We start from the raw sequence: 56,588 nt of genomic DNA, 5'->3' as shown, positions 1-56,588 counted from the left end.
GCCGGAGTCGGTCGTGCTGCTGCGCCCCGATCGTTTCGTGGCGGGCGTATGCACGCCACAGCAGGTCTCGGACGCCATCGTCGAACTTGCGGGCAAGCTCGGCATGAGCGCCGCCGCCGTGAACGACGCGCGAGCCGCAGCACCGATATCGCGCCCCGCGCTTGCCGACGTTGCCGTCGCGCGCGTCGCCGAAGCTTGAGCAGGAGCCTCACGACCATGCCCATTCACCTCGAATGTCTCTCGCACACGCCGTTGCACGGCTACTTCGATCCGCGTCCCGACGTGGTCGAGGAAGTCGAACGCGTGGGTCGAGCGGCGCGTGCGCGCGTCGATGCCTTCAATCCCGATCTGATCGTGGTGTTCGCGCCCGATCACTTCAACGGTTTTTTCTACGATGTGATGCCGCCGTTCTGCATCGGCGCGAAGGCGCAGGCGATCGGCGATTTCAAGAGCCTCGCGGGCGACTTGCCGGTGCCGTCGGTGCTCGCGCATGAACTCACGGAGCACGTGCTGGCCGCCGATATCGACGTCGCGCTTTCGTATCGCATGCAGGTCGATCACGGTTGCGCGCAGGCGCTCGAAGTGCTGACGGGCGGTCTCGATCGCTATCCGGTGATTCCGGTGTTCATCAATTCCGTCGCGCCGCCGATGGCGACGCTGCGCCGCGCGCGTTTGCTCGGCGATGCGATTGGCCGTTTTCTGTCGCGCACGAATCGGCGCGTACTCGTGGTCGGTTCGGGCGGCATCTCGCATGAACCGCCGGTACCCGAACTGATCGGCGCGACGCCTGAAGTGGCCGAGCGTTTGATCGCGGGCCGCAATCCCTCGGCCGAATCGCGCGAGGCGCGTCAGGCGCGCACCGTGGCGGCGGCGCGCGCGTTTTCGCAAGGCGACAGCCCGCTGCATCCGCTCAATCCAGAATGGGATCGGGCGTTTCTCGCGCAGCTCGCATCGGGCGAGCTGACCGCGGTGGACGGCATGACCAACGCCGCCATCACGCGCGACGGCGGCAAGTCGGCGCACGAGATCCGCACCTGGGTGGCCGCGTTCGGCACGCTCGCCGCGTATGGCGACTATCGCGCGTCGCTCGATTACTACCGCGAGATTCCCGAGTGGATCGCCGGTTTCGCCGCCATGCACGCGTCGCCCGCAAGCGAATGGCGTGCGGCGGCCTGATCGACGCCGATCGAAACGATCAAAGCAATCGATCGCGATTCATAGAAACAAGGAGAGTTTGCATGACCGATCAGCATCGCATCGCGACGCTCGCCGCGCAACTGCGCGAAGCGGAGCGTACACGCAACGTGGTCGAGCCCGTGCGCGGCGAGATCGCGCTCGACGACATCGCCACGGCTTATGCCGTGCAACAGGCGAACGTGGACCTGCGTGTGAAGAACGGCGAGCGCATCGTGGGCCGCAAGATCGGCCTCACGTCGCTCGCGGTGCAAAAGCAGCTGGGCGTGGATCAGCCCGATTTTGGCGCGCTGTTCGCGAGCATGGCGCACGGCGACAGCGAAGCCATTTCGCTCGCGCAACTGATCCAGCCGAAAGTGGAAGCGGAAATCGCGCTCGTGCTCGCACGCGATCTCACGCATGAAAAGCACACCTTCGTCGACATCCTGAATGCGAGTGCGTATGCACTCGCGGCGATCGAAATCGTCGATAGCCGGATTCGTGATTGGGATATTCGCTTCGTCGATACGGTCGCCGACAACGCATCGAGCGCGCGTTTCGTGGTCGGCAGCCGCCCCGTGCCGCTCGCGCAGATCGACTTGACGGCGTGCGCGATGGAGTTGTCGCGCGACGGCGAAGTGCTCTCGCGCGGCAACGGCGCCGCGTGCCTCGGCAATCCGCTCAACGCAGCCGTGTGGCTCGCCGATCGCATGGTGCAGCTCGGCACGCCGCTGCGCGCCGGCGACGTGGTGCTCACGGGCGCGCTCGGCCCGATGGTCGCCGTGAAGGAACCCGGCACCTACACCGCGCAGATCGAAGGCCTCGGCGGCGTTCGCGCGACTTTCACTGCCTGATTGACAGGCCGAAACAGGAATTAACATGGCTTCCGAAAAACTCAAGGCAGCGATTATCGGCTCCGGCAACATCGGCACGGACCTGATGATCAAGATCATGCGCAACAGCCGGCATCTGGAGATGGCGGCGATGGTCGGCATCGATCCGAACTCCGATGGCCTCGCGCGCGCCGCGCGGCTCGGCGTGGCGACCACGCACGAAGGTGCGGAAGGGCTTACGCGTCTGCCCGTTTTCAACGATATTGACTTCGTGTTCGATGCAACATCGGCGGGCGCGCATGTGAAGAACGACGCGTTGTTGCGCAAGCTGAAGCCGTCGATTCGCATGATCGATCTGACGCCCGCCGCGATCGGTCCGTATTGCGTGCCGGTGGTGAATCTCGACGCGCAGATCGACGCGCCCAACGTGAATATGGTCACGTGCGGCGGTCAGGCGACCATTCCCGTCGTGGCGGCGGTCTCGCGTGTGGCGAAGGTGCATTACGCGGAAATTGTCGCGTCGATCAGCAGCAAATCGGCGGGGCCGGGTACGCGCGCGAATATCGATGAATTCACCGAAACCACCTCGAAGGCGATTGAAGTGGTCGGCGGCGCGGCGAAAGGCAAGGCGATCATCGTGCTGAATCCGGCGGAACCGCCGGTGATGATGCGCGATACCGTCTACACGCTTTCCGAACTCGCCGACCGGGACGCGATTGAAAAATCGATTGAAGACACCGTGGCGAAAGTAAATGCCTACGTGCCCGGTTATCGGCTCAAACAAAAAGTGCAATTCGACGAAATTCCGGCGAACGCACCGTTGACGATTCCCGGCCTCGGCACATTCAGCGGCCTGAAAACTTCGGTGTTTCTCGAAGTGGAAGGCGCCGCCCATTATCTGCCCGCGTACGCAGGCAATCTCGACATCATGACGTCCGCCGCGCTCGCGACCGCCGAGCGCATGGCGCACACGCTGCTGAGCGTGCAAGGCGCGTAAGGAGCACAAGCGATGAGCAAGAAACTCTATATCTCCGATGTGACGCTGCGCGACGGCAGTCACGCCATTCGTCATCAATACTCGATTCAGAACGTGCAGGACATTGCACGCGCGCTCGACAAGGCGAAAGTCGATTCGATCGAAGTCGCGCACGGCGACGGTCTGCAAGGATCGAGCTTCAATTACGGCTTTGGCGCGCATAGCGATCTCGAATGGATCGAAGCCGTCGCGGACGTGGTGCAGCACGCGAAGATCGCCACGCTGCTGTTGCCCGGCATCGGCACGATTCACGATTTGAAGGCTGCTTATGAGGCAGGCGCGCGCGTCGTGCGCGTGGCCACGCATTGCACGGAAGCCGATATTTCGAAGCAGCACATCGAATATGCGCGCGAACTCGGCATGGACACGGTCGGCTTTCTGATGATGAGCCACATGACCACGCCCGCCAATCTCGCCGTCGAAGCGAAGAAGATGGAAAGCTACGGCGCGACCTGTATTTACGTGGTCGATTCGGGCGGTGCGCTCACGATGAACGACGTGCGTGATCGCTTTCGCGCCGTCAAACAGGTGCTGAAACCCGAAACGCAAACGGGCATGCACGCGCACCACAATCTCTCGCTGGGCGTGGCGAATTCGATCGTCGCGGTGGAAGAAGGCTGCGATCGCATCGATGCATCGCTGGCGGGCATGGGCGCCGGCGCGGGTAACGCGCCGCTCGAAGTGTTTGTCGCCGCGGCCGAACGCATGGGCTGGCATCACGGCACCGATCTCTACACGCTGATGGACGCCGCCGACGATATCGTGCGTCCGTTGCAGGATCGTCCGGTGCGCGTGGACCGCGAAACGCTCGCGCTCGGTTATGCCGGCGTGTATTCGAGTTTTCTGCGTCACTCGGAAGTGGCGGCGAAGAAATACGGCCTGAAAACCGTGGATATTCTCGTCGAACTGGGCAAGCGCCGAATGGTGGGCGGACAGGAGGACATGATCGTGGATGTCGCGCTCGATCTGAAGCAGCGCGCCGCCGCGCGTCAGCCGTAATGCAACGCCGCGTATCGACATCGAGCGATACGCGGCGTTGTTGCGATGGGCGATTCGATATTCAAACCATAGCCGGCGAACAAGATCGGCTGAAGACAACTTTGGAGACTTTTCACATGACGTCGCGAATCGGTGGTGCTGGAGGAAGCATGGGCAGTTCGGCGAGCAACAAGGTGACGATCGGGCTGTGTCTTGCGATCGCGCTGCTCGAAGGACTCGATCTGCAATCGGCGGGCGTGGCGGGACCGCGCATGGCGAAGGAGTTCGCGCTGAGCGTTGCGCAGATGGGCTGGGCGTTCAGTGCGGGCGCGATCGGCTTGCTGCCGGGCGCGGCGTGCGGTGGACGGCTCGCGGACCGCTTTGGCCGCAAGCGTGTGCTGATGGTGTCGGTCGCGCTGTTCGGCGTGTTCTCGCTCGCGACCACGCTGGTCTGGAACTTCGAAAGCCTGCTGATCGCGCGCCTGATGACGGGGCTCGGACTCGGCGCGGCCATGCCGAACCTGATCGCGCTGTGCTCGGAAGCGGCCGGTCCGCAGCAGCGCAGTACGGCGGTGGGCGCGATGTACTGCGGCATGCCGTTCGGCGCGGCGATTGCGGCGCTGATCGGCATGCTCGGCGCGAGCCCGACGAGCTGGCGCGACGTGTTTTACGTCGGCGGCCTCGGGCCGATCGTGATGTTGCCGCTGCTCGGCGCGTTCCTGCGCGAGTCGCAGCAATTCGTGGCGGCGCGTGCATCGCGCGTCTCCAGCGCCGCGCGCGACGAGGTGCCGGGTATCGGCGAAGCGCTCTGGCGCGCGGATCGCGCACGCACGACGATCGCGCTGTGGATCAGCTATCTCGGCACGCTGATCGTGCTGTATTTCCTGATGAACTGGCTGCCTTCGATGGTGCTTGCGCGCGGCCTCACGCGCGTGCAATCGAACATCGTGCTGATGATGTTCAACATCGGCGGCGGCATTGGCGCGGTGACGATCGCGACTGTGATGGACCGCTTCGGCCGTCGGCGCACGGTGATCGGCATGTACGTGGGGATCGCCGTGGCGCTGGCGGCGCTCGCGAGCGCGGGCGGCGCGACCGCGATGGCGTGCGGCGGCCTGCTCTGCGGGCTCTTTCTCGTGGGTGGCCAGTCGGTGCTTTACGCGCTCGCAGGCCACGCGTATCCGACCGAAGTGCGCGGCACGGGCGTGGGCGCGGCGGTGGCGGTGGGGCGGCTCGGCTCGATTCTCGGGCCGCTCGTCGCCGGCCAATTGTTCGCGATCGGACAAAGCCCGTCGATGCTGGTGGCGTCGAGCATTCCGCTCGTCGTGATCGCAGCGATCGCAGCCTTGACCGTGGTGGGCGGATTCGCGCGGCGAGAGTCGATGGAAAAGCAATCGCCTGAAATTCAGGGTGTCTAACTAATTTAATGGAGAAAGCATGGCTTTCTCCGTGACGAGCGTTTACAGCAAGGACAACATCATGACTGCAACTGCATCAGCGATTACGGAAACCGCGACGAGCCGCTTCGCGAACGTGAAAGACGGCGATCAAACGCTGCGGATTCACTATAACGACACCGGCGCGCCGAACGACAACGCGAACGGCGAAACGGTGGTGATGCTGCACGGCTCGGGCCCCGGCGCGAGCGGCTGGGCCAACTTCAATCGCAATGTCGAACCCCTCGTGGCGGCGGGCTATCGCGTGATCCTGATGGACTGCCCGGGCTGGAGCAAAAGCGATCCGATCGTCTGCACGACCTCGCGTTCGGAACTCAATGGCCGTATTCTTAAAGGCCTGCTCGACGCGCTCGATATCGAGCGCGTGCATATTCTCGGCAATTCGATGGGCGGCCATAGCGCGGTGGCGTTCGCGCTCGGCAATCCGCAGCGCGTGGGCAAACTCGTGCTGATGGGCGGCGGCACGGGCGGTCCGAGCAACTTCGCGCCGATGCCCACCGAAGGCATCAAGCTGCTGCAAGGGCTGTATCGCGAGCCGACCATCGAGAACCTCAAGCGCATGATGAACGTGTTCGTCTACGATGCGAGCGCGCTGACCGAGGACCTGATGCAGGCGCGTCTGGACAATATGCTCGCGCGCCGCGATCACCTCGAGAATTTCGTGAAGAGCCTCGCGGCGAATCCGAAGCAGTTCAACGATTATGGTCCGCGTCTGGGCGAAATCGCCGCGCCCACGCTGGTGATCTGGGGCCGCGACGACCGCTTCGTGCCGATGGATACGGGCCTGCGTCTGCTTGCGGGCATGCAGAACGCGCAGCTGCACGTGTTCAATCGTTGCGGCCATTGGGCGCAATGGGAACATGCCGACGCGTTCAATCGCATGGTGGTGGATTTTCTCGCGCATTGAAGTCGGACTAAGACGTTGCGCAAAAACGGCGCGCTTTCGGGTTTCGGCCCGGAACGCGCCGTTTTTGCGTTTCGCGCCCGCAAGCCCACGCCCACCCCGAGCGGCGTACACTGGCTGAACCCGGCGGCGCGCGATGCGCGCTGCATGGCACCCGGGATGTCCAACCGCTTTCGACAGGGTCGTCATGAAGAAACTGGTCAATCACCCGTCCGACGTCGTGCACGAAATGCTCGAAGGCATTGCGTTGCAGGCGCCCAACGTCGTCATCCTCGGCGACGAAAACGTGCTTATTCGCAGGGACATTCCGGAGCCGGCGTCGCGGCCCGTCGCGTTGATCTCGGGCGGCGGCAGCGGCCACGAGCCCGCGCATGCGGGCTATGTGGGCGCGGGCATGCTGAGCGCGGCCGTTTGCGGCGAGGTCTTCACGTCGCCGCCCACGAGCGCCGTGCTGGCGGCCATCCGAGCGACGGCGGGGCCGAAAGGCGCGCTGCTGATCGTCAAGAACTACACGGGCGACCGCCTCAACTTCGGCCTCGCGGCGGAACTGGCGCGCGCCGAGGGCATTCCCGTCGAAGTCGTGACCGTGGCCGACGACGTGGCCTTGCGCGGCCACGCCGAGCGCAGCCAGCGGCGCGGCATCGCGGGCACGGTGCTGATCCACAAGATCGCGGGCGCGGCGGCGGCGCGCGGCACGACGCTCGAAGTGGTGGCCGCCGTCGCGCGCGACGCGGTGGCCAATCTCGGCACGATGGGCGTGGCGCTCGATGGCTGCACGCTGCCGGGCGTCGCGCAATCGAGCTTCACGCTCGCCGACGATGAAATCGAGCTGGGCCTCGGTATCCACGGCGAAAAAGGCGTCGAGCGCAGCGCGCCGTTGCCCGCGAACGAACTGACCGAAGCGCTGCTCGTGAACGTCCTCGACGAACTCGCGATCACGCGCGGCGAGCGCGTCGCGCTGCTTGTCAACGGTCTGGGTGCCACGCCGCAGATGGAACTCGCCATCGTGCTGCGCGCGGCCTGCGCGAGCCTCGCGCGCCGCGAGTTGCGCGTGGAGCGCGCATGGGCGGGAACGTTTTTATCGGCGCTGAACATGCCGGGCTGTTCGATTTCGCTGATGCGTGTCGACGACGGCAAACTCGCGCTGCTCGACGCCGCGACCGAAGCGCATGCGTGGCCCGGCAAGGGCTGCCTGAATCGCACGGTGCGGCTCGATACGTCCGGCGTGCAGCGCGAGGACCATGCCGCGCCGGTGCTCGATGCGGCGGGCACCGAACGCGCGACGCGCATCAAGGCGGCGCTCGATGCCGTGGCCCAGGCGCTGACCGATAACGAATCGCGGCTCACCGAACTCGACGCGCAAGCGGGCGACGGCGACCTCGGCGCGAGCATGCGCCGCGCGGCCGACGCCATGAACGCCACGCCGATGCACGCGCTCGCGACGGCGCCCGATGCGTTGTCGTCGCTGGGCGTGAGTTTGCACAAGGCGATCGCGGGCAGTTCCGGGCCGTTCTACGCGACGGCGCTGCTGCGTGCGTCGCGTCATCTGCAGGGATCGGCGCAACCGGCGGCGCAAGAATGGGCGCAGGCACTGCGCGGCGCGATCGACGCGATCAGCGAACTCGGCGGCGCGAAGGCAGGAGACCGAACGATGCTCGATGCGCTGATTCCCGCGAGCGATGCGTTCGAATCGGCCCTGAAACAAGGGCTCGACACGCAACGCGCGTGGGCTGAAGCGGTGACGGCGGCGGAGCATGGCGCGCAGGCGACGGCGCATATGCTTCCGCGCGTGGGGCGAGCGAGTTATCTGGGCGCGCGCGCCGTGGGGTCGCCCGATGCGGGCGCGGTGGCGGTGGTCTGCTGGCTGGCGGCGCTGCGGCCGCATGTGGGGAAGTGATGGGGTTTGGGATCGCTCAAGCGTTCAAGTTTGATACTCGCGCCGGAATGTTTAGCGTATTTTCGATTTCCGGTGCGGACTTTGGCGCGATGACAAGATGCCGCAGACGCGCTGTTTAGATATTCCGGCATGACGCGCAATTCGGCTATTGACGACGCTAGGCCTTGTCATTTTCATAGCATCTTCAGCAAAAGAGAATGACGCTTTTGCTTCGTCGATTTTTTGCCCAATCTGCATATTTTTCGTTAAACATTTAAAAAAATCAACCGGCACAGTTGCAAATCTGTTAGCCTGCGCCCCGTAACAGGTTGAAATCACTAGAAATATATAAAAAGCAATTCGGGGGCGATGCCACGGTGCGCGGGTGTCGTGTGTAGCAATGGGAAGACGCCTTGAGGAGCGGGCGAGACCTCTTCCAGCGTGACGGGTACCAGAAAAATGAATAGCGGCTGTCACCGGCTTGTGTTCAGCAAGTCGCGGGGAATGGTGGTTGCCGTCGCCGAAACGGCGATCGCAAACGGCAGTGCGGGGCGAGTCAAAACAAAATCGTCGGGGCCATCGCGACGCATCGCGAAGCGCGTAATGCGTCACGCGGCGCTCGCCGCGCTCGCACTGCTCGGGCTGAGTCCTGCATTATCGATTGCGCAGATCGTGCCTTCGGGCGCGCACGCGCCGGGTGTCATCAGTACGGCCAATGGGCTGCCGCAGGTGAACATCCAGAAGCCTTCAGGCGCCGGTGTATCGCTAAACACCTATTCGCAATTCGACGTATCGCGTAGTGGCGCAATTCTGAACAATTCGTCGGTTATTACGTCGACCCAGCTCGCAGGTCAGATTAGCGGTAATCCGAATTTTGGCGCGAATGACGCCGCCAAAATCATTGTCAACCAGGTCAATAGCAATAACCCTTCTCAACTGCGAGGCTATATCGAGGTCGCGGGCAAGAAGGCGGATGTGGTCGTGGCTAACCCATCGGGAATCGTCGTTGACGGCGGCGGTTTCATCAATACCTCGCGCGGCATTCTCACGACCGGCAATCCGTTGTTCGACGCCAATGGCAATCTCACCGGATTCAACGTCACTCAGGGCAATATCGCTGTTCAGGGCGATGGCTTCAATGCGTCGAACCTGGACCAGGTGGATCTGATCGCGCGCGCTGTGCAGGTGAACGCTGCCCTGTACGCGAACAAGCTGAATGTCGTCACGGGCGCGAACAACGTCGACTACGCCAGCCTGAACGCGACGCCGACGACCGGCACCGGTACCGTGCCGAGCGTCTCGATCGACGTCGCGCAGCTTGGTGGGATGTACGCAAATACGATTCTGCTGACTTCCAACGAGTACGGCGTGGGGGTCAACAACGCCGGCGTTATCGAAGCCCAGGCGGGCGATCTGACGCTCACCAGCGCGGGCCAACTCGTGCAGTCCGGCAAGATGAGCGCAAGCGGCAATCTGGCGATCAATGCCGCCAGCGTCGCGAATTCCGGCACCGCTTACGCGCAGGGCACAACCACTGTCAGTACGTCCGGCGTGCTCTCCAGCACCGGTACCCTAGGCGCGGTGACCGTCGCCGCACGCTGCTGCGCGTCGCGCTGCTGCTGCACCTGCTGATCCTGCTGCGCGTTCGCGCGCGCCGCCGCAACATCGGGCGACGTCTGTGCGTGAACGGCGAGAGGGACGAGAATCGCAAGCGGCAACCCCGTAAGTATCTTTTTATTTTCCATTACTAATCAAATTCCAAGCTCCGCGCTTTCAGCCGGGCGAATTACGTGCACCTCTACGGCTGTGTTTTAGTAATCGCTTTCAACCACACCTGCTCAAACTCACTCTTACTTACTTCCGCCGGTTCAAACTGCGGATCGCCCGCAATTTCACTTAGCTGTGGAAGTGGCTCCTTGCTGAGACCACTGCCGCCAGCGCACACAGTTGCGCTTGCAAAACCGATATGCCCGTCCGGGTATAGTTCGATCTTTCGCAACTCCCACCGATCTACATCAAGTTCACTATAGATAACTGTCGGCTCAGTTGGTATTGAATGAATCCATTTAACGCGGATATAACTCATTTCTTCGTCACCGCCCCACTTCCAGTGATCCGGCCACTAATGTCCAGCGGTATCTCGTTGGGCACAACATAGACACCTGGACGCCCTTGTACGACGTTAAGCCCCGTCACGTCAACCGCAACAAAATTTGAATATCGCGCACCTTGAAACGGGTTGTTCACGAATGCCCGCGATAGCTGCGCGGGCGTCATAGTACCTGGCGGAATATCGGACAGATACTGTCCATTTCCGTATCTTACGTCATTCGGATTAAGCGCTTTCAAAGACGGATTAAGCGCCTCCGACTCCAAAATTGCGTTCATAGCAGCTTCGTTTGTGTAGTGATACAGCGTTGCAGGCGACGTGGAGATACTATCGGACAGGCATTCTATGCAGGACTGGACTACGGCCACGTGTGGGGACCGTCAGCGCAATATCTGGTTGGTACGCAACTGGCAGGCGCGGTCGTCGGCTTAAAGGGCGCCGTTCGCACGCGCTTTGCCATCTTGAGCTATGACGTGTTCGCTGGCACGCCGGTTTATAAGCCGGCTGATTTTCCGGCGTCGCGCGTGACGCTCGGCTTCCAGGTGACAGGACAATTTTAGGTCTGCTCGATTACACATGCAGGTTCGCGTTCTCGATAGTCTGCTAAGCCATGATCGGCAGCGAGCGTCGGTATCGACGATGCCACGTCTTTGTACTGCGGTCCCGATGCGCATCCTGCTGCAAGCATCGCGACGCCGACAGAGAGCGACAGGGTTCGATAGAACTTCGTCATTTCATTATCCCCGGTAGGTTTTCAATTGTTTGAAACACCAAGATGTCTGCTTGCTAAACACGGCTTACCCAACACAGACATGGTTGATTTACGGCAGCCGGCTTCAATTCTTTATTGTTTTTCGAGCTGTCGTGGAACTACAGAAATTCGAGGTGGGAAATTGATTCAAAATGCCTTCAAGTTACATTCTTATGTATTACATAAATGCGATTTGCATTGAATTTATTCCGCTCTGAATGCAAAGGAAGGCGACTGCGGTGGCGTTGATATTTTCAGGTCTTGAGGAAGACAGCTTGCGACGGGAGTGAGCGAAACGTAGCAGCGCCGAGGCTGGCGCCGTACGTTTCGCAGGAGAATTTAAAAGCAGAGTTTGTGCGTCAGCGTCAAACTGTCGTTGCTTCAGCAACGATCGCGAGCACAACAAAAACGCGACAAAGGACTTAAACAATCCCCGTCGTATAAAACACGGCAATCACGAAGAACACCGCGAGCGTTTTAATCACCGTGACCGCGAAAATATCGCGGTACGACTCGCGGTGCGTGAGCCCGGTCACCGCCAGCAGCGTGATGACCGCGCCGTTGTGCGGCAGCGTGTCCATGCCGCCGCTGGCCATCGCCACCACGCGATGCAGCACGTCGAGCGGAATATGCGCGGCCTGCGCGCTCTTGATGAACAGATCGGACATGGCCGCGAGCGCGATGCTCATGCCGCCCGACGCCGACCCCGTGATGCCCGCGAGCGCGCTCACCGAAACGGCGGCGTTCACGAGCGGATTCGGAATGCTCTTGAGCGCGTCGCTGACCACGATAAAACCGGGCAGCGCCGCGATCACGCCGCCGAAGCCATATTCCGATGCCGTATTGAGCGACGCGAGCAGCGCGCCCGCGACGGCCGCCTTCGTGCCGATCGCGAAGCGATCCTTCACGCGCGAGAACGCCGTCAGGACCACGAACACGATGCCGAGCAGCAGCGCGCCTTCGACCGACCAGATCGCCACGACCTGCTTGACCGTCGTGGTCACGGGCGCGTGGATGCCGGGCAGCACGTCGGGGGCGATCGTGTAGGTGTCGCCATACCACTGCGGAATCCAGCGCGTCAGGAAGAAGTTTGCGACGCCCACCAGCACGAGCGGCGTGACGGCCAGCAGCGGATTCGGCAGGTGGTCGGTCTGCACGTGTTCGGGCTCGTTCACGAGCGACGTGCCGTAGCCCTCGCCTTTGGCCATCGCGCTGCGGCGGCGCCATTCGAGATACGTGAGCCCCACCACGATGATGAACAGCGAACCGATCACGCCGAGCGCGGGCGCGGCCCACGCGGTGGTCTTGAAGAACGTCGTCGGGATGATGTTCTGGATCTGCGGCGTGCCGGGCAGCGAATCCATCGTGAACGAGAACGCGCCAAGCGCGATCGCGCCCGGCATCAGCCGCTTGGGAATGCCGCTCTGGCGATACAGCTCGGCGGCGAACGGATAGACCGCGAACACCACCACGAACAGCGAGACGCCGCCGTAAGTGAGCAGCGCGCAGACCGCGACGATCACCGCGTTGGCGCGCGAGCGGCCGATATAGCGGATGGCGGCCGCGACGATCGACTCCGAATAACCCGAAAGCTCGATGACCTTGCCGAACACGGCGCCGAGCAGGAACACCGGGAAATAGAGCTTCACGAAGCCCACCATTTTCTCCATGAAGATGCCGGAGAACACGGGCGCGACGGCCGCGGGATCGGTGAGCAGCACAGCTGCGAGGGCGGCGACGGGCGCGAACAGAATCACGCTGTAACCGCGATAGGCCGCAAGCATCAGAAATGCCAGGGCCGCGAGAACGATAATGAACGACATGGAGTCTCCTGCAATGCGTGTTGCACTTCGTCGATGCACTTCTATTGCATATCTTTGGCTGCACCGGCCGTTCATGGTGCGCCGCAGCGATTGTACCGAATCGGCTCGCGCCCGCGAGAGGAGATTGCGCGGCGCGCCTTGACGCGCGCGGTTAGCGCGGCGAGCATCGGACACGGCAAGGAGCGGGGCAAGGAGAGCGCGATGCGCGGACGGTCAGCGAGGGCGGCAAGCGGCGCGCGCGATGCGTGTCGACGCACGCTTGCGGCGGCATCGATAGTGATGGCGATGTCGACGATTTTGGCAACGTCGCCGACGTCGGCATGGGCGCAGGACGGCGACATGCGCAACTGGTACAACGATCCGTTCTTCGCGCTGTCGGTGGCGTCGAGCGCATGTCCGCAGCCGCTCGGCCCGCGCATGAGCAAGGCCGAAGCCGACGACGACGCGCACTATCGCGTCGAGCGCGGCACGACCTGCTGGCTCGCGCACAAGTGCACGAAGCCGAACTCCTACCTCTACGACGCCGACATCGCGAACGCCGTCCGCGCCGCCTTCTCCGGCGACGCCTCGCTCGCGGGCACCAGCATCTGGATCACCGTGCAGCGGCGCTTCGTCTATGCGGAGGGCTGCGCGCCCGCCGCGTTCGACCGCGCGGCGCTGGAGCGTCGGCTGGCCGCGATCGCCGATGTCGAGCAGGTGTTCGTGCGCCTCGCCGCCGATCCGCGCGCGCCGCTGCCCTACAAGACGCTGACGACCGCGCCCGCTGCGTCGTCCACTCCGGTGCACTGAACGTCGCCCGCGCGCACGCCGATGCGCCCCGGATGCCGCGCAGGCGCGAGCGGGCATGGCACAATCGCATCGTCGAAAAACTAGAAAGCCCCCGGGGTACTCCATGACTCGTTTCGGTTCGTCGTTGTTCCGTTTTCGCAGGCTGCCTTTCGCGGCAGGCGCCTGCGCGTTGCTCGCGGCGCTGTCCGCGTGCAGCAGCGGCCCGCCGCTGTTTCTGTCCGATGGCCGTCCGACGGTCCAGGTCCAGTGTCCTGCCGCCGGCGACCGCGATTCCTGCGTGCAGCAGGCGCGTGCGCGCTGCGGCGGCACGTATGACACCGTCGACAATTCGACCAACGGCGACGTGTACACGCTCGTCTTCGCCTGCCACGCGAAGTAAGCGCGGCGGTGCGGTCCGCGCCCGGAGCGTGTCGAGCGCCTCGACGTCCGGGCGCCGTTCGCGTCCGTCAGCCGCCCGGCGGCGCGCAGGACGGCAGGTTCATCAGCAGACGCAGGAGATCGGGCTGACGGCGCGTGGCGGTCTTCTGAAAGATCGACTGTAGTTGTTTGCGCACCGTGTCGTGCTGCACGCCCACGCGCGCGGCGATCTCCTTCTGCGTGTGCCCTTCCACCAGCAGATGCACGATCCGGCATTCGGCCGGCGAGAGGTCGAACGCTTCGGCGAGCACCTGCTCGTCCACGGCGGGCGCGGAACGCGGGTGATAGAACATCAGGGCGGCGACGGCGTGCGGCTCGGCCGCCGAGGCATCGCCGGGCGTCAGCACGTTGTAGAACGCGTAGAGCACTTCGGGTCCGCCCGCGCCCGGCGCGCCGGGCGACAGCGGTTCCGTTGCGGAATCCGGCTCCACGCCCTCCGGCCCTTCGCCGGCCACGATGCGCAGCGCGCGCAGCCGCGCCGCCGCCGCGCGCGCGCCGCTCACGCGGTTTTTCAGACGCGCCTCGCTGATCGCCACGTCCTCCAGAAAGCGCGCCTGATGCGGCGCGGCCAGTGCGAGCCGCCGCCCGCGCACGCGCACCAGCGAGGTCGCACGCAGCAGACGCTGCGCGGCGTCGTTGCTGTCGAGCACTTCGCCGCTCGCGTTCACCAGCATGGCGGGCACGCGTGCGCGGTTCGCGAGCGCGTCGGCGTCCGGCACGTGGCGGCGCGCCGTCACGCGCACCGCGCGCATCAGATGCGGCGTGATGCGCTCCAGCAGCGCGCGGGCCTCGTCGGACAACGGGCCGCTGTCCGCTTCGCCGCGCAGGGCGAGCATCACCGTGAGCGCGCCGCCGTCGATCAGCTTGCACAGCGAAACGCAGCGCGAACCCGCCGCGAGCAGACACGGCTCCAGCACCGGATGCCGTGCGCCATCCGGTTCGTTCCTTACATTGTTCGCCGCGTCCTGCAGCGCCGATTGCGGCCCGCAGTGCTGCCATTCCCCGGGCGCCGCGCTGCGCAGCCACTCGAGCCGCGGGTCGTCGCGATAGAGCGGGCCGATGCGTTCCAGCGGCTCCGTTTCGAGCAGGCTGAAACCGTCGGCCCAGGAAAACAATTCACGCTGCCGCTCGAATGCGCAAAGATGCACCGAAGCGGCCCCCGTCGATTTCCTCAATTCCGCGCAAAAATCCTTCCATGCGGAAGGGTGCTCGAGGGTTTCGTAAATAACATTCAGCAGCCGGTCGTATTGCAATTCGTTCGATTTCACGCCGTTCTCATTTTGATACCCGCCGCGGCCCGCCAGTCGTGGAAAATGCGCAATGCATATTTCTTCCACAATTGAGGAATATACAGATTGAATAGCCGCCGTTAATCTTCGGTCCGTAAAGCTGACCGAACGGTCATCATCGTGAGCGCCCTGTCCATGGGGTTCCGTGCGGTAGGCAACGGATTGGCGGGCGCGCCGACTTTATTCTTGAGAAGCAATGCGATTTGAATGTTCGCTATCCTGGGCAGATAGCGGAGAAGCAGCACGACATTTAAGGCGGTGACGAATATTAATCGAAATCGGGCGATAAATCATCGAATGCGCGGACGCGTTTTGAATCGACGTCTTCCATAAAGACAGTTCATGCCGGGGGCAGTAATGAATCACCACCAACTTGAAAAGGATTTAGAACATCTCGAACATGTGATTGCAAGGCTTTCAGGTCAGGACCGCATTCCACTTTCTTATTGGCGAGGCCGTCTCGATTCGGTGCAGGTGGCGATTCTGGTGCCTTCGCAAATGCAGCGCGTGAAGCGTCTTTCCGAGGCTCTGTGCGCGTTGGAGCGCCGCGCCAAGGGGTGTTCTTCACACGAATCGGTGCGTTAGTCTTTGCCTGTTTTTGGGGCGTTTATGTAATAAATCGCAATGAAAATCGGTGAAGTGCGAGAAAAATGCGCGATAACCGGCACTCTTTGGCGCCAGAACGGTCACAATGGCCGTGTCTGACCGAACCGGAGATTATTTTTTATGCCGAGCTACAAGCAATTGACCGCGCAACTCGAAAAACTCCATAAGGAAGTTGCGGCGGCTCGCGAAAAGGAAATCGAGCTGGCCATCGCCGAGATCAAGGAAAAGATCGCCGAGTACGACATTACGCCCGAAGAACTGGGTTTTAGCGCGAAGCGCGCACCCGCGCCGCGCAAGAAGCCGTTGCCGGCGCGTTATCAGAATCCCAAGACCGGCGAAACCTGGAGTGGCCGCGGCCGCGCACCGGGCTGGCTGTCCGGTCTGAAGAACCGCGATCGTTTCCTGATCAAGGAATGAGCGGGCGCGGGAAGCCGGCAGCGCGCTTCCCGTAAAGGCTCACCGTCGACTCAGCGCGGACGCGCCGCGCGCACCCTCCGGCGCGATCCCGTCGACTGCTCATATGCCGTGCGCCGCCTTGCGCGGCCGCACCGCCGCGTGCTTCGCGCGCCGCGCTTGCATCTCGATTGCGTCTCGCCTGCGCGGTTCGTGGACGTCGCAACCGTGTCCGCGCGTCTCCCGTAAAAGCTCACCCGCGCGCGTCCGGCGATGCGCCGCCGCCGCCCGTTGCGAATCCGTGCAGGATTGCGCTGTCGCGAGCTGCGTCGAACTTTTAGTCGGGGGCTGTAATGACGTGTATCATTCGTCCCCTGGCGCCTTTCTGCGCGCACGCCGGCCCCGGTTTTTCCGACCGCTCGTGCTATTCGCCGCTCAGGCCGTCCCCGTAACCCCCGCCGTGCGGCCGGTTGCCCGAATTCATCCGTATACCCGCTCCATCCATGTCAGTTGCTGAACTCAGACGCCGCCGCACGTTCGCGGTTATTTCTCACCCGGACGCGGGCAAGACCACGCTCACCGAAAAGCTGCTGCTGTTCTCGGGCGCGATTCAGATCGCCGGTACCGTGAAGGGCAAGAAAAGTGGCCGCTTCGCGACCTCCGACTGGATGGAGATCGAAAAGCAGCGCGGCATTTCGGTCGCCAGCTCGGTCATGCAGTTCGAGTACGGCGACGCCGTCATCAACCTGCTCGACACGCCGGGCCACGAGGACTTCTCGGAAGACACGTATCGCGTGCTGACGGCCGTCGACGCGGCCGTGATGGTGATCGACGGCGCGAACGGCGTGGAAGCGCAGACGCTCAAGCTGCTCGAAGTCTGCCGCAGCCGCAAGACGCCGATTCTCACGTTCATCAACAAGCTCGACCGCGAAGTGCGCGAGCCGCTCGATCTGCTCGACGAAATCGAGCAGCATCTCGGCGTGGCGGCGGTGCCGTTCACCTGGCCCATCGGCATGGGCAAGGAATTCCAGGGCGTCTACGACATCCAGCGCGATCAGGTGCGCGTGTTCCGCGCGGGCCAGGAGTCGCTCGGCGGCGCGGTGGAAACGCTGCAGAACATCAGCGACGCCGATGGCGAAGCGCGCTTCGGCTATCACTGGAAGCGCACCAAGGAAGAGGTCGAGCTGATCACGGGCGCGACGCCCACGTTCGACCGCGACGCGTTCCTGGCCGGCGAGCAGTCGCCGGTGCTGTTCGGTTCGGCGATCAACAACTTCGGCGTGAAGGAAATTCTCGACGCGCTCGTCGATCTCGCGCCGCCGCCGTCGCCGCGCATGGCCGTGCAGCGCGCGGTCTCGCCGGAAGAAGCGAAGTTCACGGGCGTCGTGTTCAAGGTGCAGGCCAACATGGACCTCGCGCACCGCGACCGCGTGGCGTTCATCCGCGTGTGCTCGGGCCATTTCGAGCGCGGCATGCAGCTGAAGGTCACGCGCAACAACAAGACCTTCCGCGCCAACAACGTCGTGAGCTTCCTCTCGCAGCGCCGCGAAACCGTGGCCGAGGCGTACCCTGGCGACATCATCGGTATTCCTAATCATGGCACGCTGAGTCTCGGCGACACGCTGACCGAAGGCGAAGACCTGCAATTCACGGGGCTGCCGTTCTTCGCGCCGGAAATTTTCCAGACCGTCGAAGTCGTCGATCCGATGCGCGCGAAGCAGCTGGGCGAAGCGCTCAAGCAGCTCGGCGAAGAGGGCGCGATCCAGGTGTTCCGCCCGATCCACGGCGGCGCGACGATTCTGGGCGCGGTCGGCCAGCTGCAGTTCGAAGTGGTTTCGCACCGTCTGTCGGCCGAGTACAAGGTGGCCGTGCGCCTGCTGCCCGCGCGCTATCGCCTCTCGCGCTGGGTCACCTGTGACGATCCCGCCGAACTGCGCCGTTTCACCGATTCGTACGAAGCCCGCATGGCCTACGACGCGTCGAACGCGCCGACCTATCTGGCCTCGCACGTGTCGGAAATCGAAGTCGCCCAGAAGGCGTGGCCGAAGATCGTCTTCAACGAGCTGCGCGAACATTCGGGCGCGCCGTTCCGCAAGTCGATGTAACGCGCGGCGCGCGGGCCGGGCGATTCGCCGGTCCGCTGCCAGCAAAGAAAAAGGCCGCTTCCGAGCGGCCTTTTTTTCATGTGCGCTTTCTTTCCGGAGTTCTGGAAGCGCGCTGCGTATCCGGCGTTCACACCCGCGACGAGCGCTCGATCCCCTGCGCCAGTTCGAGCCGGTTGCCGCCCAGCGACTTGGCGCGATACAGCGCCGAATCGGCGGCTGCGAGCAGGTCGGTGAGCGTGGCCGCTTCGGCGTGCGCCTGCGCGCCGTGCGTGAGCGCGAGACCGATGCTGACGGTGGTGCGGATGCCCGTGCCGTCGACGGGCTGCGCGGCGCTCCGGGCGAAGCGGGCCGCGATGGTTTCGCCGAGCGCCTGCACCTGATCGCTGTCGCGCCCGGCGATCAGCGCGGCAAACTCCTCGCCGCCGATGCGCGCGAGCAGCGTGTCGTCGCCGAGCGCCGCGCGCGCGATGCTCGCGAAGGTCTTGAGCACGTCGTCGCCGGTCTGATGGCCGTAACGGTCGTTGATCGCCTTGAACTGGTCGAGGTCGAACGCCAGCAGCGCGACGCGCTCGCGCGTGCCGGCGCGGCTCAGCACGCGCGCGCCTTCCTCGAAGAACCAGCGGCGGTTGCCGAGCCGGGTCAGATAATCCGTTTGGGATTCCTGCAAAAGCTGCCCGTGGGTTTCGTCGCGCACGAGCCGCAGCAAGGTCATCGGCAGCACGACTGAATACAGCACGCCCTCGTACATCGTCACCTTGCTGACGACCGGCAGCAGCGCCTGACCGTAGCGCGTCGCGAGCCACGGCAGCACGGCGGCCCGGAACGCATACACGAAGGTATGGACGCCCGTCGCGATCACGGCGATGCGATGCGCCTGCGACCACTTGAGCGCGTGATTGCGCAGCAGCTCGCGCATGGCCATCGCGGAGGCGAGCGAGATCGGAATGGCCGTGAGATAGAGCCACATGACGGACTCGCCGCGCGTGCCCGCAACGATCCAGGCGATGGCGAGCACCCCGAGAATCGCGGCCGACAACGCTCGGTTCTGGCGGCCGTTCATGACGGCGAGGCCGTGCGCGATCAGCAGATAACCGGTAACAATGACCAGATTGCTCAGCGCCGCGCCCCACGCGCCGGGCAGCGCGCTGCGCCAGATCGCGGCGCCGACGCCGACGCCGAGCGTGGCATAGCCGGCGGCGAGGATTTTCAGTTCCTTGCTGCGCCCGGGGTGCGTGCGATGCTCCCAGAGCGTCATGCCGGCGCTGGCGAAAAGAGTTCCGATCGCGAGGAGATAGAGGGTGAATAGATCGACGTGCATCGCGGGCGTAAAGGTGCTACGCCGGTACTTCACGGCGGCGTGGGGCATTTTACGCCGAAATGACTGCCAGACAATGCGTGTCATTTTTCTTCCGGACCACGACACGATGCATGCCGGATGCACGTCGAGATGCACGTCGAGATGCACGTCGAAGCGCGCGAATCGATCGCCGGTGCGCGCCGCGCGGTATCCCGCGGTCTGCGACGCCGTGCCGCCGCCGCGCGAACGCAAGCGCGGCGGGCGAAATGCGCGCAGCGCGAGGCCGATTCGCCTATTCTCATTCGTGTCGATCGGTAGGGATTTCCGGCCGCCCGCGCACGCGGCGCGCGCCGTCGCACAACAGGAGGAGCAGTGACCGTACGCAATCTCGACGCGGTGTTCCAGCCGAAATCGGTGGCCGTGATCGGCGCTTCGCAGCGGCCCGGCAGCATCGGCAACATGGTGTGGCAGCGCCTGATCGAAGGCGGCTTCGACGGCCCGCTGTTCGCGGTCAATCCGCGTCACGCGGGCGATTTCGCGCAGTTCGACGGCCGTCCCGTGGTCGCCGACGCGGGCGATCTGCCCGAAGCGCCCACCGTCGCGCTGATCTGCACGCGGCCGTCCACGTGGCCCGCGCTCGTGCACCGGCTCGGCGGCATGGGCACGCGTGCGGCCATCATGCTCGGCGAGGTGAAGAACGACGAAGACCGCGCCGACCTGCGCCACACGCTCGCGGCGGCGCGTCCGCATCTGCTGCGCATCGTCGGGCCGGGCAGCCTCGGCGCGCTGACGCCCGCGCTCAACGCGCAGCTCGGCGCGGCCGCCACGGTCGCGCGCAAGGGCGGCGTGGCGTGGGTCTCGCAGTCCAACGCGCTGACCAACGCCGTGCTTCGCTGGGCGGGCGCGCGCGGCCTCGGCTTTTCGCACGTCATCGCGCTCGGCGACGAAGCCGATGTCGATGTCGGCGACGTGCTCGACTATCTCGCGAGCGATCCCACCACGCGCGCGATCCTGCTCGAAGTGGACGGCATCCGCGCGGCGCGCAAGTTCATGTCGGCGGCGCGCGCGGCGGCACGCAACAAGCCCGTGCTGGCGCTGCGCAGCGGCCGCGACGATCCGGGCGACGCGCTCTATTCGGCGGCGTTCCGGCGCGCGGGCCTCGTGCGCGTCGATACGCTCGACGATCTGCTCGACGAAATCGAAACGCTCGGCGTGGGCCGCGTGGCCGCGAGCGACTCGGCCACGCTCATCACCAGCGACCGCGGCGTGGCCACGCTCGCGCGCGACGCCTTCAACAAGGCCGGCGACACGCTCGCGGCCTGGAGCGACGAAGCGCGCGCGGCCGTGGCGGCGGCGCTGCCGCACGCGCAGGCGGGCAATCCGCTCGTGCTCGGCGACACCGCGCGGCCCGAGCATTTCGGCCTCGCGCTACAGACGCTGGCCTCGCAGCGCAGCACCGGCACGGCCTTCGTCGTGCACGCGCCCACGCACAGCGCGCCGGTGGAGCAGGTGGCGCGCACGCTCATCGAGCATCAGCGTTTTGCGTATCGCGGCATGCTCGCGTGCTTTTTCGGCGGCGTGGACGAGGCCACGCGCGACGCGCTGCATGCGCACGGCATTCCGGTGCACACCACGCCGCGGCGGCTGGCGCGCGCGTTCGCGCGTCTCGTCGATTACCGGCTCGGGCGCGAGCTGCTGATGCAGACGCCCGAGAGCCTGCCCGCGCAAGGCAAGGCGGCCATCGACGTGGCGCTGGGCATCGCGCGCGGCGCGCTGGCGGCGGGCCGCGCGGCGCTCGAAGGCGAGGAAGCCACGCAATTGCTCAAGGCGTTCGGGCTCGAGACGGCGCCGCAGCAGGCGAGCGCGACCGCCGTCGTCGACGTGACGGTGACGTTTCGCGACGACGAAAACTTCGGTCCCGTATTTCATTTCGAGGCGCCGTCGCCGGACGGCTTTTCGCCGCCGATGCGCGTCTACAGCCTGCCGCCGCTGAACCCGGTGCTCTCGCGCGACATCGTCACGCAATCGCCGTATGCGCGCCGTGCGTCGCCCGCGCCCACGCTCGCGGCGCTCACGGCGCTGTCACAGGCGGTCTGCGAGGTGCGCGAGATCGTCGGCATGCGGCTCACGCTGCGCGTGCTGCCCGACGCCGCCGTGGTGGTCGCGCCGCGCATCGAGCTGGCGGACAAGCGCAGCCGTTTCGCGATCATGCCGTATCCGCGCCGTCTCGAAGAGACGATCGACTGGCACGGCGAGCGCCTGACGATCCGCCCGATCCGGCCCGAGGACGAGGAAATGCACCGCGCATTCGTCGAGTCGATGTCGCCGGACGATCTGCGTCTGCGGTTCTTTTCGGCGGTGCGCAGCTTCGATCACACGCAGCTCGCGCGCATGACGCAGATCGACTACGACCGCGAGATGGCGCTCGTCGCGAGCGTGCCGGGCGAGGACGGCCGTCCGCACACGCTGGGCGTGGTGCGCGCGGTCGCCGACCCGGACAACGAAACCGCCGAGTTCGCGGTCACCGTGCTCTCCACCTTGAAGGGACGCGGGCTGGGGCGGCTGCTGATGGAGCGCATCATCGGCTACGTGCGCTCGCGCGGGACGCATTGGCTGCTGGGCGAGGCGCTGCGCGAGAATGCGCCGATGATCGCACTGGCGCGCGCCATGGGCTTCACGGTTACGCCGACGGATGACCCGGGCGTGGTGGGTTTCCGGATGCCGCTGGATTGAGGCGGCGGATCAGGCGAGGGGGAAATAAAAACGGCCGCTTTATGCGGCCGTTTTTCATGGTGCGTGCGGATGTGTCACCGCACACGCATCGACGCCAAACTCACGCCGCGATCTTCGCCAGCGCTTCGTCCACCTGCGCGCGCGAGAGCGACAGTTCTTCGAGCCACGCCTCGGCGTACTGCGCGCCGGTTTCCTTTTCCAGACGCGCGATGGTCGCCGCGCAGCGCGCGCCGTCCTTCGGCGTGGCGATGAACGGCTTGACCGACTGGCCGCCCTGGAACGCCTCGAACAGCGGCAGGCGGATCTCGTCGGGCAGCGCGCGCGTGGTCCACTGATGCGTCTTGCCGTTGAACGTCAGCGACGGCGGCAGCACGCGCTCCTTGCGCGTGGCCGGAATCAGGCCGAAATTGCGCGCGGCTTCGGCGATCTGCTCCGCCGTGAACAGCTCGTCGGGCGTGATCTCGAATTGTGCGATCGCGGTTTCGACGGTCTTCATCGCGTCGGCACGGTCGTCGCGCTTCTGCTGCGCGCGGGCCACGATGTCGCGCAGCTCGTCGGCTTCCTCGGCCGAAATCGTGAAGCTCGCCTGTTTCTGCTGAAGCTCGGAAAAGCGCTGGAATTCTTGATCGGTCAGAAGTTTCGCCATGAGATCGGAGTACGCGTCCGGGGTGCGATCCGCGAGATCGTGCGCCGGACGGAATTGAAGAGGGCCGCCATTCTAACCGTTTTGCGCGGCGCGGTTCCAGTCGCGCCGCGCGTGCGCAAGGGGACGGAACGTCGTGCGCGTGTCGCGCGCGAAACCAGGACGGCTCTGATGGTCGCGGCGGCCCGCGCTTTCTATCCTCGCGGGATGAACTCATCCGTCCCCACTCCGTCCGCCCGTTCCGACGCGCTTTTCAAGCGCGGCCTCGACCGTCTGAACGCCGATAACATCATGCACGCGGAAGCGCTGCTGCGCGAGGCCGTCGCCGCCGATCCGCGTCACGCCGACGCCTGGCATCAGCTCGGCGTCGCGCTCGCGCGCCAGCAGCGTCACGCCGAAGGCGAGCAGGCGATCCGCCGCGCGCTGGCCGTGCGCGAGGGTGGCGCGTACCGGCGCGATCTGGCGTGGACGCTGCTCTGGCAAGGCCGCGACGAAGCGGCGGTCGAGGCGTATCTCTCGGCGGTCCTGCAAGGCGTGCGCGAGGCGCGCCTGTTCAACAATCTCGGCAACCTGCTGAAGAAGCGCCAGGATCTCGCCGATGCCGAAGCCGCCTATCGCGCGGCCATCGAAACCGATCCGCACTACGCGTTCGCGTTCGGCAATCTCGCGGTGCTGCTCGCCGAAACGGGCCGCGACGAGGAAGCCGAAGCGTGTTTGCGCCGCGCGCTCGAACTCGATCCGCAGGCCGCGCATGCGTGGCAATGCTACGGCGGCCTGCTGGAGCGCCAGAACCGGCTCGACGAAGCCGAGGCGGCCTACGCGCGCGGCGGGCGCTGGGAGGCGGTGCAGTCCGTGCGGCGGCGTCTCGCGCACTGGGACGGCTTGGAGCCGATCGATCAGGCGGCGCTCGCGATGATCGCGTCGGGCGAGGCGGAGCAGCTCACGCCGTGGGGGCTGCTCGGCATCCCGGCGCTCACGCCCGAGCTGCACCGCGAGGCGGGCAGGCGGTTCGCGCAATCGCGCTGGCGCGGCGAACTGGCGGCGACGCCGCTCGTCGCGCGCGGCGCGGGACTGGCCGAGGCGCTGGCGGCGTTCGAGGCGGGCGAGGCGCGGGAGACGGGCGCGCGGCTGCGCATCGGCTATCTGTCGGCGGATTTTTACGATCACGCCACGCTGCGCCTGCTGGCGGGCGTGCTCGAACTGCACGACGCGGCGCGCTTCGACATCCATCTGTACGCGTACGGCGACATCGCGCCCGACGACGCGTGGCGCGAGCGTCTTGCGCGGTGCCCGGCCACGCTGCACGAGATCGGCGCGCTCAGCGACGCGCAGGCGGCCGCGCGCATCGCGCACGACGGCGTGCATCTGCTCGTCGATCTCAAGGGCTACACGACCGGCACGCGGCTCGGCATCACGGCGCTGCGGCCCGCGCCGGTCATCGTGAGCTGGCTCGGTTATCCGGGCTCGCTCGGCGCGCCGCGTCTGGCGGACTATCTGATCGGCGATGTCGTGGTGACGCCGCCCGTCACGGCGGCGCACTACAGCGAAACGCTCGCGCTGATGCCGCACTGTTATCAGCCTCACGACCACCGCCGCGAATGCGGGCCGCGCCCCACGCGCGCCGAAGCGGGCCTGCCCGCGAGCGGCTTCGTGTTTTGCAGCTTCAATCAGATCTTCAAGCTCAATGCGCGCATTGCGTCGATCTGGCGCCGCCTGCTCGTGGCCACGCCCGGCAGCGTGCTGTGGCTGCTCGATCCGGGCGAGGCGCGCGCGCGCTCGCATCTGCACGCGTTCTTCGCGGAGCAGGGCGTGGCGGCGGCGCGCGTGATTTTCGCGCCGCGCGTGCCGCACGACCTGCACCTCGCGCGTCTGCAACTCGCCGATCTCGCGCTCGACACCTTGCCGACCGGCTCGCACACCACGGGCAGCGACGCGCTCTGGGCGGGCGTGCCGATGGTCAGCGCGCCGGGCATGCTGCTCGCGGGACGCGTGGGCGCGAGCCTGCTGCGCGCGGTCGGGCTGGAGGAATTGATCGCGCGCGATCTCGACGCCTATTTCCAGATCGCGCTGGCGCTCGCGAACGATCCGGCGTGGCACGCGCAGGTGCGCGAGCGGCTCGTGCAAGCACGCAACGACGCGCCCTTGTTCGATACGAAGCGCTTCACCCGCGATCTGGAGCGCCTGTACGTGGCAATCATGGCGCGCGAGGCGCAGGACGCGGGCGATCGCGCGCCGTTCGTCGTCGCCGGTTGATGAACTGCGGTTGAAAGCGCTATTCGCCCGCCGCCGCCCGTTCGATAACGGCGATGTCGATCTTCTGCATGGTCATCATCGCTTCCATGGCGCGGCGTCCGGCTTCGCGGTCGGCGCCGCCGACGAATTCGAGCAGACGGCGCGGCGTGATCTGCCACGAAAAGCCCCAGCGGTCCTTGCACCAGCCGCAATCGGACGCCTGTCCGCCGTTCGCGAGGATCGCGTTCCAATAGCGATCGGTTTCTTCCTGGCTGTCGGTGAGCACCATGAAGCTCACCGCCTCGTTCGGCTTGAAGTTCGGCCCGCCGTTCAGACCGACGAAACGCCGGCCCAGCACCGTGAAATCCACCAGCAGTTCCGCGCCCACGCCAATGCCGGGAATCGGCGAGACATGGCCCGCATCGACGTGGCTGTCGGGGAACGTGGCGGCGTAGAACTGCGCTGCTTCGCGCGCCTGGCCTTGATCGAACCAGACGCATGTCACGAGATCGGTCATCGTTGTCTCCTCGCTGAAACACTGGCGCGCATTGCACGCAGGGCTTTCGAGCGTAGCACCGGATGCGCGAGGCGGCCAGCGCGTTCACTCGACGTCGCTGCGGGCGTTGCAGCGGTCGGTGCAGCCGCCTTCGCAACCGCGCGGATTGAGCGGATTCCTAAGCATCGCCTTCGCGGAACATCGACAGCGCCTGCACGGTCGCGCCGAGCATCTGCGTGGCTTCGTCGAGCGAGGGCGCGACGTAGTCGTCGATACGTTTGAGAAACGGGCAGGTCAGCGCCGCGATCGCCTGACCCGACGGTCCGAGCACCGGGAACGTCACGTCGGTCACGCCGAAGATCTGCTGGCTGTCGGTGCGCGAAACGCCCGCCGCGCGAATCTGCTCGCATGCGCTTTCCAGCGCCGCGTGATCGATGGCGATCTCGCCCTTCACCTTGGTGTGTTCCGCGAGCATGTGCGCGCGCTGCTCCGGCGACTGGAACGCGAGCATGGTGCGCCCCGAACTCGTATCGACGAGACCCACGCGCGAACCCAGGCGCACCGCGATGCCCCATGTGCCCGGCCCGTCCACCTGCGCGATCACGAGCAGATTGCCGCGGTCGTAGACGGAGAGATGGCAGGACTGCTCGGCGTCGTTCGCGTAGCGCTGCATGAGCGGCAGCGCCTCGGCGATCAGACGCTCCATCGGCGGATGACGATGCGCGAGCGCGAACAGCTTGAGGCTCAGCGCGTAGCGGTCGCCTGCCTCCGAACGCATCACGTACTGGCGCGCGACGAGCCGTTCGAGCATGCGGTAGATCTCGCTCGCGTTGCGCCCGAGCGCCTTCGTGATCTCGGCGCGCGTGAGGCCGCCGCGCTGCTCGGCGAGCAGTTCGAGGATGTCGAGACCTTTGTCGAGCGCGGGCGCGCGGTAGCGGTCGCCGTCGTCTTTCTCGTCGTGCTTTTCGTCGTGCAGATCGCCGATCTCCGCTTCGATGGCTTCGGGCGGCGCCGCCGGCCGCCGCGTACGTGCGTTCGCTTTCATCGTGTCCTTGTTCCTTGCCTGCGCGCCGCCGCCTTGCGCGGCGCGCCTCTCGCGATTATTTCAAAGCGCCTTGCCGACACAAACAGCGACAAAACCCTGACGTGCCCAGGGAAATTCCGGAGCCTTGCTGCACTGCACATTCCTTGACCTTGGATCGTGCGTATATGAATAATAGGTTCACTGGTGAATATGTGCCAGTGGCGTCGGGAAGGAAAAAGGCAACGGGAAGGGTTGGGAAAGGCAGTCGCAGCGCCGCGGGCGCGTGTCGCTTTTTCAGGCGGACGCGTCGCGCACATGATGGTTCAACAACGACAACTTTGGAGACTGACATGGCGTTCGCAACCGGGCCGCACGCGGCCCGCCGCTTGATTCAAACGCGCAAGGCGCGCGCGTTGCTGCGCCTCGCCGCGAAGACCCTGGGCGCGGCGGCCGTCTGCGCGGCCGCGTTCGGCGTGTCGGGCATGGCGCAGGCCGCGGACGCGGGCAAGGTCGGCCTCGGCCTGCCGCTGCTCACGTCGCCGTTCTGGCAGTCGTACAACAACTACCTCGGCGTGTACGCGAAACAGATGGGCATCGATATTCTCGCGCCCGTCAACTCGAACAACGACCCCGCGCAGCAGATCACCGACATGAACAACATGGTGAATCTGGGCGCGAAGGGCATCGTGGTCGGGCCGATCGATTCGGCCGCCATCAGCCGCGCGCTCGACAACGCCGCGCAGAAGAACGTGAAGGTCGTGGCCGTGGACGTCGCGCCCACCCAGGGCAACGTGGCGATGGTCGTGCGCGCCGACAATCACGCTTACGGCGAAAAAGCCTGCAAGTACATCGGCGAGCACGTGAAGTCGGGCAAGGTCGTGCAGATCATGGGCGACCTCGCTTCGGTGAACGGGCGCGACCGCTCCGAGGCGTTCCGCGCCTGCCTGAAGCAGTATCCGTCGCTCTCGCTGCTGGAGATTCCGGCGGGCTGGAAGGGCGACGTGGCGGCGAGCGCGCTCGACAGCCTGCTGACCGCGAACCCGGACGTCAAGGCGATCTACATGCAGGCGGGCGGCGTCTATCTCTCTCCCACGCTGCAGACGCTGCGCCGCAAGCAACTGCTGTTTCCGGCGGGCGACGCGAAGCATATCGTGATCGTCTCGAATGACGGCATTCCGCAGGAATACGAAGCGATCCGCAAGGGCGAGATCGATGCGACGATTTCGCAGCCTGCCGATCTCTACGCGAAATACGGCCTCTATTACATCAAGGCCGCGCTGGAGGGCAAGACGTTCAAGCCGGGCAAGACCGATCACGACAGCAACATCGTGCAGTTGCAGCCCGGCGTGCTCGAAGACCAGTTGCCCGCGCCGCTCGTGACGAAGCAGAACGTCGACGACAAGAACCTCTGGGGCAATACAGTCAAATGAGCCGTCAAATGAGCGATCGAACCCGCGATCGGCTTGACACCGCGCCGCCTGCGCAGACGATGACGCTGTCACGCGAGCGCGCGGCGCGCTCGCAGCCGCCCGTGGTCGAAGCGAGCGGCGTGACCAAACGCTTCGGCTCCACGGCGGCGCTCGCGAACGTGAGCCTGTGCGTGACGGCGGGCGAGTCGCACGCGCTCGTGGGGCGCAACGGCGCGGGCAAGTCCACGCTCGTGTCGATCCTCACGGGACTGCGCAAGCCCGACGAAGGCGCGGTGTATTTCAACGGCGAGCCCGCGCCGCCCATTGCCGAGCGCGATGCGTGGCGCGAGCGCGTGGCCTGCGTCTATCAGCACTCGACGATCATCCGCGATCTCACGGTCGCGGAGAATCTTTTCATCAACCGTCAGCCGGTGAAGCGCGGCGTGATCGACTGGACGAGCATGCGCCGCGACGCGCGCGCGCTGCTCGACCACTGGCGCATCGATGTGCGCGAGGACGCGCGGGCGGGCGACCTCACGGTTGAGGCGCGCCAGCTTGTGGAGATCGCGCGGGCGCTGTCGTACGGCGCGCGTTTCATCATCCTCGACGAACCCACCGCGCAGCTCGACGGCGAAGAGATCAAACGGCTCTTTCGCCGCATCGACGAATTGCAGCGCGAAGGCGTGACGTTCCTGTTCATCTCGCACCATTTGCAGGAGGTGTACGAGATTTGCCAGGCCGTGACGGTGCTGCGCGACGCGCGCCATATCGTGAGCGCGCCGGTTGCCGAGTTGCCGCGCGAACGCCTGATCGAAGCGATGACGGGCGAACGCGGCGGCCTCAACGTCGCCGATGCCGCCGCCCGCGCCGCATTGCCCGCCGACGCCGCGCTCGCGCTCGACGTGCGCAACATCACGGGCGCCGATTACGCGAATGTCTCGTTGCAGGTGAGGCGCGGCGAAGTCGTGGGCCTCACGGGCGCGACCAGCAGCGGACGCACGAGCGTGGGCGAGGCGATTGCCGGGCTCACGGCGCAGCAGTCGGGCGAGATCCGCGTGAACGGCGCGGCGCTCAAGCCCGGCGACGTGCCGCACGCGCTCGCGAGCGGCGTGGGCTGCGTGCCGAAGGATCGCCATCACGAAGGACTCGTGCTCACGCAGTCGGTGGCCGAGAACGCGTCGATGACGATTGCGGGCCTGCTCGGCCGTCTCGGTTTTGCGCCGCCCGCGAAGAAGCAGCAGGTCGGCCGACGCATGATCGAGGCGCTCGGCATCGTCGCGCAGGGACCGGATCACGTGGTGTCGGGGCTCTCGGGCGGCAATCAGCAGAAGGTCGTGATGGCGCGCGCATTGGCGAGCAATCCCGATGTGCTCGTGCTGATCGATCCTACCGCGGGCGTGGACGTGAAATCGAAAGAGGCGCTGCTCTCGGTCGTCGACCGCGTGCGCGACGAAGGCAAGGCTGTGCTCGTGGTGTCGAGCGAACTCGACGATCTGCGCACCTGCGACCGCGTGCTCGTGATGTTTCGCGGCAACGTGGTGCAGGAATTCGCGGCGGGCTGGCAGGACCATGAACTGATTGCATCGGTCGAAGGAGTCGATCTCCATGAAGAATAGTGTTTCGACGCCCGCGTTCGCGGCCGCGCAAGGCGACCTCGCCGCCACCGGCAAACGCGCGCGTCCGCGTATCGAGTTCGCGCGTCTGCGCGACCTCGCGCTGCTGCCGGCGCTGGTGTTGCTGCTCGTGATCGGCGGCTTCGTGAGCCCGAGTTTTCTGACGAAGGCGAATCTCATCAGCGTGCTGGGCGCGTCGGCGGCGCTCGCGCTCGTCGTGCTCGCCGAGTCGCTGATCGTGCTGACCGGCAAGTTCGATCTCTCGCTCGAATCGACCGTGGGCATCGCGCCTGCCATCGGCGCGATGCTCGTGATGCCGGCGGCGTCGGCGGGATTCGGCCTGCAATGGCCCGCGTTTGCAGGCCTGATCGCGATCGTCGCGGTGGGCGCGCTGATCGGCTTCGTCAACGGCTTTCTGGTCGTGCGGCTGCGCCTGAACGCGTTCATCGTCACGCTCGCGATGCTGATCGTGCTGCGCGGCATGCTGGTGGGCGCGACCAAGGGCGGCACGCTGTTCGACATGCCGCCGTCGTTCTTCGCGCTCGCCACCACCATCGTGCTCGGTCTGCCGCTTTCCGTGTGGCTCGCGGCGGCGGCGTTCGCAGTCGCGGCCTTCATGCTGCGCTATCACCGCGTGGGCCGCGCGCTCTACGCGATCGGCGGCAATCCCGACGCGGCGCGCGCGGCGGGCATTCGCGTCGAGCGCATCACGTGGGGCGTGTTCGTGCTCGGCAGCATCCTCGCGGCCATCGGCGGGCTGATCGTGACCGGTTACGTGGGCGCGATCAACGCGAATCAGGGCAACGGCATGATCTTCACGGTGTTCGCGGCGGCGGTGATCGGCGGCATTTCGCTCGACGGCGGCAAGGGCACGATGTTCGGCGCGCTGCTGGGCGTGCTGCTGCTCGGCGTGGTGCAGAACCTGCTGACGCTCGCGCAGGTGCCGTCGTTCTGGGTGCAGGCGATTTACGGCGCGATCATCCTCGGCTCGCTGATGGTGGCGCGGCTGGCGGGCGGCGAAGCGCAGAACTGAACGCGGAGAGAGAACTTGAACAGCCGTTCCGGACACACCGATGCGCGCCTCATCCTGCTCGCCCCCGACGACAACTGCCTGATCGCCGCCGCGCGTCTCGCGGCGGGCGAGACGCTGGAGATCGAAGGCGAACGCGTGACGCTTGCGAAGACCATCGAACTGGGCCACAAGATCGCGCGGCGCGCGCTCGCGAAGGACGAAAAAGTGCTGCGCTACGGCGCGCGCATCGGCCACGTGACGGAGGACGTGGCGCGCGGCGCGCATCTGCATACGCACAACCTCGAAAGCGATTATCTGCCGACGTACACGCACGACGCGGGCCACGAGTTCGTGCCGCACCGCTAGCAAGGGACATTGCCATGACTTCATTCAACGCCGAAGCCGCGCGCGCCGATGCGCCGATGCTCGAAGGCTGGCCGCGCAGCGACGGCCGCAAGGGCATTCGCAACGTGGTCGCCGTGGCGTATCTGGTCGAGTGCGCGCATCACGTGGCGCGCGAGATCGTCGCGCAGTTTCGCGAACCGCTTTACGACGACGCGCACGCGTTCGACGATGCAGACGTTTCGCGCGCTTCGAAAGCATCGCACGAATCGAACGAATCGCCCGTGCATCTGATCGGCTTTCCGGGCTGCTATCCGAACAGCTATGCCGAGAAAATGATGACGCGCCTCACCACGCATCCGAACGTCGGCGCGGTGCTGTTCGTCTCGCTAGGCTGCGAGAGCATGAACAAGCATTATCTGGTCGAGCAGGTGCGCGCGAGCGGACGCCCCGTCGAAGTGCTCACGATTCAGGAAAAAGGCGGCACGCGCAGCACGATTCAATACGGCGTGGACTGGGTGCGTGGCGCGCGTGCAGAACTCGCGCAGCAAACGAAGGTGCCGATGCGGCTCGACGAACTCGTGGTCGGCACGATCTGCGGCGGCTCGGACGGCACGAGCGGCATCACGGCGAATCCGGCCGTGGGGCGCGCGTTCGATCATCTGATCGAGGCGGGGTCGGCGTGCATCTTCGAGGAAACCGGCGAGCTGGTGGGCTGCGAATATCACATGAAAAGCCGCGCGGCGCGGCCCGAACTCGGCGATGCCATCGTCGAATGCGTGGCGAAGGCGGCGCGCTATTACTCGATTCTCGGGCACGGTTCGTTCGCGGTCGGCAACGCGGATGGCGGGCTGACCACGCAAGAGGAAAAGTCGCTGGGCGCGTATGCCAAAAGCGGCGCGTCGCCGATTGTCGGCATCGTGAAGCCGGGCGACGTGCCGCCCACGGGCGGCCTGTATCTGCTCGACGTGGTGCCCGACGGCGAACCACGTTTCGGATTCCCGAATATCAGCGACAACGCGGAGATCGCCGAACTGATCGCCTGCGGCGCGCACGTGATTCTGTTCACGACGGGGCGCGGTTCGGTGGTGGGATCGGCGCTGTCGCCCGTCATCAAGGTATGCGCGAATCCGCTCACGTATCGCAATCTCGCGGGCGACATGGATATCGACGCGGGCCGCATTCTCGAAGGCCGCGCGACGCTCGACGAGGTGGGCCGCGAAGTGTTCGACGTTACGCTCGCGGTGGCGCAGGGTGCGCGTTCGAAGTCGGAATCGCTCGGGCATCAGGAATTCATTCTCACGTACAAGACCTTCGAGCCGGTCGGCCCCGCGTGTCTGCCCGCGAATGCGCGCGTGCCGGTGCATGTGGCGGTCGAGCATTGAAGCGGGCTTTGAAGCGGGCTTTGAATCGCGTTTCGAATCGAACAGGGCATTGATCGGCGACTTCTGGAGACGAGCCGCATGACGCAGGCATTTCATCCGCAGGTGACGCAGCGTCGGCGCATCGGGCGCACGACGCTCGAAGTGAGCGCGCTGGGTCTGGGCACCGCGCCGCTCGGCGGCCTGTATCGCGATCTCAGCGAAGACGAGGCGCGCGCAACCGTCGACGCCGCGTGGAGCGCGGGCGTGCGCTACTTCGACACCGCGCCGCACTACGGCCATACGAAGGCGGAGCATCGACTCGGCGACGCGCTGCGCCGTTATCCGCGCGAGGCCTACGTGCTGTCGACCAAGGTCGGGCGCCGTTTCGTGCCGCGCACGCACGCGTATGACGGCAGCGAAGGCTGGCAGAATCCGCTGCCGTTCGAGGCGATTTACGACTACACGCGCGACGGCATTCTGCGTTCGTTCGAAGATAGCCAGATGCGTCTGGGTATCGTCGATATCGACATGCTGCTCGTGCACGACATTGGCCGCTTCACGCACGGCGAGCGCAACGCGCATTACTGGCGGCAACTGAGCGAGGGCGGCGGCTTTCGCGCGCTCGACGAATTGCGCGCGTCGGGTGCGGTGAAGGCGATCGGTTTCGGCGTAAACGAGCGCGAGGTGATCCTCGACGCGATGCGCGAATTCGATATCGATTGCGCGCTGCTCGCGGGCCGCTACACGCTGCTCGAACAGCAACCGCTCGACGATCTGCTGCCCGCGTGCGTCGAGCGCGGCGTGAGCATTCTGCTCGGCGGCGCGTTCAATTCGGGCATTCTCGCGCGCGGTGTGGCCGGCGATCGCAAGTTCAATTACGGCGACGCGCCGGCCGAAGTGGTGGAGCGCGTGGCGCGGCTCGAAGCGGTGTGCGGCTCGTTTGGCGCGCCGCTCGCGGCGGCGGCCTTGCAGTTTCCGTATGCGCATCCGGCCGTGGCGACGGTGCTCACGGGCGCGCGCAGCGCGGCGGAATTGCAGGAGAACGTGGCGTCGTTCGAGACGGCGCTGCCGCGCGAGCTTTGGCTTGCGTTGCGCGACGAGGGGCTTATCGACGCGCGTGCGCCGCTGCCGACGCAGGTCGCATCATGAGCGAGCACGTCTGGCACGAAGCGATCGACGCGCATCAGCATTACTGGGACCCGGCGCGCGGCGATTACGGCTGGCTCACGCCGGAGTCGCGCACGCTTTATCGTCCGTTTTTATCCGCCGATCTCGCGCCGTTGCGCGCCGCGTGCGGCGTCGCGCGCACGGTGCTCGTGCAGGCGGCGCAGACCGTCGAGGAAACGCGCTGGCTGCTGCACCTCGCGCGCGACGACGCGTCGATTGCGGGCGTCGTGGGCTGGGTGCCGCTCGACGACGCGCGCGCGCCCGCGTTGATCGCCGAACTCGCGCGCGAGCCGAAACTGCGCGCCGTGCGCCCGATGCTGCAAGACCTGCCCGATGACGACTGGATCGCGAACGCCGATACCGCCCGCGCCATCGACGCGCTGATCGCCCACGACCTCGCCTTCGACGCGCTGATTTTCACGCGCCACGCGCGCGCGCTCGAAACATTTCTCGCACGGCATCCGGCGCTGCGCGTGGTGATCGATCACGGCGCGAAGCCGCCGATTCGCGACGGCGGCGCGGCGTCGCCTGGCTACGCGGCGTGGTCGCATGCCATCGCGCGGCTCGCGCGCTTTCCGCAGGTGTTTTGCAAGGTGTCCGGGCTCGCGACCGAAGCCGCGCCGGGCTGGCGCGACGACACGCTGCGTCCGTGGATCGCGCATTTGCTCGCCTGCTTCGGCGCGCGCCGCCTGATGTGGGGCAGCGACTGGCCGGTGCTGAACCTCAACGGCGACTACGCGCGCTGGCACGACTGCGCGCAGCATCTTTTCGCGGATCTCACCGACGACGAGCGCGCCGCGATCTTCGGCGGCAACGCGGCGGCGTTTTATCGTCTCGATCACGGTTGAAACTGGCTAGAGGCTGACCTAAGGCTGGCGGCAATCTGGCGCGAGGCTGTCTCGCGCGCCGCGCCGATCCAGCCGGTTAGAAAACATCCGCGCAAATCGCATGATGGGCGTGCCTCTGGCCATAATGGCCGTTTGCGGCATCGCCTCGATCGGGCTTCATCTTCGGCTTCATATCAATCGCGCTTTCTTTGGGAGTGGCAGATGGGACAACGACTGGCCGGCAAGACGGCCTTGATCACCGCGGCGGGCCAGGGCATCGGCTACGCGGCCGCCGAACTGTTCGCGCGTGAAGGCGCCCGCGTCATCGCGACCGACCTGCGCATCGACGCGCTCAAGACGCTGCCGGTCGAGGCGCGCAAGCTCGATGTGCTCGACGCCCCCGCGATTCGCGCGCTCGCCGAGGAAATCGGCCAGGTCGACGTGCTGTTCAATTGCGCGGGCTACGTGCATGCGGGCTCGATTCTGGAAGCGAGCGAGGAAGACTGGGATTTCGCCTTCGATCTGAACGCCAAGGCCATGTACCGCACGATTCGCGCGTTTTTGCCCGCGATGCTGGAGGCGGGCGGCGGCTCGATCATCAACATGTCGTCGGCGGCGTCGAGCGTGAAGGGCGTGCCGAACCGCTTCGTCTACGGCGCGTCGAAGGCGGCTGTGATAGGGTTGACGAAGGCCGTGGCCGCCGACTTCGTGACGCGCGGCATCCGCTGTAACGCGATTTGTCCCGGCACGGTGGCCTCGCCCTCGCTGGAGGAGCGCATCGCCACGCAGGCGTCGGCGCAGGGCACCACGGTCGATGCGGCGCGCGCCGCGTTTGTCGCGCGCCAGCCGATGGGCCGCGTCGGCAAGCCCGAGGAAATCGCGGCGCTCGCGCTCTATCTGGCCTCGGACGAGTCGGGTTTCACGACCGGCCAGGCGCATGTGATCGACGGCGGCTGGTCGAACTAGTCCGCGGCCGCCGCGGCGCCAGCTATTCGCGCGCGACGCCAGTAAGCCGCGCGCAGGACACCAGAGACAACAGAGACACCCAAGAGACAAGGAACGCTCACGATGAAACTGCTCCGCTACGGCCCCAAGGGCCACGAAAAGCCCGGTCTGCTCGACGCCGAAGGCCGCATTCGCGCGCTCTCGGGCGCGATCGCCGACATTGCCGGCGACGTGCTTTCCGACGCGGGCCTCGCGCAACTGCGCACGATCGATCCCGAAACGCTGCCGCTCGTCGAAGGCAATCCGCGTCTCGGTCCGTGCGTGGGCCACATCGGCAAGATGGTGTGTATCGGCCTGAACTATGCCGATCACGCCGCCGAATCGAACATGCCGGTGCCGGGCGAGCCCGTGGTGTTCAACAAGTGGACGAGCGCGATCGTCGGCCCGAACGACGACATCGAGATTCCGCGCGGCTCGGTCAAGACCGACTGGGAAGTGGAACTGGGCGTGGTGATCGGCAAGCCCACGAAGAACGTGAGCGAGGCCGAGGCGCTGAATCACGTGGCGGGCTACTGCGTGATTAACGACGTGTCGGAGCGCGAGTGGCAGATCGAGCGCGGCGGCCAGTGGGACAAGGGCAAGGGGTTCGATACGTTCGGCCCGACCGGCCCGTGGCTCGTGACGCGCGACGAGGTGCCCGATCCGCAGAATCTCTCGCTGTGGCTCGAAGTGGACGGCCATCGCTATCAGAACGGCAACACGCGCACGATGATTTTCACGGTCGCGAAGCTGGTGTCGTATCTCTCGCAGTGCATGAGTCTGCAACCGGGCGACGTGATTTCGACCGGCACGCCGCCGGGCGTGGGCATGGGCGTGAAGCCGAACGCGGTGTATCTCAAGCCGGGACAGACGGTGCGCCTCGGCATCGAAGGTCTGGGTGAGCAGACGCAGAAGACGCGCGCCGCCGAATGACGGCGAACGTGTAGTCGCCGCACCTCGGGCGACAAGCAAACGGCCGCGGGTGATCCGCGGCCGTTTTTCTTTCGGCGCGGTAAGGCGTGCCGCGCCGATGGCGTCATGGCGTCAGGCAGGATGGCCGTTGTTGTCGCCGTTCTCGCCCATGCGGTTGATGGTGCCTTGCGCGAGCGCCACCAGCCGCTCGCCGCCGTCCTCCATCACGAACACGCTGCACTGGCAGGTGGCCTGCTGACGCCCCGCGTGCACCACGCGCGCCCGCGCGATGAGCGTGCCGCCGAGCGCCGGCCGCAGATAGTTGATCTTGTATTCGCCCGTCACCACGCGCGGCCCGAGCGCCAGCGCGCCGGCGAACGTGAGGGCGTTGTCGGCGAGATAGCTGATGACCCCGCCGTGCACGAACCCGTGCTGCTGCTTGAGTTCGTCGCGCACGAGCAGGCGCAGCGTGAGTTCGTCGGCGCCGACGTGCATCAGCTCCGTACCCAGCAACACGCTGAACGGCTGCGCGTGCAGCGCGCCGCGCGCGCGATCCACCAGATCTGTCATCACTGTCCCCTGGGCCCGCGCCCCGTGGTTTCCTAACCACTCTAGGAAGCGTCTTGCGGCGGCGCAAGGTAAATCGGAGGGTCGACCCCCGATATTGTTGCGAAAAACAGCGTCAATGATCTGGCGGTTTTTTCTGCAATGCTGAATTGCGCGTTTGACGCGGAAATTTCATGAAACTGGCCTTAATACAACGTTTGCCAGGCCGTAAACGCAGTGCGGGCGCGAGCGATCACATGCGCGCGCCGAACCTACTCACTGCCATACCAGGGTGTTCAAGATGTTCAGCAAGATCAAGGTCGCATCCGGCCTGCTATGTGTTCTCGTCGCGTTCTGCGTGCTCCAGCTCGTGACCGAAGGGCTCGGTTTCTGGGCGCTGACCCGCACGCACGACGACGTGAAGGACCTCTCCAAGGTGGCGCTGCGCCAGGCGAGCGCCGCCAACGACATCACGCAGCGACTGATGGACGCGCGCATCAACCTGTCGCGCGCGGGCACCCGCCTGATTCGCGGCGGCGCGGCGCCGACGGAAATGATCGGCCACGCGAACGAGCAGCTCACGGCCGCCGAGCAGTCGTACGCGCAGCTGAGCGCCGTCGAGTCGATCAACGATGAAGATCGCGCGCGCGTGGCCGCGCTCGGCCAGCGTTATCAGGTCTATCACAAGGCGCTCGCCGAACTCGTGGACGACCTCAACGCGAACAACATCCAGGCGTTCCTCGACCAGCCGACGCAGTCGTATCAGGACGCCTACCTCGCCGAACTGCAGGCGTTCACGCGCTTTACGTCCGCCGCGAGCCACGCGTCGCTCGATTCGATCGACACGCGCCTCGCGGTGTTCCAGACCGTCGGCATCATCATTCTGCTCGGGCTGATCGCGCTGGCGACCGGCGTGCATTACGCGCTGCGCCGCGGCGTGGTCGCGCCGCTCGAGGAAGCGGGCCGTCACTTCGACCGCATCGCGCGCGGCCGTCTGGACGAAGTCATCGTGGCGCGCGGCGACAATGAAATCGGCCGCCTTTTCCGCGGTCTTTCGATGATGCAGGCGAGCCTCGCGCGCACGGTGCATACGGTGCGCGAGACCGCCGGCTCGATCAACGTGGGCGCCGACGAAATCGCGACCGGCAACGCCGATCTGTCGGCGCGCACGGAATCGCAGGCCGCGTCGCTCGAAGAAACGGCGGCCAGCATGGAAGAGCTGACCGGCACGGTGCGCAACACGGCCGACAACGCCCGCGAGGCGAACCAGCTCGCCGAAGCGGCGCTCGACGCCACGTCGCGCGGCAGCCATGTCGTGGGCGAAGTGGTCGAGCGCATGCACGGCATCGCGAAGAGTTCGGACAAGATCGCCGAGATCATCGGCGTGATCGACGGCATCGCGTTCCAGACTAACATCCTCGCGCTGAACGCCGCCGTGGAAGCGGCGCGCGCGGGCGAGCAGGGCCGCGGCTTCGCGGTCGTGGCGGGCGAAGTGCGCGGCCTCGCGCAACGCAGCGCGCAGTCGGCGAAGGAAATCAAGACGTTGATCAGCGAATCGGTTTCGCAGATTCGCGGCGGCGCGGAGCTGGTCGAGCGCGCGGGCGAATCGATGCGCGAAGTGTCGGCGTCGATCTCGCGCGCCACGCAGATGATGGCGGGGATCAGCGCGTCGTCGCTCGAACAGAGCGCGGGCATCGATCAGGTGAACACGGCCGTTTCGCAGATGGACCAGATGACGCAGCAGAACGCCGCGCTGGTCGAGGAAGCGGCGGCGGCGGCTTCGTCGCTGCATCAGCAGACGCGTCAGCTCGCGGATGCCGTGGCGGCGTTCGAAATCTCGCCTTCGGTGCTGGCGGAAGGCCGTGCGCTGGCGCCGATGGCGTCGCGCGCGGAGCCCTCGGGCATGGCGGCGATGGCCGGGGCGTATTGATCGTTGGATCGACCGCCGCCTTTCGGGTGGCGGTGCATCGAAACCAGCACAACGGCGCGGTCTCACCGCGCCGTTGTCGTTTTCAGTCCCGCGGCAGCGCCTGATACGCTGTCAGCAAGTGATACGGCGTGGTCGACGGCATGTCCGCGCGCGCGACCGCGCCGCTCGCGTCGCGGCATTCCACCCAGCCCTGCGGCGTGAGAAAGCGCTGCTCGAACTTCCCGATCTGCTCGCCGAGCGTTGCGCGCGCAACGGACTCGCCGTGCGTGGCGATCGCGCGCAGATACTCCGTTTGCGCCCAGATGCGCTGGGTGGCGTCGATCACGCGGCCGTGTTCGTCGGTGGCGGCGGCCACGGCGCCCGTGACCGGGTCCACGCCGTGCTTCACCGCGAAGTCGAACGCGCGCCCGAGCGCTTCCTGCAGGCCCGAAGCGCCGAGGCGCGCCGCACCGGCCTGAGCCGCGAGCCAGAACCACTCGAACTGATGACCGGGCTCCAGGCGATTGTCCGCCGTGCCCAGCGGCAGCTCCGCGATACAGCCCGTGGGCGCGTGCAGGAAGCTGCGCGCCACGGCTTCGACGAGCCGCGTAATGGCCGTGTCGAAGGCGGCGTCGCCAGTCGCCTCGCGGGCCACGAGCCAGGCTTCGGTAAGATGCATCAGCGGGTTCTGCACCGGCGTGCCGGTGACCGTGGCGAACGAGGCGTCGAGCGCGCCGTTGAGCAGGCCGTCGTGGGCGGCGAAGCGCTCGACGATCAGCGACGAGGTCTCGCGCGCCGTGTCGAGCGCCTCCATCACGCCGAAACGCTGGCCGTACGCCGAGCACGCGAACACCACGAACGCATGCGTATAGAGGTCCTTCGTGGTGTCGAGCGGCGCGCCGTCCGGATCGACGCTATAGAACCAACCGCCGCGCGCGCGGTCCTGAAAGGTGTGGCGTAGCGAATCGAACAGCGTGTGCGCGTGCGCGGCGTCGCCGTTCTGCGAGAACACGAAGAGCTGGCGCGCGCAGGCCATGGCGCGATAGCGCGTGTCGGGCAGCGGCGCGGCGTGGCCGTCGCGCACGGCGAGCGCTTCGTGCGGCAGACGCAGCGCCGTGTTGAAACCGGGGCCGCGCCACAACGGCAGCACGACGCGGTCGAAATGATTGCGCAGGCTGGCTGCGCCGGTAGCGGTGTTCATAGATTGCATAGGCGCGCAAGGAGGCGCGCAGAGCCGGACAGTGTCCGCGATTGTACGCCCCGGCCACGGCGTCTCGAAGATTGGGCCGGGCAGGTGGAGCAGGCTGCGGTGCGCCGCGGCAATACCAACACAGGGCGGCCCGCGCGCGATGCAGGAAGTCGCGCAGCGGAGCGCGCCCACGACGTAACGGAGAGCAACATCATGATCAATAACTGGGAAATCATTGCGCGCCTCGTGATGGCGGCGCTGCTGGGCAGCGTGATCGGCTTCGAGCGCGAACGCCTCTCGTGGGCCGCCGGGCTGCGCACGCACATGCTCGTGTGCGTGGGCTCGGCGCTTATCATGATCGTCTCGGCATTCGGTTTCGCGGACGTGCTCAACAGCGACCACGTCGTGCTCGACCCGTCGCGGATGGCGGCGCAGGTCGTCTCGGGCATCGGCTTCCTGGGGGCGGGCTCGATCCTTTTGCGCGGCGAGATCGTGCGCGGGCTGACCACGGCCGCGAGCCTCTGGTCCGTGGCCGCCATCGGCCTCGCGGTGGGCGGCGGGCTCTATACGGCGTCGATTGCGGCGACCGTGATCATCCTCATCATCCTCGCGGGCATCAAGCCGCTCGAACGGCGCTTCATCACGTTCCGGCAGCGCCGCCGCATCTCGCTACTGGTCGATCGCGGCGCGCTCACGTTCCATTCGCTGCACGACGCGCTGGGCGTGTCGAGCCCGCGCGTCAAGCAGTTCGTGGTGCAGCAGAGCGACGACTCGCCCGAACTCGACGAGGTGATGATCGTGCTGAGCCGCGTCTCGTCGCCCGAATATGCATCGATCTGCGAGGCGCTGAAGAAGCTGCAGGTGGTGAGAGAGTTCCGCGAGGACGGACCGCAAAGCTGATCGAACGCATGCGTCACGCATGTTTCATATTGGCCAGGGGGACAGGGCGAACGTTTGCGGATAAGATGGCTGCCCATGGGCGCGCGACCAACGAGACCACGTGCGCCCGAGGAGCGAGCGCGGCTGTCGCACTGCGGCCAGGCGGGACGGCCGTGCGACGCGAGTGTCAATAAGATGCAAGCCCTGTCGTTGATCCATGGCCGAATCCGTCAATCAAGCAGACAACGGACTGTTGAGTCCCGAGCGCGCGTCACGCAGCGCGCCTTCCCGTCGCCGGACCCCGGCGCCATCCCTCGAATCCCCCGACCCGCAAGCGCCCGACGCGCGCGAAGTGAGCACGCTCGACCTGTTCGGCGATAGCCCGGACGACGGTTTGGCATCGGCTGAGGCCCATTCGGCGTCTCCGGATGCCGGGGACCTGCGCGAGCCGCGTCTGTCGCCCGCGCCCGCCGCACGGCGCGCCGCGCGCCAGAAAGCGCCGGTCATGCCGACGCCGGAAGGCGACGAGGCGACCGGAGCGGGCGCGTTTGGCATGGAAGGGGCGAGAGTCGAGCCGGTGTTTGCGGCGGCTCCAGCTGTGTCCGAGGCTGCGGTGGCCGAGACGCCGGCGCCTCTGTCCGCGCCTGCCGAGCCGTTCGACTTCGCGCCGCCTGTGCCTTCCGTTTTGTCTCCTGCGCCCGATTTGTCTGCATCGTCGGAACAAGCCGAGCCGCAGGCCAAACCGATGACGCCCGGCTGGGAGCCGTTCGTGCCATTTGCCGCAGCGACGGGCGGTTCAGCATCGGGTTTCGAACCCGCCGCGAAATTTGAAAGCGCCGCGCACCCCGAACCCGCGCTGACCGCCTCGCTCGCCGACACCGTCGCGACGCTAGGCGCGCAGGCGCGCCGCACGAAGTGGATGCTAATCGTGGCGGTCGCGGCGCTGGTCGTCACGGTGCTCGTGGCGATTGCGCAAACGCTGATGATCGCGACGCTGTCGTCCGATTCGCTGGCGCAGCAGCAGCGCATCGAGGTGCTGATGCAGAAGCAGCAGGCTTCGCTGGACGCCATGTCGGCGCAGCTCGCCGCCGCAGCGGCAGCTCCGGTCGCCGCAATCGCGCCGCCTGCTCCGGTTGCCGCCCCGGTCAGCAAGCCGGTTGCGCCCGCCGAGCCGCGTCACGTCAAGCGCGCGGCGAAGCCGACCGAGCGTGCCGCCGAACACGCCGCGACCAAAAGCAAGACCAAAGCGCACGCGCATTCCCAGCAGACCTCGCGCTAGGCTCGTTCGCGGCTGAATCGTTTCGACCCCCTAAATCACAGGATGCCTATGTGTTGCCTTGATGCAACGCATAGGCTGTGAACGCGTGTCTGCGACGCGCTGCCGCGGTTTTTTTGCTGCATTGCACTAGCGCTAGCCTAGGGAAAACCCTATAATCGGTTTGGTCAGGGAAAACCCTTAAATTGATCTGGGAAATCCCTTAAACGCCAACCAACCGGGAGTCGCAATGAGCTATATCCTCGCACTGATCCAAAAGGTGAGCGACCTCTTCGCGTCGCCGTATCTGCCGATGGATGCTGACTATTCGTACGCAGCGCGTCACCGCGAAGCCGAACGCATCCGCCGCTCGCAGTACACGCCTTTCGGCCTGCCGCGCGACTAAGTCGACCGGACCGAAGGCAATCGAGGCGCAGCGCATGGCGCGGTAACACGTCGCCGTCCGCAGTACGCGCCTCATCCGCACCGAATACGCCGAACAAGGCCGGCTCTCGAAAGAGAGTCGGCCTTGTTGCGTTGGGGCTTGGCGCAATGCTCGGAGCAATGTCCAGGCAAGCGCCGGACGCGCGTGGGATGCAGCGCAGGTTTTTGCTTTGGCGACAAAGGGTTGTGTCATCTGCTCCGGTGTTATCAACAGGGCTGTGAACAAAAACTGGGGATAAGTCTTCCGCGATTGCGCTGAACTACCGTTGCGCCGGCAGTGTTGATCGATCCGTTCTCTTGCGGCGCGAAGTGCCAGCAAGTCGGCTTGTTCGCTCGTGTCGCAGAAAGAATTTGGATAGCGAACGATCCCGGGATCCTGGCCCAGATCAAAACGCCCCCAAACCAGGCACCGCGCATTCGCTATTCGGATTGCTCTCATATCGCCCCTGTTATCCCCCATGCGCCAATGCGTGTTTAGTGGATTTCACGGAAAGCAACGGCAGATGAGAGACGACATAACGGGGCGCGAAGTCGCCCGCCTGGGCGACGCCACGGATCATGGCGGCGAGGTCATCGAAGCCGCGCCGAATCTGCAACACCACGGCGTGCCGGTGATGCTCGAAGGGCATCGGGTGCGCTGTCCGAAGTGCGGCGGCGACTATCCGGGGAAGGCATCGGGCTCGCGCACGCATAACGGCGTGAAGGTGATGTTCATCGGCGACACAACCGCGTGCGGTGCCACGCTCATCAGGGCGTGAGGCATTTCATGCAAAACCACAGCGATTTCAGCCGGGAACGCTATCGTGCTCCCGAGCGGCCGATGGAGATCGACGGCGCGGCCATTCCGCGATTCACACCGCTCACACCGCGCGAGGACTGGTACTGGCGTCTGAACCCCACCGTGCCGCAGAAGGAAGTGACGCATTCCCTGCTGGTCCCCATCAGCCTGAAGGGTACGGAGTCAGTCGGCGGCCTTTTTCACTACACCGTGCGCGCAAAAACCGATCTGCGCGCGCCATGGACGCTCGACACCGCGCTTGATCTCGACGCAATCGTCGGCACCGAGATCACGGTGTTCATCGACATTCCCGGACGTGGCACGTTCATTCCCGGCATGCCAGGCGATACGGGGCGGGGCAACATCGGCTTTCACGTGCGCGAAATTACCGGGCGTGTGAGCACCGCGCGCTTCATCGAGCGTAACGACCGGGTGATGGTCTACGAATTCGTGCTGGAGCCGACGCTGAAGCAGGCGTCGATGGGGCAGAACTATCGCGTTTTCCAGAACAAAACAGTGATCGATGCGATCCGCGAACTGCTGGCGGACTACCCGGTATCGATTGACTGGCGTGTCGGGGGGCCGATCCACGGCGAACACTATCCCGTGCGCGACCTGCAACGACAGCACTTCGAAACCGACTTCACATGCTTCATGCGCTGGTGCGAGCGCGCGGGTCTGTTCTTCTGGTTCGAGCATTCGGAAGGATTCCACCGCCTCGTTATCGCGGACACGATGGGCGCGTTCCAGCAGCACGGCGAGGCCTACAGGACGCTGCGCTACGCGCCGGGTGAGAACCGCGTGGACGAGGAGTGCATCGAGTGGCTGGAGCTGGACAGTCACTGGACCGAGGGCAAGGTGACGGTCGTAGACCACGATCCCATGGCACCGCGCCTGCGGCGCTCCAACACCCCCTTGCGGGAGACTGACCACGATCCCCGCGAGACAGCGGAGGCGGATCAGGAGTTCTATGAGTACGGCGTAAACGTGAGCCAGCCCTTGCAAGGTGCGATGGGGCTCAACGGCAGGCCGCTCGATAACGATGAGCAGGCGCGGCAGGCGGCGATGGTGCGCATGCAGTCCATCCGTTGCCAGGGGGTGCGCATCCGGGGTTCGGGTCATCTTCGGGGCCTGCGTCCGGGCTACACCTTCGAGCTGACGGAACATCCGCTCGCCACGGTCAATCAGGAATGGCTGGTCTTGTCGATGAAGCTCGATATCGAGTGCAACGACCAGGCGAGCGGCACGGAACAGGCCTTTCGCTGCGACTGCGAATTCGAGGCACAGCCCGCCAAAGGCTGTCACTTCCGCCTGCCGATTGTCACGCCGTGGCCGGTGATTGGTGCCGAGCGGGCAATCGTGACCGGCCCCGAAGGAAGTGAACTCTGGACGGACGCCCAGGGGCGTGTCTGCGTGCAACTCGTCGCTGACCGGCAGGGAAAATACGACAACGACTCGTTCATCTGGCTATGGCCCGCGCAGCCCTGGCAGAACGGCCGGGCGTCCTCGGTGTTCCTGCCGCGCATCGGCAGTGAAGTGGTGGTGGAGCACATCAACGGCAACCCCGACATGCCCTACGTTGCGGGCGGGCTGGGGAACAGGGACAATCCGCCGCCCTGGGACCTGGCGAAAAACATGTGGCTGACCGGCATCCGCACGAGGGAGTCCGGTGGAAGCGGCTCGAACCATCTGGTGTTCGATGACACCCACGGCAAGCAGCAGGTGCAGCTTGCGACTGATTTCGCAATGAGCAGCATTAGCTTGGGCAATCACCACCGCGTTGCCGGTGACGAAGGGCGACAGGACGCGCGCGGCATCGGGGTTGAGCTGCGCACGGACGCTTTCATGGCGTTGCGCGCGGCGCTCGGTGGCATGTTCACCACGTTCGCGCGTCTGCTGGCGAAGGGCAAGATCAAGGAGAACGGTGAAGCGGTTGCGCTGCTGACGGCGGCGCGCGACATCCACGAAAACGCGGCGCAACTCGCGCAGCAGCGCGGCGCACAGGAGCCGGGGCGCGATCAGAGCGACGCCGTGACAGCGATCAAGACCGCGAACGATGAGCTGCGCGGCAGCGCGAATCCGCGCGCGGGCGCGGATGATTTCCCTGAATTCGAGCGGCCTCACCTGCTGCTCGCGAGCGCGGCGGGCATCCAGGCGGCGGCGACCGACGACCTGCACCTGTCGAGCGGGCGGCATCTGGCGGCAAGCGCCACGGGTCACGTGTCGCTTGCGGCGGGCAAGTCGTTGCTGGTGTCGGTGCTGGAGAAGATTGCCTTCTATGCACAGGAGACCATCCGGCTGATATCGACCGGGCCGGTCCATGCCGAGTCGCGCAACGGCACGATGACGCTGATGTCGCAGGATGACATGACGGTAACGAGCACCCAGGGGCGTGTCGACATCAATGCGCCGAAGGGGATCAATCTCCGCTGCAACAACACGCTTGTGAGCCTGCGACCGGATGGGTTCTACGTCTACACCAACGGACAGCATCTGATTCACGCGGCAGGACATGCGACAGCGGACGCGCAAGGTCAACCGGTACAGTTTCCGGTGACGCCGGACAGCCCTGGAAAATACGCGCTGCATCCAGTGCTGGTGGAGCACGGCGGCGGATTCGCGATTGCCAATCAGCCTTACCGCATGACGCTCGATGATGGCCAGGTCATAACCGGTACGACAACCGAACACGGCGAATTGAGCGTCGTAACGAGTAACGCAGTCACGTTTGGCACGATCGATTTTCACTCTCAAAGTGAACCCGAGAACGTCATCGGCATGGCGAGCGTGACTATTTCGCGCGATGCCGCCGCCCCTGTGCCCGCTCAGATATCGGAATTGCCGCTGCGAACGGCGGCGGTCGGCGGAAAGACGATCAACACGCCATCAGAAGCCGCAACGACTCAGGGCAAACCACCCGTATTCCTGACGTGTGATCCGATGAATTTCGGCCTGCGTACGAGCCGATATGCAGCTAAGCCGCGCACAACGATAGTCCCGCGCGATCCGGGTTACTCCACATCTATTGAATATCCGGTCGCGAAAACGTACGCCCTCACTGTAAAGGAAAAGCTTGCTGCAATTGACTGGAAAGGGCTTGCAGGAAAGCCGTTAGCGGATATGCAAAACGCGATCGTTCCAGCCATGCAAGATGCGCTGTGGAGCGCCTTGCAAACTGGCCCGTTCGGATTGCCACCGAAAACACTAAACGGTGGGGGTGCCATGCCGGGAATTAAAATTGTTGATAGAGAAGCAGCCAAAGGCTACAACATGCTCTCCGACGTTACGGCCTCTTTTGTATCGCCATCGTGGGTAATGGCGATATACGACAATTTTATTAACAAAATCATCGGATACGCGCTGGATGATGATAAGGCGTATTTTGAGGGGTCGAAATGTGGACTCACAAATGCCCTTTATCATGAATCGCGGCATTGCCAGCAGATATTCTGGATGGTATCGCTTTTCACTACCTATCCCGGCGACTACTCGAAATACTCGCAAATTGGAAAATATTTTTCAAACACTATAAACAACGACGTTTTCCTATTGGCATCAAAAACAAAATTTCCCAATGATGACCGTGTTCGCGTTGGAATGCACGCGCTATTGATGTTTTACTACTACTGGCAAATCACAGAAATGCGCGATAAGCCGGGTTACACATATGTCAACGAGGATTTTGACAATGTTGAAAAAGCCGTGTGCGAGATTCGCAACATTACGCCCGAGCTTGCGAAGAAGATGGCCCCGCATAAAACTGGTTACTACACGCACTTACACGAAGAGGATGCGTATGCAACGAGCGAGCCAGTTGATTCTTATTGGATTAACGCAAATACTTTGTTTATGCGTGAACCAAGCCTGTGCACAGAAAAATACTCCATCAATCTTACCCAACTCGGAGCCAAGGGAGATGGCTAATACCATAGTTCAGAATCGGAAAGCAGCGATTTTCGATATGCTCGACAAGGGTATGGGAATTATGCGCGAAGACAAAGCAGTGAATTTATCCGATCCAATATTCGGGAAGCTTCACTTAACCAATGGCGATGCTGGAGACCCACGTAAAGAGTACGTGTACCGCACCTCCGAATTGCCAGGCGTCGACGTTATATTAGCCGTTGGCGATGATCCGTTGAACTATTCAGATGATCGAATGAAAGTAGCAATTGTCCCGCGCGTGTTCGAATTGAATTTCATATCATCTAACGTCAGAATTGACATAGAGCCATCATTAATAAAGACGCAACTGGATTTGTCGGATTATAGGATTGATTTTGATGGATCACGGACCTATGGCAATGATCTTGGAGCCGGGTTGCCTCAGTACCCGCTACTGCACAGGTATCGATACCGTGCCAACGAAAGTGCGTACAGCCGGTTTCCTGTTGACGTTGAGCTAACGTATGGGGATGCTGATCCAACCGACCCAAACAGCCGGCGGATACTGATGAGCATTCACATTTCCCGTGCTTATCCGTACCTCACGCCCGAAATGCGCAAGCAGAAGCGCGAAGAGGAACGGCTCAAGAAGCGTGAGAAGTACGGCTACATGAACCTCTGCACAGGGGGCGTCTGCCCGGAAACCGGCTATTGGGAGGGCTGGACGAAGGAGTCCGGACCCACCGATATCCTGCGCATCGAGAAGGGGCAGAAGTTCGACGCGGTACGCACCGTACCGCTGACCACAGACCGTTCGTCCTGCCCGATGGTCCCAGGGCAATGGATGTGGCTGTGCTCGCTGGAGGAAGCGCGCGGCTTCCAGTGGAAGGGCTTCACGCTTAACGGATAATCGACCGGCACTCCGACCAGGCAGGGGTGCAACGTCAATCATGAGGATGACGAACAATGATAGGGGCGAGTGGCCACGCAGACGGGCACACACCATATTTCACTGACATGCCGCTGTGGACAGTGGTTTGCGAAAGCAGGATCTATGACGGAAAGGAGAATTTCGGGTTCAGGGCACTGGATACCGAGTTCGGACCAGCGGTCTCCTGCTTTCTTTCACCGCTTCACCTGCTGATTGATCTCATGCTTGCCGGTGCGAGCAGCATGGGAACCTACACGATCATCAACGCATCAGACGCACCCAGGTGCCTTTTCAGGCGGCGTGACGGGCTCGGCCTGGTCGCAAACCTGCGCTTCGGCTGGCCCGCAGTAAACGGCTGCATCGTGCGGGAAGCCGATGGGAGTCCCGCAAGCGCTTCGCTGGTTGTCGAGCGCCCACTGACCCAGGCGAACCGCTTTGAAGTCGATTCTCGCGGAATGCTGCTGCTCGACAGCGTTCATGAACGCGCGGGCCTGTTCGCATGGCGCGACACCAACAGACAGGTGCTCGACTGGAATATCGAGAAGGTGAACGTTACGGTGCGCGCCGCCGTGAACTCGATACAGCTTGCCGAGGTGGGCGTGGAACATTGCAACCAGTTCGCGCTGTTTGATCCCGAGGCGAGGCAGTGGCATCTGGTGGACCTTCCTCCAGACACCACGGTTTTCGGCAAAGGAGCGGCCAGATGAATTTCAGGGTGAAATCGGAAGAAGCCGTGCTGGCGGAAGTCCTCCGTGCCATGCGCGAGGGCGAGCGGTATCACTCGCATCAGGAGGCGGCGCTGACGGGCAACAGCACGTCGTCGGTTCGGACCGTGCTGAGGCTCGCGCTGGCGCGTCGTGAAGTGGAGCAGCACACGCAGGCGCTGCGAGGCGGTACGAACATCTATTCCCTGCGCACACCTGAACCTGACGGGGGAGCTCTGCTGCTGAGTAGCGGCTCCGGCCCGAACTGAAGTGGGAGAATGACGGGCAACAGTTAAGGCAGCTCTGCATGACGGCTACGCGCCGATGACGTACCAAAATCACAGGGTGTGATTTTTTGCGGGGGCCGGGGAATGGAACGCTGCTTCCGTTGTGTGCGTGCGATGCAGCATTGACGGGCATTCCGTCTGGTAACTGACTCGACATCTGTTTCGAAAAATTGACTGGGGCATCGGCGTTGTGTTGGATTTTAGACACAGCGGATGTCTAATAGGTAGGCGAGATCTCCTCACGGGCGGCCTAGCTGCTGCACTGCCGGATTAGGAAACCGTTGGGTGAATAGACGAACGGAAGCTCCGGTGCAAAAATCTCTTTCTCTACTTCCGCCTGCCGAGCCTTGCGGAACGGACTTGAGCTATGCCCGACCGACTTTAGACACGGAGTTGTGAACAAAATCTGTGGATAAGCCCCGCCCAGCAAGGCCCGCCCCGTCGTGTCATAGTGTGGGCCGCATCAAACCCGCCACACGACCATGTCCGACACCTACTTCTACGACCCCGCCGCCGGCCACGGGCTGCCGCACGATCCGTTCAAGGCGATCGTCGCGCCGCGTCTGATCGGCTGGATCTCGAGCCGTTCGCCCGAAGGCGTGCTCAACCTCGCGCCCTACAGCTTCTTCGGCGCGTTTTCCTCGTTTCCGTCGATCATCGGATTCAGCAGCGAGGGCCGCAAGGACAGCATCGCCAACATCGAGGCGACGGGCGAATTCGTCTGGAATCTCGCCTCGCGTCCGCTGGCCGAGCAGATGAACCGCAGTTCCGCGCCCGTCGCCGCCGACGTCGACGAATTTGCGCTTTCGGGCCTCACGCCCGCGCCGGGCCGCAACGTGGCGGTGCCGCACGTCGCCGAATCGCCGGCCGCGCTCGAATGCAAGCTGCTGCAGGTCATCCGCCTGCACACGCTCGACGGCACGCCGATGGACAACTGGCTCGCGCTCGGCCAGGTGGTCGGCGTGCATATCCAGCAGCGCTTCCTGAAGGACGGCCTGTTCGACACGCACGCCGCCCAGCCGATCATGCGCGCGGGCTATCGCGCCGACTACGCGCAGATCGGCGAGATGTTCCAGATGGTGCGCCCCAAGGCCTGAGCCTGAAGCTGAACCCGGGCCCGGTTCGGCGGCGGGACCGCCCCGCATTGCCCCTGCCGCCGCCCGCGCCGATAATGGCCGCACCGTCCATCGCGCGGCGCGCGGGAGGTTCGCCATGCAATCACCGACCGGATCGGTCGTCGCACTGAGTTCGGCCGCGTCGACGATGTTCTCGATCGGCATCGTCTTCCTCGGATATTGGGGCTTGCACGAGCCCACGCCGTGGCGGATCGCCGACCGCATGGTCGTCGTGATCGCGCTGGCGGGCTTCGCCTGTCTCGCGAGCGTGCCGTGGCTCGCCACCTCGCCCGCGCCGCCCGGCGACGAAACGCGCTTTCTGCTGGCCCGGCGTGTCTTTCTCGCGGGCGCGCTGGCGGTCTGGATGGCTATCGCGCTGTCGCTGATTTTCTGAGCGCACGGGTTCGCGCCCCTCACCGCGGCCCCGCCCGCAGGCCCGATGAAAGCCGCGTCCGGCAGTTTTGGTACGATGCACGCTTTGCCAGCCGACCCCGAAGCCCCGCGTGAAGCGTTCCGTGCCGTTCATCCGCGACCTCGTCGCGAAGTTGTCCTCCCGTCTCCAGCCCGCTGCGGCGAGCGTCTGCGCCTTCGCGCGTCCGCGCCTCGCGCGCGGGCTGCATCACCTGCGCCATCCGACGCGGCGCGGCGTGCTGTTCGCCATCGGCGCGCTGCCGGCGGCCATGCTGCTCTACGTGCTGGTGCTGATTCCGTTCACGCCCAGCATCGGCGACATCCGCAAGGCGCGCGTCGACCGGCCGGCGCAGATTCTGTCGGCGGACGGCAAGGTGCTCGCCGAATTCAAGCCGTCGAACCGCGAATGGGTGCCGCTCGCCCAGATTTCGCCGCACATGGTCGACGCACTGATCTCGACCGAAGACCACCGCTTCTACGAGCATCACGGCATCGACTTCAAGCGCACGGCGGGCGCGGCGCTGCACACCTTCTCGGGTGACCGCCAGGGCGGCTCGACCATCACGCAGCAGCTCGCGCGCAATCTCTATCCCGACGAAATCGGCCGCGCGCCCACGCTCACGCGCAAGATCAAGGAAGCGATCACGGCCTTCAAGATCGAGGCCGTCTACAGCAAGCCGCAGATTCTCGAAACCTATCTCAACACGGTGCCGTTCCTGTACAACGCGTTCGGCATCGAGATGGCGGCGCGCACGTACTTCGGCGTGTCGGCGGATCAGCTCACGGTCCTCCAGGCCGCGACGCTCACCGGCATGCTCAAGGGCAACGCCTACTACAACCCGGTGATCAATCCCGAGCGCGCGCTCGCGCGCCGCAACACCGTGCTCGGCCAGATGGTGAAGTACGGCAAGCTCACGCCGGCGCAGTCCGCGACGCTCTCGAAGCAGCCGCTGCGCCTCGACTTCGAGCGTCAGACCGAGCCGCCCGGACCCGCGCCGCACTTCGCGCAGCAACTGCGCAAATGGCTGATCGCGTGGGCCGACCGCAACGACTACAACATCTATTCCGATGGCCTCGTCGTGCACACGACGATCGATTCGCGTCTGCAGGCGATGGCGACGGCCGCGCTCAAGCAGCACGCGAACCAGTTGCAGGGCATCGCGAACGGCGCGTGGAGCGGCCGTAACGGCTGTTCGGCGAGCAACGATCTGTTCAAGACCTTCATGCGCGAAACGCCCGACTACAAGAGCGCGCGCGACGCCGGTGCGAACGACGACGACGCGCTCAAGCAGCTCGCGGCCAACCGCACGTTCATGCGCGCGCTCTGCAAGGACAAGACCGACGTGCAGGCCGGTTTCGTCGCGATCGATCCGCGCGACGGCCAGATCAAGGCGTGGGTCGGCAGCCGCGACTTCCAGGACGAGCCGTTCGATCACGTGCAGCAGGCGCGCCGTCAGCCGGGCTCGACGTTCAAGGCCTTCGTGTACGGCGCGGCCTTCGCGAACGGCGCGAAGCCGACCGACACGGTCATCGACCAGGCGGTGGAAATGCCGCTCGAAGGCGGCGAAATCTGGCGTCCGAACGACGACGTGCCGCCCAGCAACAAGCCGATGACGCTGCGCGACGCGCTCGCGTTCTCGCGCAACCGCATCACCGCTCAGGTGATGCAGGCGGTGGGGCCGGACAAGGTCGCGCGTCTCGCGCGTGCGATGGGCGTGCGCGACAGCCAGCTCAACGCGGTGCCGTCGCTCGCGCTCGGCACGAGTCCGGTCACGCTCAAGGAAATGGTCTCGGCGTACAGCACCATCGCGAACGACGGCGAGTATCTGGAGCCGCGCATGGTCACGAGCATCGAGGACAGCAAGGGCGAGGTGCTCGCGCAGTTCGGCAGCGCTTCGCCCGAGCGCGCCTTGTCGGCGTCGGCGGACCGCACGCTGCTCGACACGATGCGCGACGTCGTGAATCGCGGCACGGGTTCGAGCATCCGCACGCGCTTCGGCATTCGGGCTGACGTCGCGGGCAAGACCGGCACCACGCAGGACAACGCGGACGGCTGGTTCATCCTCATGGACCCGCAACTGGTGGCGGGCGCGTGGGTCGGTTTCGACGACGGCCGCGTGACGCTCAACAGCGACTACTGGGGCCAGGGCGCGCGCAGCGCGCTGCCGATCGTCGGCGACTTCTTCCAGCGCGCGTTCCGCTCGCGCATCGTCGATCCGCATGCGCGCTTCGACACCGAAGTGACGCCGGGCGCGTTCGAGCAGTTCCGCGACAAGCTCAAGGCGTGGATGGATACGCTGTTTGCGTCGAAGGAAAAGGCCGAGGCGCCGCGCCCGGGTACGCCGATCAAGCGTGCGCCCGAGCCTGCGCCGGAGCCCGCCGAAGTGCCGCCGTCGAGCGGCGTGGCGGCGGCTTCGTCGGCGTCGTCGGCTTCGGCGATCGCGCCGGCGTCGGCGGCTGCCGCGTCGGATGCGGCGCGCGCGGCGGCGATTCTCAACGGCACTGCGCCGCAAACGCCGTCGTCGAGCGAGCCGCCGATTCTCGGGCCGTCGGGCGCGTCGCAGCAATTGCCGCCTTATCCGCCGCAGGAGCCCTCGCTCGCGCCGACGCCCACGCCCGACGATTCCGATTCGAGCGGCGGCGCGCCCGCTCAGTACACGCCGCCGCAGAACAATTGACGATCTGACCAGGCGGTTCGCGCCGCGCGTCCGCACACGATGAAGCGGACGCGCCGCGCAAAGCCACCGCGCCCGGCTCGCTTCCTTTTCAGCAGATGCGCGGCAGCATTTCGCCGTGCAGCCAGTCGACCAGACGTTCGCCGCCGAACGACGTCGTCAGGCGGACGAAGCGATACGCGTCGTCGATGACCGTGCCGATGCGCACCGCGTCGCGGCCCAGCGGATGCGCGCGCATGACCGCGAGCAGCGCGTCGGCGTCTTCATCGGCGCAGACCGCGATCAGCTTGCCTTCGTTGGCGATATAGAGCGGATCGAGGCCGTAGAACTCGCACGCGGCCCGCACGGGCGCGCGCAGCGGCAGCGCGGTTTCGTTGAGCCGCATGCCCACGTCCGACTGCGCGCAGATCTCGTTGAGCGTGTTGCCGAGGCCGCCGCGCGTGGGGTCGCGCATCAGCCGCAGCGACGGGCACGCCGCGAGCATCGCCGCCGTCAAGCCGTTGAGCGCCGCGCAATCCGACACGATGCTGCTGTCGAAGCCCAGGTTCTCGCGCTGCGAGAGCACCGCGAGGCCGTGCTCGGCGAGCGCGCCGGAGACCAGCACGGCGTCGCCGGGACGCGCCTGCGCGCCGTCGAGCCGCACGCCTTCCGGCACCACGCCCACGCCCGCCGTGGTGATGAACACGCCGTCCGCCTTGCCGCGCTCGACCACTTTCGTGTCGCCGGCCACGATGCGCACGTTGGCCGCGCGCGCGGCTTGCGCCATCGATGTCACCACGCGCGCGAGATCGGCGAGCGCGAGCCCTTCTTCGAGGATGAACCCTGCGGTCAGATAGAGCGGCGTCGCGCCGCCCACGGCGAGATCGTTGACGGTGCCGTTCACGGCGAGCGTGCCGATGTCGCCGCCCGGAAAGAAAAGCGGCGCGACCACGTGGCTGTCGGTGGTAAGCGCGAGGCGGCCAGCGGGCATCGGCACGATGGCCTGGTCGTTGCCTTGCGCGAGCCACTCGTTGGCGAACGCGGGCGCGAACAGCTCGGCGACGAGCTGCGCGCTCGCGCGTCCGCCCGCGCCGTGCGTGAGGTCGATGCGGCCTTGCTTGAGGTCGAGTTTGCGGCCGAATTCGGGCTGGCGGGGAGAGGTCGGCAAGGCAGTCATGCGGATCTCATGCGGATGTCACGGCGCGCGGCGCGCGTGCGGAGGAAAGGGCGGGCGCGACGAAGCGGCCGTACTGATAGTGCGCGGCGCACGCGCCTTCGCTCGACACCATGCAGGCGCCAAACGGCGTGGCGGGCGTGCAGACGGTGGCGAACAGCTTGCAGTCGCTCGGCTTCGCGCAGCCGCGCAGGATCGCGCCGCATTGGCAGGTCTTGACGTCGGCGGCGACGCGCGGCGCGAGTGCATAACGGCGCTCCGCGTCCCACTGCGCGAACTCGGAGCGAATCGCGAGCGCGCTTTGGGGCACCGCGCCGAGCCCGCGCCATTCGAAGCTGTCGCGCGTCTCGAACGCCGCGTGCACGAGCGCCTGGGCGCGCGTGTTGCCCGCTTCGGTCACGGCGCGCGTGAACTGGTTTTCGGTGTCGGCGCGGCATTGGTTGATCTGCTCGACGAGCATCAGCACGGATTGCAACACGTCGAGCGGCTCGAACCCGGCGATCACGACGGGCTTCACGAAGTCGCGCGAGATGGCGCGATAAGGCGCCACGCCGATCACCGTGCTCACGTGCGACGGCCCGATGAAGCCGTCGAGCCGCGCGCTCTGGTCGGCGTCCTCGGCCAGCAGATGGCGCATGGCGGCGGGCGTGAGCACGTGGTTGCCGAACACGCTGAAGTTATCGAGCGCCATCTCGCGCGCCTGGGCGAGCGCGAGCGCGGTGGGCGGCGTGGTGGTCTCGAAGCCGATGCCGAAGAACACCACCTCGCGCGCGGGCTCGGCTTTCGCGAGCGCGATCGCGTCGGAAACCGAATACACGACGCGCACGTCCGCGCCCGCCGCGCGCGCCTTGTACAGACTCATGCGCTTCGAGCCCGGCACGCGCAGCGTGTCGCCGTAGGTGCAGAGCGTGACGCCGTGGTCGAGCGCGAGTTCGATCGCGCTGTCGACGCGGCCGACCGGCAGCACGCAGACCGGGCAGCCGGGACCGTGAATCAGCTCGATCTGCGGCGGCAGCAGCGCGGTGAGGCCGTAGCGCGCGATCGCGTGCGTGTGACCGCCGCAAAACTCCATGAGCCGGTAGCGTCGGCGGCGTTCGACGGCGCGGTGAATGCGCGCCGCCATGCCGCGCGCGATTTCGCTGTTGCGGAAGTCGTCGACGTATTTCATGGCGTGGCGCCCTCGCCGGGTTGGCGGCCCAGTTCGGCCAGTTGCGCGAGCGTGGCTTCGGCGGCGGCGCGGTCGAGCTTGCCGATCGCGAAACCTACGTGCAGGAGGACGAAGTCGCCGGGTACGACGTTGTCGACGAGCGCGAGCGAGATCTCGCGCGTGACGCCATCGACGCTCGCTCGCGCGCGCTGTTCCGGCAAGAGTTCGATGACCTCGACGGGCATCGCAAGACACATGATGCGGATTCCTTAGGGTGTCGTCCGCGTGACGGTGGCGGACGATGTGAGTTGCTGGATGACGGCCCACGCCTGGCCGTAGCTGATCGCATCGTCGCCGCTGGGCAGCGCGCGTGCGGTGAACAGAGTGAGGTTCGATGCGCGCAGCGCGTCGGCGAGCGCGCGCATCAGCAGCCGGTTGGCGCAGCAGCCGCCGCCGAGCGCGACCACGTTCAGGTTGTGCGCGCGCGCGGCCTGGGCGATCCACGCACCAAGCGCATGGCCGAGCGTGGCGTGCCAGACGCTCGCGATGGTCGCGGCTTCAGTTTGGGCGGCGAGCCAGTGCGCGAGCGGCAGGAGATCGAGGTTGCCGCCGTCGAGACGCCAGCCGTCAACGAGCGGCGCGCACGGGCGCGCGAGCGCTTCGAGGCGCAGCGCGGCTTCGCCGC

General features: G+C 65.4%; 53 protein-coding genes and 1 pseudogene (2 of these 54 cut by a window edge). 39 read left to right on the top strand and 15 right to left on the bottom strand.

What is annotated here, in order from left to right:
* From SB764_RS06150 to SB764_RS06110, 9 genes are all read left to right on the top strand, one after another.
* Positions 1-199, top strand: partial view of a bifunctional 3-(3-hydroxy-phenyl)propionate/3-hydroxycinnamic acid hydroxylase gene (locus tag SB764_RS06150; protein ID WP_321904209.1) — the end only. It extends 1,652 nt beyond the left edge of the window; only the last 199 of its 1,851 coding nucleotides appear in the window; its start codon lies beyond the left edge, outside the window; it ends in the stop codon at positions 197-199.
* Between the two features lie 17 nt (positions 200-216).
* Positions 217-1,176, top strand: a complete 960-nt coding sequence (locus SB764_RS06145) for a 3-carboxyethylcatechol 2,3-dioxygenase (RefSeq protein ID WP_176079741.1) — start codon at positions 217-219, stop codon at positions 1,174-1,176.
* A gap of 62 nt (positions 1,177-1,238) precedes the next feature.
* Entirely contained in the window at positions 1,239-2,027 is a 789-nt protein-coding gene (mhpD, locus tag SB764_RS06140; protein WP_065064299.1) for a 2-keto-4-pentenoate hydratase, read from the top strand.
* A gap of 25 nt (positions 2,028-2,052) precedes the next feature.
* The gene (locus tag SB764_RS06135; protein WP_065064297.1) at positions 2,053-3,003 is read left to right on the top strand and encodes an acetaldehyde dehydrogenase (acetylating); all 951 of its coding nucleotides are present in this window, start codon (positions 2,053-2,055) and stop codon (positions 3,001-3,003) included.
* A 12-nt stretch (positions 3,004-3,015) separates the two neighbouring features.
* Positions 3,016-4,041, top strand: coding sequence for a 4-hydroxy-2-oxovalerate aldolase (gene dmpG, locus SB764_RS06130; protein ID WP_074981028.1), 1,026 nt, complete (start codon positions 3,016-3,018; stop codon positions 4,039-4,041).
* Between the two features lie 149 nt (positions 4,042-4,190).
* Positions 4,191-5,438, top strand: coding sequence for a 3-(3-hydroxy-phenyl)propionate transporter MhpT (gene mhpT, locus SB764_RS06125; protein ID WP_410862958.1), 1,248 nt, complete (start codon positions 4,191-4,193; stop codon positions 5,436-5,438).
* A gap of 61 nt (positions 5,439-5,499) precedes the next feature.
* A complete protein-coding gene (locus SB764_RS06120; RefSeq protein WP_074981365.1) occupies positions 5,500-6,384 on the top strand; it encodes an alpha/beta fold hydrolase in 885 nt (294 codons plus the stop codon).
* A 184-nt stretch (positions 6,385-6,568) separates the two neighbouring features.
* The gene (locus tag SB764_RS06115) at positions 6,569-8,278 is read left to right on the top strand and encodes a dihydroxyacetone kinase family protein (protein ID WP_322007017.1); all 1,710 of its coding nucleotides are present in this window, start codon (positions 6,569-6,571) and stop codon (positions 8,276-8,278) included.
* A 438-nt stretch (positions 8,279-8,716) separates the two neighbouring features.
* Positions 8,717-9,889: a filamentous hemagglutinin N-terminal domain-containing protein gene (locus tag SB764_RS06110; RefSeq protein ID WP_410862956.1), complete on the top strand. Its 1,173-nt coding sequence runs from the start codon at positions 8,717-8,719 to the stop codon at positions 9,887-9,889.
* Between the two features lie 166 nt (positions 9,890-10,055).
* Here the strand turns inward: SB764_RS06110 and SB764_RS06105 are convergent, their stop codons facing one another.
* Positions 10,056-10,343 (bottom strand): DUF6881 domain-containing protein, encoded by a 288-nt coding sequence (locus tag SB764_RS06105; RefSeq protein WP_124260681.1) that lies wholly within the window; start codon positions 10,341-10,343, stop codon positions 10,056-10,058.
* The gene (locus tag SB764_RS06100) at positions 10,340-10,735 is read right to left on the bottom strand and encodes an HYD1 signature containing ADP-ribosyltransferase family protein (protein ID WP_410862954.1); all 396 of its coding nucleotides are present in this window, start codon (positions 10,733-10,735) and stop codon (positions 10,340-10,342) included. Before SB764_RS06100 ends, SB764_RS06105 begins: the two co-directional genes overlap by 4 nt.
* On the opposite strand from SB764_RS06100, the pseudogene SB764_RS06095 reads away from it, so the two are divergent.
* A pseudogene (locus SB764_RS06095) lies at positions 10,700-10,927 on the top strand (ShlB/FhaC/HecB family hemolysin secretion/activation protein); the annotation flags it as partial. The gene SB764_RS06100 and the pseudogene SB764_RS06095 overlap by 36 nt on opposite strands.
* On the opposite strand, the gene SB764_RS06090 reads toward SB764_RS06095, so the two are convergent.
* Both SB764_RS06090 and SB764_RS06085 read right to left on the bottom strand, forming a co-directional pair.
* A complete protein-coding gene (locus tag SB764_RS06090) occupies positions 10,924-11,100 on the bottom strand; it encodes a hypothetical protein (protein WP_410862952.1) in 177 nt (58 codons plus the stop codon). The pseudogene SB764_RS06095 and the gene SB764_RS06090 sit on opposite strands and share 4 nt — an antisense overlap.
* 440 nt (positions 11,101-11,540) lie before the next feature.
* The gene (locus SB764_RS06085) at positions 11,541-12,941 is read right to left on the bottom strand and encodes a GntP family permease (RefSeq protein ID WP_065065672.1); all 1,401 of its coding nucleotides are present in this window, start codon (positions 12,939-12,941) and stop codon (positions 11,541-11,543) included.
* Between the two features lie 285 nt (positions 12,942-13,226).
* Here SB764_RS06085 and SB764_RS06080 point away from each other — a divergent pair, with 285 nt between their 5' ends.
* A complete protein-coding gene (locus tag SB764_RS06080; RefSeq protein ID WP_181440929.1) occupies positions 13,227-13,730 on the top strand; it encodes a BON domain-containing protein in 504 nt (167 codons plus the stop codon).
* Between the two features lie 103 nt (positions 13,731-13,833).
* The gene (locus tag SB764_RS06075; RefSeq protein ID WP_065065673.1) at positions 13,834-14,109 is read left to right on the top strand and encodes a hypothetical protein; all 276 of its coding nucleotides are present in this window, start codon (positions 13,834-13,836) and stop codon (positions 14,107-14,109) included.
* Positions 14,110-14,176: 67 nt separating this feature from the next.
* Here SB764_RS06075 and SB764_RS06070 read toward each other — a convergent pair whose 3' ends face one another.
* The gene (locus SB764_RS06070; RefSeq protein WP_124260684.1) at positions 14,177-15,415 is read right to left on the bottom strand and encodes a helix-turn-helix transcriptional regulator; all 1,239 of its coding nucleotides are present in this window, start codon (positions 15,413-15,415) and stop codon (positions 14,177-14,179) included.
* A 378-nt stretch (positions 15,416-15,793) separates the two neighbouring features.
* Between SB764_RS06070 and SB764_RS06065 the strand changes: the two genes are divergently transcribed.
* The 3 genes from SB764_RS06065 (at position 15,794) to SB764_RS06055 (ending at position 18,540) form a co-directional block, all read left to right on the top strand.
* Positions 15,794-16,021, top strand: a complete 228-nt coding sequence (locus tag SB764_RS06065; RefSeq protein ID WP_074981360.1) for a hypothetical protein — start codon at positions 15,794-15,796, stop codon at positions 16,019-16,021.
* A gap of 141 nt (positions 16,022-16,162) precedes the next feature.
* A complete protein-coding gene (locus tag SB764_RS06060; protein ID WP_065065675.1) occupies positions 16,163-16,459 on the top strand; it encodes an H-NS family nucleoid-associated regulatory protein in 297 nt (98 codons plus the stop codon).
* 479 nt (positions 16,460-16,938) lie between these two features.
* A complete protein-coding gene (locus tag SB764_RS06055; protein WP_065065676.1) occupies positions 16,939-18,540 on the top strand; it encodes a peptide chain release factor 3 in 1,602 nt (533 codons plus the stop codon).
* Positions 18,541-18,667: 127 nt separating this feature from the next.
* Here the strand turns inward: SB764_RS06055 and SB764_RS06050 are convergent, their stop codons facing one another.
* Positions 18,668-19,858 (bottom strand): sensor domain-containing diguanylate cyclase, encoded by a 1,191-nt coding sequence (locus SB764_RS06050; protein WP_321868525.1) that lies wholly within the window; start codon positions 19,856-19,858, stop codon positions 18,668-18,670.
* 117 nt (positions 19,859-19,975) lie between these two features.
* On the opposite strand from SB764_RS06050, the gene SB764_RS06045 reads away from it, so the two are divergent.
* Both SB764_RS06045 and SB764_RS06040 read left to right on the top strand, forming a co-directional pair.
* On the top strand, positions 19,976-20,155 hold the full coding sequence (locus tag SB764_RS06045; protein WP_124260685.1) for a hypothetical protein: 180 nt from the start codon (positions 19,976-19,978) through the stop codon (positions 20,153-20,155).
* 54 nt (positions 20,156-20,209) lie between these two features.
* Positions 20,210-22,570 (top strand): GNAT family N-acetyltransferase, encoded by a 2,361-nt coding sequence (locus SB764_RS06040; RefSeq protein WP_410862948.1) that lies wholly within the window; start codon positions 20,210-20,212, stop codon positions 22,568-22,570.
* Positions 22,571-22,670: 100 nt separating this feature from the next.
* Here SB764_RS06040 and SB764_RS06035 read toward each other — a convergent pair whose 3' ends face one another.
* Positions 22,671-23,216, bottom strand: coding sequence for a hypothetical protein (locus tag SB764_RS06035; RefSeq protein WP_065065678.1), 546 nt, complete (start codon positions 23,214-23,216; stop codon positions 22,671-22,673).
* Positions 23,217-23,420: 204 nt separating this feature from the next.
* Here SB764_RS06035 and SB764_RS06030 point away from each other — a divergent pair, with 204 nt between their 5' ends.
* Positions 23,421-25,466: a tetratricopeptide repeat protein gene (locus tag SB764_RS06030; protein WP_410862946.1), complete on the top strand. Its 2,046-nt coding sequence runs from the start codon at positions 23,421-23,423 to the stop codon at positions 25,464-25,466.
* A gap of 19 nt (positions 25,467-25,485) precedes the next feature.
* Here SB764_RS06030 and SB764_RS06025 read toward each other — a convergent pair whose 3' ends face one another.
* Positions 25,486-25,962 (bottom strand): VOC family protein, encoded by a 477-nt coding sequence (locus SB764_RS06025; protein WP_065065679.1) that lies wholly within the window; start codon positions 25,960-25,962, stop codon positions 25,486-25,488.
* A 157-nt stretch (positions 25,963-26,119) separates the two neighbouring features.
* Positions 26,120-26,986, bottom strand: coding sequence for an IclR family transcriptional regulator (locus SB764_RS06020; RefSeq protein ID WP_110325718.1), 867 nt, complete (start codon positions 26,984-26,986; stop codon positions 26,120-26,122).
* A gap of 461 nt (positions 26,987-27,447) precedes the next feature.
* Between SB764_RS06020 and SB764_RS06015 the strand changes: the two genes are divergently transcribed.
* The 9 genes from SB764_RS06015 to SB764_RS05975 all read left to right on the top strand — a co-directional run bounded on the left by SB764_RS06015 (position 27,448) and on the right by SB764_RS05975 (position 36,616).
* On the top strand, positions 27,448-28,395 hold the full coding sequence (locus tag SB764_RS06015; RefSeq protein ID WP_231957798.1) for a sugar ABC transporter substrate-binding protein: 948 nt from the start codon (positions 27,448-27,450) through the stop codon (positions 28,393-28,395).
* A 59-nt stretch (positions 28,396-28,454) separates the two neighbouring features.
* The gene (locus tag SB764_RS06010; RefSeq protein ID WP_074981350.1) at positions 28,455-29,990 is read left to right on the top strand and encodes a sugar ABC transporter ATP-binding protein; all 1,536 of its coding nucleotides are present in this window, start codon (positions 28,455-28,457) and stop codon (positions 29,988-29,990) included.
* Positions 29,980-31,020, top strand: coding sequence for an ABC transporter permease (locus SB764_RS06005; protein ID WP_065065681.1), 1,041 nt, complete (start codon positions 29,980-29,982; stop codon positions 31,018-31,020). Before SB764_RS06010 ends, SB764_RS06005 begins: the two co-directional genes overlap by 11 nt.
* A 15-nt stretch (positions 31,021-31,035) precedes the next feature.
* The gene (locus SB764_RS06000) at positions 31,036-31,365 is read left to right on the top strand and encodes a UxaA family hydrolase (RefSeq protein WP_065065682.1); all 330 of its coding nucleotides are present in this window, start codon (positions 31,036-31,038) and stop codon (positions 31,363-31,365) included.
* Positions 31,366-31,379: 14 nt separating this feature from the next.
* Complete coding sequence (locus tag SB764_RS05995) at positions 31,380-32,726, top strand: UxaA family hydrolase (protein ID WP_065065683.1); 1,347 nt, start codon at positions 31,380-31,382, stop codon at positions 32,724-32,726.
* Between the two features lie 78 nt (positions 32,727-32,804).
* Complete coding sequence (locus tag SB764_RS05990; protein WP_183038988.1) at positions 32,805-33,854, top strand: aldo/keto reductase; 1,050 nt, start codon at positions 32,805-32,807, stop codon at positions 33,852-33,854.
* Positions 33,851-34,720 carry an amidohydrolase family protein gene (locus tag SB764_RS05985; protein ID WP_410862943.1) on the top strand — a complete coding sequence of 290 codons (870 nt, stop codon included), beginning with the start codon at positions 33,851-33,853 and terminating at the stop codon, positions 34,718-34,720. The genes SB764_RS05990 and SB764_RS05985 overlap by 4 nt, the downstream gene beginning before the upstream one ends.
* A 201-nt stretch (positions 34,721-34,921) precedes the next feature.
* A complete protein-coding gene (locus SB764_RS05980; RefSeq protein WP_176082047.1) occupies positions 34,922-35,665 on the top strand; it encodes an SDR family oxidoreductase in 744 nt (247 codons plus the stop codon).
* Positions 35,666-35,767: 102 nt separating this feature from the next.
* A complete protein-coding gene (locus SB764_RS05975; RefSeq protein WP_176082048.1) occupies positions 35,768-36,616 on the top strand; it encodes an ureidoglycolate lyase in 849 nt (282 codons plus the stop codon).
* A 111-nt stretch (positions 36,617-36,727) separates the two neighbouring features.
* On the opposite strand, the gene SB764_RS05970 is transcribed toward SB764_RS05975, so the two are convergent.
* Positions 36,728-37,165 carry a PaaI family thioesterase gene (locus tag SB764_RS05970; RefSeq protein ID WP_410862941.1) on the bottom strand — a complete coding sequence of 146 codons (438 nt, stop codon included), beginning with the start codon at positions 37,163-37,165 and terminating at the stop codon, positions 36,728-36,730.
* Positions 37,166-37,442: 277 nt separating this feature from the next.
* Here SB764_RS05970 and SB764_RS05965 point away from each other — a divergent pair, with 277 nt between their 5' ends.
* Entirely contained in the window at positions 37,443-39,071 is a 1,629-nt protein-coding gene (locus SB764_RS05965) for a methyl-accepting chemotaxis protein (RefSeq protein ID WP_176082050.1), read from the top strand.
* A gap of 82 nt (positions 39,072-39,153) precedes the next feature.
* Here the strand turns inward: SB764_RS05965 and SB764_RS05960 are convergent, their stop codons facing one another.
* Positions 39,154-40,260: an AGE family epimerase/isomerase gene (locus SB764_RS05960; RefSeq protein ID WP_410862938.1), complete on the bottom strand. Its 1,107-nt coding sequence runs from the start codon at positions 40,258-40,260 to the stop codon at positions 39,154-39,156.
* A 192-nt stretch (positions 40,261-40,452) separates the two neighbouring features.
* On the opposite strand from SB764_RS05960, the gene SB764_RS05955 reads away from it, so the two are divergent.
* The 11 genes from SB764_RS05955 to SB764_RS05905 all read left to right on the top strand — a co-directional run bounded on the left by SB764_RS05955 (position 40,453) and on the right by SB764_RS05905 (position 53,606).
* A complete protein-coding gene (locus SB764_RS05955) occupies positions 40,453-41,139 on the top strand; it encodes an MgtC/SapB family protein (RefSeq protein WP_065065691.1) in 687 nt (228 codons plus the stop codon).
* A 331-nt stretch (positions 41,140-41,470) separates the two neighbouring features.
* The gene (locus tag SB764_RS05950; protein ID WP_410862936.1) at positions 41,471-42,397 is read left to right on the top strand and encodes a hypothetical protein; all 927 of its coding nucleotides are present in this window, start codon (positions 41,471-41,473) and stop codon (positions 42,395-42,397) included.
* A gap of 226 nt (positions 42,398-42,623) precedes the next feature.
* Positions 42,624-42,779, top strand: a complete 156-nt coding sequence (locus tag SB764_RS05945; protein ID WP_167371389.1) for a hypothetical protein — start codon at positions 42,624-42,626, stop codon at positions 42,777-42,779.
* 541 nt (positions 42,780-43,320) lie between these two features.
* Positions 43,321-43,575: a PAAR domain-containing protein gene (locus tag SB764_RS05940; RefSeq protein ID WP_410862934.1), complete on the top strand. Its 255-nt coding sequence runs from the start codon at positions 43,321-43,323 to the stop codon at positions 43,573-43,575.
* Between the two features lie 8 nt (positions 43,576-43,583).
* Complete coding sequence (locus SB764_RS05935) at positions 43,584-47,519, top strand: type VI secretion system Vgr family protein (protein WP_410862932.1); 3,936 nt, start codon at positions 43,584-43,586, stop codon at positions 47,517-47,519.
* Positions 47,512-48,390 carry a hypothetical protein gene (locus SB764_RS05930; protein WP_410862930.1) on the top strand — a complete coding sequence of 293 codons (879 nt, stop codon included), beginning with the start codon at positions 47,512-47,514 and terminating at the stop codon, positions 48,388-48,390. Before SB764_RS05935 ends, SB764_RS05930 begins: the two co-directional genes overlap by 8 nt.
* Before the next feature lie 107 nt (positions 48,391-48,497).
* The gene (locus tag SB764_RS05925) at positions 48,498-49,118 is read left to right on the top strand and encodes a hypothetical protein (RefSeq protein WP_410862928.1); all 621 of its coding nucleotides are present in this window, start codon (positions 48,498-48,500) and stop codon (positions 49,116-49,118) included.
* Positions 49,115-49,384 carry a hypothetical protein gene (locus SB764_RS05920; RefSeq protein WP_065065307.1) on the top strand — a complete coding sequence of 90 codons (270 nt, stop codon included), beginning with the start codon at positions 49,115-49,117 and terminating at the stop codon, positions 49,382-49,384. Before SB764_RS05925 ends, SB764_RS05920 begins: the two co-directional genes overlap by 4 nt.
* 500 nt (positions 49,385-49,884) lie before the next feature.
* Positions 49,885-50,499 carry a flavin reductase family protein gene (locus tag SB764_RS05915; RefSeq protein WP_065065308.1) on the top strand — a complete coding sequence of 205 codons (615 nt, stop codon included), beginning with the start codon at positions 49,885-49,887 and terminating at the stop codon, positions 50,497-50,499.
* A gap of 115 nt (positions 50,500-50,614) precedes the next feature.
* Complete coding sequence (locus SB764_RS05910) at positions 50,615-50,911, top strand: hypothetical protein (protein WP_065065309.1); 297 nt, start codon at positions 50,615-50,617, stop codon at positions 50,909-50,911.
* A gap of 109 nt (positions 50,912-51,020) precedes the next feature.
* Positions 51,021-53,606, top strand: a complete 2,586-nt coding sequence (locus SB764_RS05905) for a penicillin-binding protein 1A (protein ID WP_408583836.1) — start codon at positions 51,021-51,023, stop codon at positions 53,604-53,606.
* Between the two features lie 88 nt (positions 53,607-53,694).
* Here the strand turns inward: SB764_RS05905 and hypE are convergent, their stop codons facing one another.
* The 4 genes in view from hypE to hypF are tightly spaced (at most 12 nt apart) and all read right to left on the bottom strand, a layout consistent with a single transcriptional unit that may run on beyond the window.
* A complete protein-coding gene (hypE, locus tag SB764_RS05900) occupies positions 53,695-54,759 on the bottom strand; it encodes a hydrogenase expression/formation protein HypE (protein WP_410862925.1) in 1,065 nt (354 codons plus the stop codon).
* A gap of 7 nt (positions 54,760-54,766) precedes the next feature.
* Complete coding sequence (gene hypD / locus SB764_RS05895; protein ID WP_321858478.1) at positions 54,767-55,924, bottom strand: hydrogenase formation protein HypD; 1,158 nt, start codon at positions 55,922-55,924, stop codon at positions 54,767-54,769.
* Positions 55,921-56,160 (bottom strand): HypC/HybG/HupF family hydrogenase formation chaperone, encoded by a 240-nt coding sequence (locus SB764_RS05890; RefSeq protein WP_065065312.1) that lies wholly within the window; start codon positions 56,158-56,160, stop codon positions 55,921-55,923. Before SB764_RS05890 ends, hypD begins: the two co-directional genes overlap by 4 nt.
* Positions 56,161-56,172: 12 nt before the next feature.
* Positions 56,173-56,588: the 3' end of a carbamoyltransferase HypF gene (hypF, locus tag SB764_RS05885; RefSeq protein WP_410862923.1), read on the bottom strand. Its footprint extends 1,975 nt past the window's final position; the window shows 416 of its 2,391 coding nt (coding positions 1,976-2,391); the start codon falls outside the window, past its right edge — the gene reads right to left on this strand; it ends in the stop codon at positions 56,173-56,175.

Source organism: Paraburkholderia sp. SIMBA_027, from assembly GCF_046535315.1.
GTDB classification, from domain to species: domain Bacteria; phylum Pseudomonadota; class Gammaproteobacteria; order Burkholderiales; family Burkholderiaceae; genus Paraburkholderia; species Paraburkholderia tropica.
This window is presented reverse-complemented; position numbering and strand designations above follow the sequence as displayed.

What these genes read in the sequence shown, in the direction of transcription:
- SB764_RS06145 (WP_176079741.1), top strand. Translation starts at nt 217, where the DNA reads ATGCCCATTCACCTCGAATGTCTCTCGCACACGCCGTTGCACGGCTAC.
- mhpD (WP_065064299.1), top strand. Translation starts at nt 1,239, where the DNA reads ATGACCGATCAGCATCGCATCGCGACGCTCGCCGCGCAACTGCGCGAA.
- SB764_RS06135 (WP_065064297.1), top strand. Translation starts at nt 2,053, where the DNA reads ATGGCTTCCGAAAAACTCAAGGCAGCGATTATCGGCTCCGGCAACATC.
- dmpG (WP_074981028.1), top strand. Translation starts at nt 3,016, where the DNA reads ATGAGCAAGAAACTCTATATCTCCGATGTGACGCTGCGCGACGGCAGT.
- mhpT (WP_410862958.1), top strand. Translation starts at nt 4,191, where the DNA reads ATGGGCAGTTCGGCGAGCAACAAGGTGACGATCGGGCTGTGTCTTGCG.
- SB764_RS06120 (WP_074981365.1), top strand. Translation starts at nt 5,500, where the DNA reads ATGACTGCAACTGCATCAGCGATTACGGAAACCGCGACGAGCCGCTTC.
- SB764_RS06115 (WP_322007017.1), top strand. Translation starts at nt 6,569, where the DNA reads ATGAAGAAACTGGTCAATCACCCGTCCGACGTCGTGCACGAAATGCTC.
- SB764_RS06110 (WP_410862956.1), top strand. Translation starts at nt 8,717, where the DNA reads ATGAATAGCGGCTGTCACCGGCTTGTGTTCAGCAAGTCGCGGGGAATG.
- SB764_RS06105 (WP_124260681.1), bottom strand. Translation starts at nt 10,343, where the DNA reads ATGAGTTATATCCGCGTTAAATGGATTCATTCAATACCAACTGAGCCG.
- SB764_RS06090 (WP_410862952.1), bottom strand. Translation starts at nt 11,100, where the DNA reads ATGACGAAGTTCTATCGAACCCTGTCGCTCTCTGTCGGCGTCGCGATG.
- SB764_RS06085 (WP_065065672.1), bottom strand. Translation starts at nt 12,941, where the DNA reads ATGTCGTTCATTATCGTTCTCGCGGCCCTGGCATTTCTGATGCTTGCG.
- SB764_RS06080 (WP_181440929.1), top strand. Translation starts at nt 13,227, where the DNA reads ATGTCGACGATTTTGGCAACGTCGCCGACGTCGGCATGGGCGCAGGAC.
- SB764_RS06075 (WP_065065673.1), top strand. Translation starts at nt 13,834, where the DNA reads ATGACTCGTTTCGGTTCGTCGTTGTTCCGTTTTCGCAGGCTGCCTTTC.
- SB764_RS06065 (WP_074981360.1), top strand. Translation starts at nt 15,794, where the DNA reads ATGAATCACCACCAACTTGAAAAGGATTTAGAACATCTCGAACATGTG.
- SB764_RS06060 (WP_065065675.1), top strand. Translation starts at nt 16,163, where the DNA reads ATGCCGAGCTACAAGCAATTGACCGCGCAACTCGAAAAACTCCATAAG.
- SB764_RS06055 (WP_065065676.1), top strand. Translation starts at nt 16,939, where the DNA reads ATGTCAGTTGCTGAACTCAGACGCCGCCGCACGTTCGCGGTTATTTCT.
- SB764_RS06050 (WP_321868525.1), bottom strand. Translation starts at nt 19,858, where the DNA reads ATGCACGTCGATCTATTCACCCTCTATCTCCTCGCGATCGGAACTCTT.
- SB764_RS06045 (WP_124260685.1), top strand. Translation starts at nt 19,976, where the DNA reads ATGCACGTCGAGATGCACGTCGAGATGCACGTCGAAGCGCGCGAATCG.
- SB764_RS06035 (WP_065065678.1), bottom strand. Translation starts at nt 23,216, where the DNA reads ATGGCGAAACTTCTGACCGATCAAGAATTCCAGCGCTTTTCCGAGCTT.
- SB764_RS06030 (WP_410862946.1), top strand. Translation starts at nt 23,421, where the DNA reads ATGAACTCATCCGTCCCCACTCCGTCCGCCCGTTCCGACGCGCTTTTC.
- SB764_RS06025 (WP_065065679.1), bottom strand. Translation starts at nt 25,962, where the DNA reads ATGACCGATCTCGTGACATGCGTCTGGTTCGATCAAGGCCAGGCGCGC.
- SB764_RS06020 (WP_110325718.1), bottom strand. Translation starts at nt 26,986, where the DNA reads ATGAAAGCGAACGCACGTACGCGGCGGCCGGCGGCGCCGCCCGAAGCC.
- SB764_RS06015 (WP_231957798.1), top strand. Translation starts at nt 27,448, where the DNA reads ATGGCGCAGGCCGCGGACGCGGGCAAGGTCGGCCTCGGCCTGCCGCTG.
- SB764_RS06010 (WP_074981350.1), top strand. Translation starts at nt 28,455, where the DNA reads ATGACGCTGTCACGCGAGCGCGCGGCGCGCTCGCAGCCGCCCGTGGTC.
- SB764_RS06005 (WP_065065681.1), top strand. Translation starts at nt 29,980, where the DNA reads ATGAAGAATAGTGTTTCGACGCCCGCGTTCGCGGCCGCGCAAGGCGAC.
- SB764_RS05995 (WP_065065683.1), top strand. Translation starts at nt 31,380, where the DNA reads ATGACTTCATTCAACGCCGAAGCCGCGCGCGCCGATGCGCCGATGCTC.
- SB764_RS05990 (WP_183038988.1), top strand. Translation starts at nt 32,805, where the DNA reads ATGACGCAGGCATTTCATCCGCAGGTGACGCAGCGTCGGCGCATCGGG.
- SB764_RS05985 (WP_410862943.1), top strand. Translation starts at nt 33,851, where the DNA reads ATGAGCGAGCACGTCTGGCACGAAGCGATCGACGCGCATCAGCATTAC.
- SB764_RS05980 (WP_176082047.1), top strand. Translation starts at nt 34,922, where the DNA reads ATGGGACAACGACTGGCCGGCAAGACGGCCTTGATCACCGCGGCGGGC.
- SB764_RS05975 (WP_176082048.1), top strand. Translation starts at nt 35,768, where the DNA reads ATGAAACTGCTCCGCTACGGCCCCAAGGGCCACGAAAAGCCCGGTCTG.
- SB764_RS05970 (WP_410862941.1), bottom strand. Translation starts at nt 37,165, where the DNA reads ATGACAGATCTGGTGGATCGCGCGCGCGGCGCGCTGCACGCGCAGCCG.
- SB764_RS05965 (WP_176082050.1), top strand. Translation starts at nt 37,443, where the DNA reads ATGTTCAGCAAGATCAAGGTCGCATCCGGCCTGCTATGTGTTCTCGTC.
- SB764_RS05960 (WP_410862938.1), bottom strand. Translation starts at nt 40,260, where the DNA reads ATGCAATCTATGAACACCGCTACCGGCGCAGCCAGCCTGCGCAATCAT.
- SB764_RS05955 (WP_065065691.1), top strand. Translation starts at nt 40,453, where the DNA reads ATGATCAATAACTGGGAAATCATTGCGCGCCTCGTGATGGCGGCGCTG.
- SB764_RS05945 (WP_167371389.1), top strand. Translation starts at nt 42,624, where the DNA reads ATGAGCTATATCCTCGCACTGATCCAAAAGGTGAGCGACCTCTTCGCG.
- SB764_RS05940 (WP_410862934.1), top strand. Translation starts at nt 43,321, where the DNA reads ATGAGAGACGACATAACGGGGCGCGAAGTCGCCCGCCTGGGCGACGCC.
- SB764_RS05935 (WP_410862932.1), top strand. Translation starts at nt 43,584, where the DNA reads ATGCAAAACCACAGCGATTTCAGCCGGGAACGCTATCGTGCTCCCGAG.
- SB764_RS05930 (WP_410862930.1), top strand. Translation starts at nt 47,512, where the DNA reads ATGGCTAATACCATAGTTCAGAATCGGAAAGCAGCGATTTTCGATATG.
- SB764_RS05925 (WP_410862928.1), top strand. Translation starts at nt 48,498, where the DNA reads ATGCCGCTGTGGACAGTGGTTTGCGAAAGCAGGATCTATGACGGAAAG.
- SB764_RS05920 (WP_065065307.1), top strand. Translation starts at nt 49,115, where the DNA reads ATGAATTTCAGGGTGAAATCGGAAGAAGCCGTGCTGGCGGAAGTCCTC.
- SB764_RS05915 (WP_065065308.1), top strand. Translation starts at nt 49,885, where the DNA reads ATGTCCGACACCTACTTCTACGACCCCGCCGCCGGCCACGGGCTGCCG.
- SB764_RS05910 (WP_065065309.1), top strand. Translation starts at nt 50,615, where the DNA reads ATGCAATCACCGACCGGATCGGTCGTCGCACTGAGTTCGGCCGCGTCG.
- hypE (WP_410862925.1), bottom strand. Translation starts at nt 54,759, where the DNA reads ATGACTGCCTTGCCGACCTCTCCCCGCCAGCCCGAATTCGGCCGCAAA.
- hypD (WP_321858478.1), bottom strand. Translation starts at nt 55,924, where the DNA reads ATGAAATACGTCGACGACTTCCGCAACAGCGAAATCGCGCGCGGCATG.
- SB764_RS05890 (WP_065065312.1), bottom strand. Translation starts at nt 56,160, where the DNA reads ATGTGTCTTGCGATGCCCGTCGAGGTCATCGAACTCTTGCCGGAACAG.